A 57,671-nucleotide genomic window follows, 5' to 3' on the forward strand; every position below is an offset into this window, starting at 1 on the left:
ATCCGTCAACACATTTTTAATATTTTTTATTTTATTTTTTATATATCAAGTTTCTTTAACTCTTCTAAATCGAGCGTTATCAACATATTAAGCATATCTTTTCTTTCGCTTTTATCTTCATATTTCTTTATAACTTTTTTTCTAATATCGCCTAATACATTTAAATATTCCTCATAATCTTCAGTATATATCTTTTCAAGCTCCTTTTTTATTTTTGATGATAGTGAAGGACTCTTACCCCCAGTAGATATACTTATAAGTAAATCGCCTCTTTTTATATATGATGGGACAGTAAAATTTGATACCTCTACATTATCAACAACATTTACCAGCTTATTTTCCGCTCTACAATATAATCCTATTTCCATATTCAATTCCCTATTATTTGTTGCAGCAATTATTACAGAAGCATTTTTTATATACTTTTCTCTATAATCATCCTTTATTATCTTTATATCTCCCTCCAAATCATAAAACTTATTTAAAAGTTGTTTAGAAACTATAGTAACACTCTTATTAAAGTTTAAAAAATTTTTACATTTCCTATATGCGACTTCTCCTCCACCAATTATAACTACATCTAGGTCATCTAATTTTAAATTAATAGGATATAGCATTTTATACCTCCAAAATTTATTTAATCACATAAATAAAGTATAGAAATTATAAATTAGTATCTATTCTTATTTAATAAAGCTCTAAATAAAAACACTATAGAATATCTAATTACAATTCCTATACTTTTTATAATTCTTTTTCTTTATAGAATCTATTTTTGTAACAATCTCGCAATATCTTTAGCAAAGTAAGTTATTATTATATCTGCTCCTGCTCTTTTTATAGATGTAATTGATTCAAGAATTACATCTTCATTTAATAAACCTTCTTTTACAGCATACTTAAGCATAGAATATTCTCCACTTACATTATAAGCTGCTAGAGGTAAGTCAAAGTTGTCTTTAACTCTTCTTATGATATCTAAATATGATAATGCAGGTTTAACCATAAGTATGTCTGCACCTTCTAATATATCAAGTTCTGTTTCTATTATAGCTTCATTGCTATTTGCTGGGTCCATTTGATATGTTTTTCTATCTCCAAAAGATGGTGCTGAATGAGCTGCTTCTCTAAAAGGACCATAGAAATTTGAAGCATATTTAACACTATAAGCCATTATTCCTATATTCTCTAATCCATTTTCATCTAAAGCTTCTCTTATCGCTTGTATTCTTCCATCCATCATATCCGATGGAGCTACCATATCTGCTCCAGCTTTAGCATGACTTACAGATATTCTAGCTAAATACTCTAATGATTTATCATTATCAACATAACCAGTATCAGTTAAAATTCCACAATGTCCATGGCTTGTATATTGACACATACAGACATCTGTTATCACATTCATCTCTGGATTTATCTCTTTAACTTTCCTAATTGCCTTTTGAACTATTCCATTATCATTAAAAGCTTGTGAGGCACACTCATCTTTTTCATTTGGCACACCAAACAACATTATATGCTCAATACCTAACTCACTTATTTCTTTTATTTCTTCTTCTAACATGTCTATAGATAAATGATAAACATCTGGTAAAGATTTAATTTCTTCTTTTATATTCTCTCCCTCTACTACAAATAGCGGATATATTAAATCTTCTACATTTACTTTAGTTTCTCTTACTAAGTTTCTTATTGCTTTACTTGCTCTTAATCTTCTTGGTCTTCTTAACATGATAATCCTCCAAAATTAATTTTTTATGATTAAATCTACTAATGAATCTATAGTAGATGTAGTAGCTTCTTTATATAACTTTATTCCTAAGTTATTTATCGTCTCTGTAGTTATAGGTCCAATAGATAGTGTTTTTATTTTGTCTAATAGTTTAATATTCTCTTTTCCTATAATTTCAATTAGATTATTTACTGTTGAGGAACTAGTAAATGTTATATAATCTATATCATTAGAATTTAAAATATCTAATATCTCATCTTTCTTCTCTTCATCTATTACTGTTCTATATGTATGTACTTCTGTTACCTCACAAATATCCTTAAGCTTGTCAACTAGATAATCTCTAGCATTTTCTGCTCTAGGTATAAGTATATTATCACTACTTTTCAAGATAGGCATTAGCTCTTCATATAGTGATTCTGCTACAAATTTTTTAGGTACTATATCAGCTATAATTCCTCTTTTTTTCAATTCATTTGATGTAGCAGAACCTATAGCACATATTTTTAAATTAGATAGTATTCTTAAATCAAAATTCATTTCATATATCTTTTCAAAAAAGATTTCTACAGCATTTTTACTAGTTAATATTAGATAATTATATTTATTTATATTTCTTATTTCATTTTCTAACTTAATATTATTTTGTAGTTTTTCTATCTTTATAGTAGGTATTTCAATTGGATTTCCACCTAAATCCATTATTTTTTCCACTAATACACTATTTTGATTTCTAGACCTAGTTACAGCAATACTTTTTCCAAATAAAGGCTTATTCTCAAAGAAATTTAACTTTTCTCTAAGACCTACAACACTGCCAACTACTATAAGGGTTGGTGGCTTTACTTCTTCTTTAATAGCAGTTTCATAAACATTTTCAAGTGTAGATGTAACAACTCTTTGATTATATCTAGTTGCCCAGCTTATAAGTGCAACTGGTGTATCCTTATCTTTTCCCTCTCTCATTAAGTTTTCACTTATTTTCTTTAAATTTGATATTCCCATTAAAAACACAAGAGTACCTTTATTATTTGCAAGAGCATTCCAATTTAATTCTCCACTATCATCACCCTTCAAATGACCTGTTATTACATGAAAAGATGAAGCATGTTCTCTATGTGTTATAGGTATACCAGCATAACATAAGCCTCCTATAGCAGAAGTTATTCCTGGAACTACTTCAAATTCTATCTCCTCATCTACTAAAGTCTCTGCTTCTTCGCCTCCTCTACCAAATACATAAGGGTCTCCCCCCTTAAGACGAGTAACATATTTTCCTTCTTTAGCCTTTTCTACTATAATTCTATTTATATCTTCCTGTGGCAAAATATGATTACTTGATACCTTTCCTACATATATAAGCTCACAATCAGGCTTAGCTTCTCTTAAGTAACTACTATTTGCTAATCTATCATATACTATTACATCTGACTTTCTTATACACTCTAGACCTTTTAAAGTCATGAGTTTATAATCACCTGGCCCTGCACCTACTAAGTAAACTTTACCCTTCATAATTTTCATACTCCTTCAATACAAGTTTAGCTAGTTTTAAACCTAACTCTCTAGGAGAAGAAATATCCCCCTCCATAGACTTAATTACTACTTTAGTTCCTTCTGAATCTCCATATAGACCAGTAAGATGTATCTTATCTTGGTTTATTTCACAATAAGCAGCCATTGGTATATGACAACTTCCATTAACACCATCCAAAAAACCTCTTTCAGCTAATATTTGGATTTCTGTATTTTCATCTTTTAGTGAATTTACTATTTCTTCTATATTACTATCATTACTTCTTATTTCTATAGCCAAAGCTCCTTGAGCAGGTGCTGGTATAACAACATCAACAGGTAAATAAGAACTTATTTTTTCTTGTAAATTCGCTCTTATTATTCCTGATGCAGCCAACACAATCCCATGCATATTTTCATCTTTTATTTTTCGTATTCTAGTTTCTACATTACCTCTAACTTGTACTATATTTAGGTCAGGTCTTTGCTTTAATAATTGAAATTTTCTTCTTTTACTTCCTGTGCCTATTACTGCTCCATGAGGTAAATCATCTAAGCTTTTATATCCTTCTCTAAGTATTAGAACATCTCTTGGGTCTTCTCTCTTAGGTGTATGAGCAAATTTTAGTCCATCTGCTAAATAAGAGGGCATATCCTTCATACTATGTACTGCTATATCTATTTTTCCATCCAATAGTTGCTGCTCTATTTCTTTAACAAACAATCCTTTATCGCCTATTTTATCTAGGGAAACATTTTGAATCAAATCCCCTTTTGTCTTTATGACTTTAATCTCAAAATTAATATCTGGATACTTCTTTTTTAATTCATTAATTACCCATTCTGTTTGTATAAGTGCTAGATTACTACCCCTAGTTCCAACCACGATATTCATACTAAATCTCCTTTAAAATATTACCTTCATCTATTTTATTTTGTTCTCTTTATTTACTAGTATTGTAGAAAAATAAGATATCTTATCTTCAAGATGTGCCTCTCGTAAATCTTTAAATACAGTTTCACCTTCTTGAGACGAATTACTTACTAAAATAGCATGTTCTATTAGATTATATTTTTCTAGTTTTTTTATTATTTCCTTAAAGTTCTTATAAACTTTCATCAATACTATTGAATTATAATTTTGTAAAGCAAGTTCTATTTTATCATCTTCCATAGTACAAGGAACTATTACTAAGGCTTCCTTATCCATAACTAGTGGGAAATTTTGATTAGATGCTATATTAGAAAATGATGAAATCCCTGGTATAGTTTCTACTTCTATCTCATCTGATATTCTCTCCATTATGTACACATATGTGCTATAAATCATAGGGTCTCCTAATGTTACAAACCCTACGTTTTTTCCATTCTTAACATCTGTAGCAATCTCTTCGGCTACATTGTCCCATGCTATATTCTTTTCATTTCCATCAAAACACATTGGAAAATGTCTAGATTTTATCTCTATTGATTCATTTAAGTATTCTTTAACTATTGATAAAGCTAAGCTATCTCCACCTTTTTTTGATTCTGGAGTATATAAAATATCTAGTTTCTTTAATGTGCTAACTGCTTTCATTGTAAGTAAAGAACTGTCTCCTGGTCCTGCTCCTATACCATAAAACTTAACATTTTCTGCACATTTAGTCGCATGACGAACAAACTTATCTTGTATATAAGGATTTTCACCTAAACCTTTTAGATGTATATTTACATTAAATCCATTCTCTTCTAATATTGTTTTCCAAGAATCTTCTTCATCTCCCGCCATATCATTTATAGCATGGTCACCTGCAACTAACATAAATGGCATTAGATTTACGGTTTTTATATTACCTTCTTTTAATCTTCTTATTACATGCTCTATTTCTGGATAACCTTCAACTGTACCAACATAAGCATTTACTCCATTATCTCTAAGCATATATTCTAATGCTGGATATGCTGAATGTGATTCATGAATAGTCCCATGACCCATAAATACTACTGCTTCATCATTTTTCATATGAGGAATTTGATGTTTAATCGCCTCTACAGATTCTTGATAATCCTCAATATGTGTAAGTAAAGGTCTCCCTAATACAATCTTTTTAAATTTAGATGAGTAGCCTTCTACTTGCTCTTTTAACTTGTTAAATTCTTCTCCACATATAATATGAAGTGTTTGAATTATTACTTCATCATATCCTTGTTCATATATTTTATCTAAAGCTTGTATTGGATTGTCTATCTCTATTCCATCTCTTTTTTTTATTTTATTTATTATCATATTTGATGTATAAGCTCTAAAAAAATCATAGTTTTTTAATGAATTTTTTATTTTATTTTCACACATATCTATTGTCTTTTCTCTCGTTTCATGGTAGCTCGTACCAAAACTCACTACTAATAAGGCCTTCTTCATATGTTCTCCTCCTAAAAATTATACAAGTATGTCTTTAATTTTATTTATATCATTAATTACATTTTCATAGTTAATCGATTCTCGCTTAATAATTATCACTGGTATATTAAAACTTTTACATGCATTTACTTTTTCTAAGAAACCACCTGCTATTCCACTTTCTTTTGTTATAACTAAGTCTATGCCATAATGTTTATACGTTTCTTCGTTTATACACTGGCTAAACGGACCTTTCATAGCTATTATATTGTCTGCATTTAAACCTAATTTTTCACAACTTAGTATAACCTCACTAGTTGGAAGAACTCTAACTACTAAGTTTTTATCGTTTATTTCCTCTACAAATCTATTTAGATTCTTACTTCCTGTTCCTATAAATATATTTTTTCCTATTTTATTTGCTATTTTACAGGCTTCCTCAATTGTATCTACTATAAACTTATTATCATAATTTATTTCTTCAATTAGAGATTTCCTCTCAAATCTTATATATTCTACATTCAACAGTTTTGCACAATACATAGCATTTTTAGATACTTCAACTGCATAAGGATGAGTTGCATCTATTATTTTCACTATATGATTATCTTTTATAAATTTTAGCATCTCCTCCTGTCCGAGTTTTCCTAAAATTATATTATCTGTATGTCGTTGTGCAAGCTCCTTTCCATAATCTGTGGTCACTGAAAGGATATATGGTTGTTTTAGTTCATTTATCTTATCACATATAAATAAACTATCTGAAGTTCCTCCTAAAATCAAAATCATACTGTATAACCTCTTGGAGTTATCATCAACTCATTATCAATATAAGTAGATTTATTTCCGATTATAACCATTGTAGTCATATCAACCTTTTCAAAATCCATATTTTCAAAGGTACATACAAATTTTTCTTCCTTTTCTCTACCTACATCTTTAACCACTCCAACAGGCGTATTCCCACTTTTAAATTCACCCATTATTTTAAATGCTTTACTTAAATGTTCACTTCTTCCTTTACTTCTTGGATTATATAAACAAATTACAAAGTCAGCTTCAGCAGCTAATTTCAACCTTTTTTCAATTACTTCCCATGGAGTCATTAAATCACTTAAACTTATATGACAAAAATCATGCATAATAGGAGCTCCAAGTATAGCTGCTGCACCAATACTTGCAGTAACACCTGGAATCACTTTTACTTTTATATCTTCTTTTTCTTTAGATATTAATTCCAAGATAAGTCCTGCCATTCCATATATTCCAGCATCTCCACTACTTACAACTGCCACTTTTTTTCCTTTCTTCGCTTCCTCTACTGCTTGTTTACATCTATCAACTTCTTGTCTCATACCATTTTGAATTATTTCTTTATTTTGTATAAATTCTTCTATTAAATTTATATAAGTCTTATATCCAACAATAGCCTCAGAATCTTCTATTGCTTTTATTGCCTCTAAAGTCATGGTATCTTTACTTCCTGGACCAATTCCTACAACGTATATCATATTTTTATTCTCCCCACTGAAAAAGTTATTCCTTTATATTTATGTTTTTCAACTATTAAGTTCCCTTTGCTCAAAAGATACGCTACTGGCTCTGCTACTGAATACACTCCCACATTTTTTTTAACAAAATCAGATTTATCAAATAGATTATCAACATTTGATATTTCATCTATTGAAAATGTTTTAAAAGGTATTTGTAGTACTTTTGATAAATCAATGATTGCCTTCTCATCTTTTTTTAGCTCTATACTTCCAATCGTGTTTATTGCTCTTATATCTATATTTTGTTTATTAAGAAATTCTACAAGCGAATTATACATTAGTTCACTATCTGTATTTCTTCTACAGCCAATTCCTATTACTATATCTTTTGGGATTACTCTTATTATTTTTTCATTAATATAATCATTCTCAAACTCATTATCTGTATTTAAATTTTCAACATCTCTAATACAATTTATTTTATGACTTATTATAACTACTTTTTCTATGTACTTATTTAAGAAACTCTCTTTTAACTCATCAATGTTTTGTATAAACTTAAATCCTCTAGTATCAACTTGATACCATTCATCAACATATAAACCAACACATTTATTGTTAACTAACTTAGAATTCACTTCTTTTACATTTTCTCTAAAGTTATCAATGTATGCACTTAGATTTTTTGCTATCATGTCTAATGAAGCCTTTTGATTTACATCAGTGGCTGTTGTTATTACTGGATTAGCATCGATAAGATTACTTATGTAATGTGTTAATTTATTTGCTCCTCCGATATGCCCACTCAATAAGCTTATTACGTTTTTACCTTTCTCATCTAGTACTAAAATTGCTGGGTCACTAAATTTACTCACTATATATGGCGCTATACTTCGTACAACTATACCTGTAGCCATTATAAATACTATGTAATCAAATTTATTAAATATTTCTCCCACAAAATCGCTCAGTTTCTTTTGAACTATATGTACGCAAGTTTCTTGAAGATTTAAATTAATTTCTTTATTTTTTATTTGATATACAACACAATTATCTACTAGAGATTTTATCTTTATAGCTAGATTCTTACCATTTTCTGTGATACAGATTATAGCAATATTACCCTCTATATTCATGTTTAAAATCCTTGTCATATAACTTTGAGTTATTATATTCTTCTCCTAAGAATCTTCCAACCATTATTAAAGCAGTTTTATTTATATTATTTTCTTTAACTTTTATAGCTATGTCACTTAAAGTTCCTTTAACTATTTTTTCATCTGCCCAAGTTGCTTTATATATAACTGCTATAGGAGTATCTTTTGGATATCCACCTTCCAGTAATCTAGACACAACTTTATCAATTTCTTGAACAGATAAAAATATTACCATAGATGTCTGATGCTTAGCATATGATTGTATTGATTCTTTCTCTGGAACTGGGGTTCTTCCTTCCATTCTTGTTATAATTACACTTTGAGAAATTTCTGGAACTGTATATTCAACACCTAAAGATGAAGCTGCTCCTAAAAAAGAACTTACTCCTGGAGTGCAATCATAATCTATATTCAATTTATTTAAGTCCTCTACTTGCTCTCTAATTGAACCATATATAGAAAAATCACCTGTTTGCAGTCTTACAACAGACTTGTTATTTTCTATACCTTCTCTCATGACATCTATTATCTCTTGTAAATCCATATGTGCACTATTATGTATTTGGCAATCTTCTTTACAATATTCCAAAAGTTCAGGATTAACAAGTGAACCTGCATATATTACTACATCTGCATTACTTAATAATTTGTATCCTTTTAATGTTATTAATTCTTTATCTCCAGGCCCTGCTCCTACAAAATGTACTTTATTCATAATCATTTTCCCCTTTTTCACAAGATATTATATATATAGGATTTAGTGGTTTAAAGTATTCACCTTTTCCTAATTTCTCTAGTTTAGAAACATTTAAAACACTTACATCTATTTCTTTAAATCCATATTTTTTAAGTAATTTTAAAGTTTGATTAAAAGTATCCATTATTATAAAATTAGCTACAAGTCTTCCTCCTATAACTAAATTATTTTTAGACCATTCTATTATTTCTTCTAAATTATTCCCTGTCCCACCAAGAAAAATAGACTCAACTTGGGTATTTAATCCTACATCGATTGGAGCATACCCTTTTATTACTTCTATATTTTTTAAGTTAAACTTTTTTATGTTTTTCTCTATAAGTTCTATAGCAACATCATTTTTCTCTATAGATATAACATTTAGATTAGGATAATTATATGCAGCTTCAATACTTACACTTCCTGTACCAGCACCTATATCTATAAAGTTTTTAGCCTTTACTAAATTCAACTTACTTATTGATATTGCTCTAACTTCTTCTTTAGTAATTGGAACTTTCCCTGTTATAAATTCACTATTCTTCATCTAAAATCACCACAACATTCATCTCGAAATTGTCCATTCTTATTATCTCTTCTGGTTTTGCTATTGTTATTTTTTCATTTTCATATGATAAATTTTCTCCTACTACAACAATCTTATTTAAATTTCTATCTATTATTTCTTTACTTATTTGTTTTGGACCTATCTTAGAGTCTGTAACCATACATACTTTTTTATGTGATAGTATATAATCAAAATCTGGTACTTTTCCATGACTACTTGTGATATATACATCATTCATATCAACATATATTTTTGAAAATATATATTGTAATGAACTAATTCCAGAAACCATATTTATTATTTTGTTGTCAATATTCTTAGATAGATACCTACCTATACCATATATTAATGGGTCACCAGAAGCTATTACTGATATTTGCTTTTCTTTATTATTATTTATGTACTCTATAATTTCTCTCAAATTAGAATCTAAGATTATTTTTTCTCCTTCGAAGTTTTTTATAGATTCTAGATTCCTCTTACCACCAATTAATACATCAGAAGTGGAAATTAAGTTTTCACCTTTTTTTGTTATATAGTCCAAATTTCCAGGCCCTAGACCTATTATGTTTATCATATAAAGACCTCCACTAATGCATCTGTATTATCCGATTTACCTAACAATGACTTATCCATTGAAAATATCATCACTTCCACATCAATATCAACTGACTCTTCATTTAAGTATTCCTTTACTCTATCTCTACATTTATTACTCAATATATTATACACCTGTTTATACTCACTATTGTTTATTATATCTACAGCTTCTTCAGATGTTAGGCACTGATTTATTTTATTTAAAAATTCGTATTTAGCTCCCATTAAGGCTAGATTTGCCACTAATATCTCACTTCTAGCATCTGCAACTTTACTATGAGTATTAAAGATACCAGCAGATAGTTTTATAAATTTGCCTATATGACCAGCCATTAATATTTTTTTATACCCTATTCTTTGAGCTTCTTTAATCATATAGCCTACAAAATTACTCGTTCTAACTACATACTTAATATCCAAGTTTAGTTTTTCTCTTATAAACTGTTCTCCATGATTTCCTGGAACCAGTATTATTTTATCTAAGCCTTGTTCTTTTTTCATTTGAAGTTCTATGGACAAGGATTTTTTCCATCCTTCATCACTCATAGGTTCAACAATACCTGTTGTACCTATTATAGATATTCCTCCAACTATACCTAATCTTGGATTAAATGTTTTCTTTGCTACCGTTTCTCCTTGTGGAGCAAAGATTGTTATTTTTAAAACTTTATTATCTCCAAGTATAGATTCAAAATTACTTCCTACAAGCTTTCTTATTTCCTCGTTTATCATTTTAAGTGGAGTAGGATTTATAGCTGGCTTACCAACATCTACACTTAGTCCTTTTTTGGTTACTACTCCAATACCAATTCCACCATAAACTCTAATATATTTATAAAGTTCATTTTGACTCTCACTATTAGTACTTACACTATCAATATCACATAAAGTAAGATAATCTTTATCATTATCGTTTTGGGACACAATTTCAGCTCTTGCATAAATATCCATGGTGTGAGTTGCATCTATGTCATCTCCACCATCTTTTTTTATGGAACATTCCACAAATGTATTAGAAATATTTATATTATCAACCTTTAATGATAATGGTATCCCTTTAGGAGTATCTATATTTATAGTATCAATTTTATTTTTTGTTATCAGCATATATACAGCAGCTTTGGATGCACCTGTTGCACATGAGCCTGTAGTATATCCTCTTCGATATTTTTTACCATCTATATATACATATTCTTCCATACATATACCTACATAGTATATAATATAGCATTTACTATTGCTGCTGCTAAATTACTACCACCTTTTCTACCTTTAGAAATTATATATGGTATGTCTGTTTTTTCAACCTCATCTTTTGATTCTTGTGCCCCTACAAAACCTACAGGAACTCCTATAACTGCATCTAAATCTAATTTACCTTCTGATTTCATCTCCATAACTTTATATAAAGCTGTTGGTGCATTTCCTAAAACAAATATCTTTCTGCCATCTTCTTTAGCTGCAATTTCTACTGCTGCCATAGAACGAGTAATCCCTTTCTCTTTAGCTAATTTTGCTGTTTCTTCGTCTGCTACTAAGCATTTATATTTACATCCTAATACTTCTAGCTTTCTTTTATTTATTCCACTAAGAGCCATATTTGTATCAGTATAAATACTAGCATTATTTTTTAATGCATCTATTATACTATCTACTGCTTCTTCTGATATTTTTAATATGTCTAAGTAATCGAAATCAGCAGTAGTATGTATAGCTCTTTTTATTATTTTTTCTTCGATATTATTCTTAAATCTATAATCTGGTCTAATCTCATCTATTATTTCTTGTATTAATTCAAAACTTTTTTCTTCTATTTTCATAGGATTCTTTATGTATTGCATTCTATTTCCCCCTTAATTCCTCCATTTATTATGTTCAATGTATAAATCTTATTATAAACAGAATCTATATTAGATTCACATAATACATCTATTATCTTTTTATCATCCATAAACTTATCAATTAAGATGCCTATTACTGTACCACTGTGAGCAATGTTTACTCCATATGCTCCACATTTTTTTGATATTTTTATTATTTCACTTAGGTACTCTTTTTTCTCTATATTTTCATTTGCTAAACTACTTAAAGTACAAGCCTCTCCAACTAGGGATAAGTTATCACTTTTTAATCCCTCTTCTAGAATAGCAAATGACCTTTTTATGATTTCTCTATTTTCTATTTTTAAGGTATTGTAATCTTTCCTCAGCCTAATTTTCATAGTATCTAACATTTTGTTTGGTTCAAGTATTATAACTTTTGCATTGGTTAGATTCCCTAAATATTTTATAACAGTTCCACTTAAGGGATTAAATATGCTATTTTTATCTATAAATATAGAATCTGTTGGTTCTATTTCTGCTGCTAATTTACAAATCTCTTCACTACTTAAATCTTTATCTATCAATGACAATGTTGCCTTTATAGTAGCTCCTATATCAGCAGTCGAACTTGCCATTCCCTTTCCAACAGGTATGTTACTGTCTATATTCAGAGAAATATTTTTAGTATATTTTTTAGGTAGATTAAACTTTTCAAATACTTTCTCAATTGCTAGTCTTGACTTACGTCTACCTAAGTTTATATCTATTAATTTTTCTTCAATATACACCTTGGAATACATATCTATTGCATATGAGCATAGATATTCTTCATCATCAATTATTCCTTGTACAAACTCTCCACAAGATGCTGGGCACATTCCATAAGATTTCATTCTAATCACCCAATAAACCTTTTATATTTTCTATAAGAATTTTATTATCTTCATGAGATTTTATAGCTACTCTTATAAAACTATCATCTAGTCCTACAAAGTTAGATGCATCTCTAACCAATAAATTTCCTTGCTTAAATAAATCTTTTTTCAATTCTCTAGATGTTTTTTTATAAATTTTTATCAAAATAAAATTAGCATCTGTATCATAGACTTTTATATTTTTTACGTTTCTCAACTCTTGTAATATGTATTTTCTTTCTTTTATGTAATATTCTTTACTCTTTCTAATATACTCTTTATCTTCAAAAATAAAATCAGATAGTATGTCTGCAAAAGAATTTATAGTCCATGGCTCTTTGTATTCATAAATTTTGTCCATAATGTTAGTATTGCTTGTAATACCATATCCTAACCTTAAGCCAGGCATACCAAAAAACTTAGTCACAGCTTTAATTATGAATATGTTTTTGTTTGATTCTATATATTTGACTAAGCTATACTCATTTTCATCTTCAACAAACTCCATAAAAGTTTCATCAACTATTAACATCTTATTATACTGACCTAATAAATAAACAAGCTCCTTTAAGTCTTGAACATTTCCACTAGGATTATTAGGATTACATATAAATAAGCTATCGAATTTTTCAATGTTATTTTTTATTATATCTATATCAAATTTAAAATTATTTTCTGAATCTAACTCTAAATCTATAATATCTAGATTGTTTAACTTAGCACTTCTTCTATATTCTGAAAATGTAGGATTTATTATAGCTAATCTTTTTTTAAGACTCTTCATAAGCAAATAAATCACTTCTGTAGCACCATTTCCAGGTATTATAAAGTTCGGATTTATATCTATATATTTTGATATATTCTCTCTCAAATTTGTATAGTTTATGTCTGGATAATTCCTACACTCCTTTAATCCTTTTAAAATGTATTTTTCTAAATTTGGCAATACATTTGGATTTATATTTGAGCTAAAATCTATTATTTCTTTTGGGTCTTTCCCATACAATTCAGCCATTTCATCCACATTGGCACCATGCCCTAAATCCTTCATCTATGTCCCCCTTAAGTTCGCAAACCATCATTCATATAATTAATTTGATTAAAATCATCCTACACAACACATATAATAGTGTAAATACTAATATGGATACAAACGAAGATGCGTACATAATTTTATTCGTTTTAATTATATCCTCTTTATCTATCTCCCTAAGCTTATCCCCTATTGTTGGCTTATATACTTTTTCCCCAAAATAAACGTTAGTACCACCCAATTGGATTCCTAAAGCACCAGATACTGCACCCTCTGAAAAAGCACAATTTGGACTTTTATGATTCTTTCTATCTCTAATGGATATCTTAAAACAATTTCTATAGTTGTAACGTAAAAAGAAACTCCCAATTGTCATAAGGACAACGGATATTCTAGCTGGTATATAATTGGCTACATCATCAATCTTAGCAGAAGCAAAGCCAATATCTTTATATTTTTCATTTTTATATCCAACAGTTGAATCTAATGTATTTATAGCTTTATACACCATAGCAAGTGGTGCTCCTCCAATAAATGCATAAAACATAGGTGCGATTATACCATCTACAGTATTTTCTGCAACAGTTTCTACAGTTGCTCTTATTATCTCAGACTCACTTAAAGTAGTAGTATCTCTACCTACTATATAAGACAACTGCGTTCTAGATTTCTCTATATCTCCAGTTTTTAATACATTATAAATTTTTAAAGCTTCATCTTTCAAACATTTTGTAGCCAGTGTGGTATAAATTATAAAACCATTTACCACAGCGCTCAATAATCCATTAAAGCTAAATAACTTCACTATAGAATAGGTTATTAAATACGTTATTCCCACAGTTATAAACCATAATATAAATCCACCAAATTTTAACTGTTTATCACTCTTAAAGACCTTCCTTATTATACCTTGAGTAAAATTTATAAGTTTACCAATAAACCTTACTGGATGAGGAAAAGAATACGGGTCTCCTACAATTAAATCTGCCACATATCCTATATAAATAGATAAAATATTCATTTACTTATTTCCTTTATTCAAAAAATTTTCTATACAATTTAAATTATTATAGAAATGAGTATGAAGATATGTAGCTAAAGTATTTCCTTTACTATAACCGCCATCCCATTCCTCAACTATATTTCCATCTCTTTCTTTTTTCATTGAATATGCACATTTTTCATCACTTTCAAATATTGAATGATGAAACTCATGACCTTTGATAGCCTCTCCTTTTTTAGATAAAAGAGTATTTTCTTTAGCTACACCAATACAGTATCCAAATCTTTTTAAAGAAGATGTCATCTTACTAATTCCACTGAATATACCAACCATATTAAATTCTTGTTCTTCTTGATTCAATAGTTTCTCACCTAGGTACATAAGCCCCCCACATTCTACATAAATTGGTATGTTATTGTTATGTGCCTCTAATATAGAGGCTCTCATTGACTCATTTGCCTCCAATTCTTTTCCAAATATCTCTGGAAATCCGCCTCCAATATAAATATAATCTGAAGTTGGCACTGATGTATCTTCAAGAGGGCTAAAATAGTTTACCTCTAATCCAAGTTCTTCTAAAAGCTCTATATTCTCTCTATAATAAAAATTAAATGCCTTATCATATGCTATAGCTATTGATTTATTCTTAACATGCTTTTTTATTTCATTATTCTCTATTAAAGTTTGAAAATCAAAATCACTCTCAAACTCATCACTTTCTGAAATTTCTATTATCCTATCAATATCTATATAACTTTCAATTTCATCAGCTAAAGTATAAAATTTTTCTCTTAAAGATTTCATCTCCACACTAGGAACCAATCCTAAATGTCTAGATTCTAAAGAAAACTTATTATTTGGAGGAAAATACCCCAATACTTCAATATTACAATATTTCTCTATAGAACTTTTAATTATTTGATAATGGCTATTGGTCTTAACATTATTTACTATGACACCTTTTATATTTACATCTTTATCTAATTCCTTATATCCAAGTACCATAGCAGCACTAGATGCAGCCATAGATTTTCCATTTATAACTAATATAACAGGTGATTTTAACACCTTTGAAGTATGTGAGCTTGTACAGTTATCTAAATCTATTCCAAATCCATCATATAGCCCCATAACACCTTCTATTACTGAAATATCTGCATCTTTTGATGATTTATTCACTATATACTTTATTTTTTCATCATCTAACATATAAGAATCTAGATTTCTGGAATGTCTTCCAGTTATAAAAGTGTGATATGAAGGGTCTATATAGTCTGGCCCTACTTTATATGGCTGTACTTTCATATTCCTCTTGACTAAGGCTTGCATTATTCCTAATGAAATTGTTGTCTTGCCTACTCCACTACTGGTACCTGCAATTAAGATTTTTTTCATAATACACCTCCTACCTAAATTATAAATACAGAATCATTACTATTTCATAATCTCATATATTTTCTCTATATCTAAATGCTCTCTTAAAAAATCAGCCAATTTATCATATTCTTTATCTTTAAATTCACCAAAAGAATTTACCTTGCTTTCTAATTCTTGTAGACCTTTTTTCTTTCTTATATTATTTAAAATTTTCCTTGTGAAACTTATTTCATCAAAGATTCCATGAATATAAGTTCCAATTACAGTACCATCTTTATTTATGCTTCCTTCAGTATAATTCACTTCTTCATCCAGTTTTTTTGTTATCAAATCTAAGCTTCTTATACCATCACCTCGATTTGTAATACCCATATGGATTTCATAACCTTTTACTTTTATACCTTTAAGGTCATTCATATATTCACCATTACATTCAACAATAGTAGCTTCTACTTGTGTGGTAGTTTTTTCTTTCTCAAATATTGTTTCTGTATCTAAGAGACCTATACCATCAACTTCTTCAATTTCACTTTCAACATGATAAGGGTCTCTTAATTTCTTACCTAGCATTTGATACCCACCACATATACCAAATATCAATTTACCCTGACCATGCAAATTTTTAATTTGTGACTCAAGACCACTTTCTCTTATATACATTAAATCATTTATAGTACTTTTAGTTCCTGGTATTATTACCATATCTGGATTTCCTAAAGATTCTCCAAAATCTACATACCTGATGCTTACATCTTCTTGTGTCTCAAATATATTGAAATCTGTAAAATTTGACATGTGTGGAGTTCTAATTATTTCTATGTGTATATCACCTTTATTCATTTTTTTCTTAAATCTAGTAGTCACACTATCCTCATCTTCTATTTTTATATCTGTATAAGGAACTACTCCTATAACAGGTACTTTTATAATGTCTTCTAGCATCTTTACTCCATCTTGTAAAAGCTCTTTTTTTCCTCTAAATTTATTAATTATTACACCTTTTACTCTTTTTTTCTCATCTTCATTTAATAAAAGCATTGTTCCTACTAATGATGCAAATACTCCTCCTCTATCAATATCTCCAACTATTATTACAGGTGCATCTGCTATTTCTGCCATACCCATATTAGATATATCTCTATCTTTTAAATTTATCTCTGCATTACTACCAGCACCTTCCATAACTACAATATCATAAGTTGAATTCAAGCTATCAAAGGTATCTTTCAATATATCTACCAATTCTAGTTTGTAATCATGATATTGGGAAGAAGGCATTTCCCCTATAACTTTACCTCTTACAATAACTTGACTTTTGTTATTTCCAGAAGGTTTTAATAGAACTGGATTCATATCAGCTATAGGCTCTATTTTTGCTGCTTCAGCTTGAAATACTTGTGCTCTTCCCATTTCTAATCCTTCTTTAGTTATAAAGGAATTTAAAGCCATATTTTGAGACTTAAAAGGAGCAACAGTATAACCATCTTGTTTAAATATTCTACACAAACCTGCTACTAAGATACTTTTACCTACGTTTGATGCTGTTCCTTGTAGCATTATTTTTTTCCCCACTTTCTAACCCCTCCTTGCTAAAATTTACTAAAATGCCAATAAAAAAAGTCCTATTGCTTCTAAAGATAGGACTTTTATACGTATTAATTAAAAATCTTTCACCCCGAAGACCTCTTGTTTTAAATTAAATTAGGCAGGTATCCTGGCTTAACTTCATCCTACTTCTATAACCTTCCCATCAAATTGACAGTGGTATTTATAGTTTCGTTGGTTTCACAGTAGCGGGGGCTGCAAAGGCATCTAACCTTTTTCCCTTTTAACATATAATTAAGAACCTAATTTTAATCTAATATTCTATTTTCATTAATATTTTTACAGACATATATTGTAATACTTAATTTTAATTAAATTATATAAAGTCTGTAAAATTCATTTTATCTACCACAGTAAATCCACTATTAATTTCTAAAACTGTAATAGATGCATTATCAATTTTAAAGTTCCAATGATATTTATAACCACCAGAAATCAAATGTGTTATTATATTTCTTATTGTTCCTGCATGAGAACATATAAGTATTGTTTTTATATCTGAATGACTATCATTTTCTAAAAGTATATTATCAATTTCTTTTGCCACTCTTTTATAAGAGTCTATGAGACTTTCTCCATTTGGATATCTATAGTTGTTACCTTCTTCTATCATCTTTTCGAACTCTTTGGGATATTTGACTTTAATTTCTTCAAAAGTTATTCCTTCAAAGTCTCCAAAACTAATTTCTCTTAAAGCTTCTTTTTCTTCTATTTCTATTAATTTTAACCTTGATATCTTTTCTATTGTATCCTTTGTACGTGAAGATGGTGTCGTGTAAATTCGGTCTATATTTTCATTACTTAGGTATTCAGTAATTTTATTTATTTGAATTTTTCCTTCTTCACTGATACAACTATTTATGTGACCTGATAATCTTCCTTTTTTATTATCATTTGTCAATGCATGTCTTATTAGTATTAATCTTATCACATTATCACCACTTTTTAGTTTTAAAAAAACATAAAAATTAACAAATATATATAAATCAAATATACAAGCTCTGAAAGTTCTATTCCACAACCTAATATATCACCTGTTACTCCATCAATCTTTTTATAAATGTGTTTTTTGAATAATATTATAAATATAAAAATTACTATAGCTGAACCTAATATTTTAATCAACACTATATTAGGTAATAAGAATATAAATTTAGTAATAAGAATAACTATTAATGATGTATATACTATAGCTGTTATTAACATATTTGTAGTCAGTTTACCTATAAATAAATTTCCCATTCCTTTTTCTCTTGGTGTCACAGTTTTATATGTCAATAACATTACTCCTAATCTTGCAATCATTGGCATAAATATTATAACCCATAATGAATTATTACTTATTATATTGTATATGAATCCAACCTTTAATAAAAGCACAAACATAATTGCTAAAAGTGAATTTGTACCTAACCTTGAATCTTTCATTATTTCAAGCATTTTTTCTTTATCTCTATAGCTATATATTGCATCAAATGTATCTCCTAATCCGTCTATATGAAGACCTCCAGTAATTAATACCCCAGCTAGAGTTATTATTATAGAAGCTATAAATGGTTCAAATAAAAGCATAGAAATCCATCCTATTAAATAAGATAATACACCAATAACAAAACCTACAAGTGGAAAATACACTATTGATTTATAAAATTCATCATCAAATCCTACATTTAATTTTATAGGTATCCTTGTTAAAAACTGTAGTATTAAAATAAATCTTTTCATAGTCACATACTACTCCTTTATTTTCATAGGTATGCCACTAACTACAAAATAAACTTCATTACTTTTTGATGCTATGTATTGATTTATGCGACCTACAATATCAGCATATATCCTACTAAGTTTATTCCCAGGAACAATTCCCATACCTAATTCATTTGTAACAAATACAAAGTATAGATTTGTTTTTTCTATTTCTTCAATAAGTCTTATAACTTGTTCTTTTATATATTCTTCCAATTTGTTTATCTCTTCTTGAGTAGACTCTTCTATATTTAGATTGTGTTTAAACATTAGATTATTTACTAATAAGGTTACACAGTCTAGTATAACAGTTTCATGTTCTTTGTATAGCTGTCTAATTATGGAATATATATCTTCATATATTTCATATGTATCCCAATTTCTAGGTCTATTTTCTTGATGCTTTTTTACCCTATCTTTCATTTCATCATCAAACGGAATAGAAGTTGCTATATAAGCTGTTTTATTATTCCTATTTAAACATAGCTTTTCTGCAAAGTTACTCTTCCCTGACCTAGCTCCTCCTGTTACCAGAACAATTTCACTCATCAAAACACTCCTACATATTAAATTTTTATGCCTTATCTCCCCATGTCAATTTCATCAAAAGTTGCCATATTCCTATAAGTATAATTTGAAGCTTCTATTATGTTAAATGCTAGAGCAGCTCCACTTCCTTCACCCAACCTCATATCCATATTTAGTAAAGGGTCTAATTTCAATATATCTAAGGCTCTCTTAGTTCCTGATTCTGCTGACATGTGAGATGCTATCATATATTCTCTAGTTTTTGGATTTATCTTATAAGCAATTAGTGCTGCTGCATAAGAAATAAATCCATCAATTACTACTGGAATTCTATTAGCACTACATCCTAATATTACACCTGCCATTGAACCTATTTCAAATCCACCCACTTTAGATAAAATATCTACTCCATCAGTTGGATTTGGATTATTAATTTCAATAGCTTTTCTGATTACTTCAGCCTTATGTTTTAGTCTCTCTTTTTTAAGACCTGCACCTATACCAGTAACTTCTAATGGGTCACAGCCTGAAATTACAGATATTATTGCTGTACTTGGAGTAGTATTTGCTATTCCCATCTCTCCAATACCAATAACCTTATAATCTTTTTCTATACACTGTTCTGCTATTTCAATTCCTATCTCTAAGCATCTAATAGCTTCTTGTTTACTCATAGCTGGCCCTTTGGCCATGTTTGATGTTCCTTTTCTAATTTTATAATCCAATACTCCCTCTAGTTTTTCATCACAGTTTATTCCTACATCTACAGCTACAACATCTGCCCCTACAAATTTACTTATTACTCCAACTCCGCATAATCCTTTCGAAAAATTTGGAAATTGTAGTTTTGTTATATTTTGAGGGTCAGGTGCTACACCTTCTTCATATACACCATGGTCTCCTGCAAAAGCTATTATAACTTTTTTACTTGTATCAAAATTTTCATTACCAAATATCCCTGATAATTGCATACAAATATCTTCTATTTTGCCTAAGCTTCCAGTTGGATGTATAAGCCTGTCCAATCTCTGCTTTGTTTTTTCAATAGAAGAATTATCTAAAGAATATATATTTTTTGATATACTTTCTAATAAACTCATTTTCTATCCTCCCAACATTTTTTTATTTTTTAAATTATCTTTTTAGATAAAAAATACTCTTATTTTCTAAAAATTTCAACTTTTTATTTTTATTTTTACATATATACAAAAATTATTCTACATTTTATCTCTATTTCCTTTATTTTCCATTATGAATTTGCATACAATCGCATGCTTTTTGTAAAAATATATTTAAAAGAACTTTAAGGAGATGATATTGTGGATGATTTTTCTAAATTAAAAAATTTATATGAAGATGGATATAGATGTATTTATCATGATTGTGTAGATAATAATTACACTATATATCTTAAGAATTTTTATACGGAAGGTTCAGAAACTATCGAGTTAAGTAGCGAATCAGATTTCTCGCAATTCAAAGATTATATAGATGGACTGAGAATGTCTTAAATATTATGAAACCCATTAAAATAGGGAGTTTAACAACTCCCTATTTTGAAGTCACAATTTTTTTTATAAGCTTTAAAAGTTCGTCTCTGTTTACTTCTCTTTCATTTTTTCTGTCCTTATACTCTTGAAAGTTAACAACTTTTGTATTTGGTTTTTCCATAAACTCACTTCCCATTTAACATTATTAACTTATCTTAATATATTTTATTCTATACAATTTATCTATTTCCTTCTATTTATAATACAAAATTTCTTAAATAATCCCAAATTTTCAAAACAAAATTTTCAAAATATACTAAAATCTACCTTTCAAATATAATATCAAATAAAATTTAATAATCCTTATACTTTATAGTATAATATACTCATAAAATATAATAAAGGAGATTTTAAATGAATATATTACAAAATGAAAAGTTAATTATAGAATCAAACAATTCTGGTGCTGAACTCACTAAAATATTTTCTAAAAGATATAATAAAGACATTCTTTGGAATGGTAATAAAAAATATTGGGGTAGACAATCACCTATATTATTTCCTATAGTAGGTAAACTTGTTGATAATGAAACTATAATAGAAGAAAATCTATATAGCATGACTCAGCATGGATTTGCCAGAGATATGGAATTTGAGATTATAGATAAAGGAGATACATTCATATCTTATAAATTAACAGACAATGAATCTACTTTAGAAAAGTATCCATATTCTTTTGAGCTAATCATAAATTATACATTAAAAGATAATAGTATAAATATAGAGTGGATTGTAAAAAATACTGACTCTAAAGATATATTCTTTTCTATAGGCGGACATCCTGCATTTAATCTTCCTCTTTTTGAGCAAAATGATTTTTCTAAATATCATCTTGAATTTAAAAAAAGAAGTGATGTAGAAAAAATCAATTTAAATACTTCTTTTATAGATGATATAACATTTATTGGAAATTTAAAAAACTTACAGTTAAGTCCAGAATTATTCAAGAATGATGCCTTAATATACACTAATATAGATGAAGTGTCTATATGTAATAATGATGGTGGCAAATATATAACTCTATCTATGCAAGATTTTCCTCTAGTTGGTATTTGGACTCCTTATTATAGTGAAACTAATTCTACTGCTCCATTTTTATGTATAGAACCTTGGTATGGTCTTGCTGATAGTATACATTCTAATAAAATTTATAAAGATAAGAAATTCATTAATAAACTTGGTAAAGGAAAAATTTTTACTGCTTCTTACAGTATAAATATACATTAAATAAAAGTCAGTTAAAAAATTGTATCTTTAAGTTCTAACTTTTGCAAAATATTATGCAAATTAATATGAAAAGTTTTTATATAAAAATAAAGAGTGGATATTTTCAATTATCCACTCTTTCATAGTACACTTTATTTTATAGTATAAGTTTACAAAAATTAAATCCTATTTATCAATCTGTTCTCTAAGCCACTTAGTTGCTACATCCAGTTGCTTATTTTCATCTTTTTCTTCAATTGTAGGCTTTATTCCTTTTTCATTGATATAATCTCCATTAGGTGTAAAATATTGAGCAGTAGTTAGTTTGTACCCTGTTCCATCTTTTAATCTTACAACTGATTGTACCAACCCTTTACCAAAGGTTGTAGTACCTACAGAAATACCTTCTTTATTATCAACGATTGCAGCTGTTAATATTTCAGCAGCAGAAGCACTTTCTCCATTAGTTAAGACTACTATTGGAAGTCCTAATTTTTCTTTATCAGATTTCAAGTACTCAGTGTTTCCTTTATTATCTTTTGTATATACTATAGTTCCTTCTCCAATTAGCTCATCAGCAACTTTTTTACATATATCCAGCATTCCACCAGGATTATTTCTAAGGTCTATTACTAATCCCTTAATATTTTTTGTTTTTAATTCTTTTAAAGCTTTGTCAAAGTCAGTATATGTACTTGATATAAATTGAGTGATTTCTATATATCCTAAATCATTATCAATTACTTTACTTTCTATACTTTTCTCAACTATTTGTTCTGTCTTTACTTTAAAGTTTAGATGTTTGTCTTCTCTTAATATAGTCAATTCGACTATTTTTCCTTTTTTACCTTTCATCATACGCACAGCTTCATCTGAATTCTTATATGACACAGATTTTCCATTTACTTTTACTAATTTATCCCCTGCTTTTACACCTGCTTTTTCTGCTGGAGAATCTTTCATAGGAACTACTACTAGACCTCCATCTTTTGATGCACCTATATACATACCTACACCAACATAGGAGCCTTCACTATCATTTATTAAGTCTTCCATTTCATCTTTAGTGTAATAACCAGAGTACTTATCATTTGTACCTAAGAACAAACCTTTTGATGCTCCATCTACTAAGTCAGCATCAGATACTTTTTTATAAAAATCTTGTTTTATAATAGTTTCTAATCCTAACAACTTATCATATTTTTTATAGTCCTCATAGAGTTCCTTCGATATTACAACCTTATTCCCCAATGTTAACTGAAAGGCTGATGTAGTCATCGCCGTTATAATTACTAAAATCACCCCTAAAAAAATAGCTTTCTTCTTTGAAATCACAAGATACATCTCCTTTTACATAAACTATTATTATTATATGACTAGCTGTTATTTTTATTACATTTACCCAAATATATTGCTTTATTATAATAAACTATACTAAAATTTATATTAAATACAATTGCTTTACACATTATAACACATTAAGGGAGGAATATTTTATGAAAAAAGAATTTAGGAAAAAAGTTATTGAATCCAGGAAAAGTAAGAGTGCAGATTTTGTATTTAATAATTCAAATTTAATAACAGAAAGATTACTTCAAATGAAAGATATAAGAAATGCAACTAATATAATGCTTTATCTAGACTTCAATAACGAAGTTCAAACAGATAGTTTAATTCAAAAACTTTTATCCCTAAAGAAAATAGTCTCAAGCCCTATTACAATAAAAGAAAATCATACATTAATCCCTACTCAAATAACAGACTTAAAAGAAGGATTGAAAATTGGAACATATGGAATAAGAGAACCTAAAGAAAAATCACCTACAATCGATATCAAGGCCTTAGATGTTGTAATTGTACCAGCTGTAGCATATGATATAAATTGCTATAGACTAGGATATGGTGGAGGATTTTATGATAGGTTTTTAGAAAACTTAAGAAAAGATGCTATAACTATAGGAATAGCATTTGATTTCCAAATATTCAATTCTATCCCAAAAGAAACTCATGATGCACAATTAAATTATATAGTTACTGAAACTAGAATTATCACACCAGACAATTAGAATAGCAAATATTGTTAATATCACATCTTAAGTCATGGCTTTTAAAATAATAATAAACACATATCATTTACTTATAATAAAAACCATGACTTTATTATATAAACTACTTAGTTATTTAGTTATAAAACATATTTTTATTTGGTTGAATTTAATTCTATTCTATCTGGAAGCTCACTCATATTTGTTTCAACAACTATGTACGGATAAGAGTCCTCCTTATCTTTATACTTTATCTTGACTCTTAAAACATCTTTTCCTTCTTCACTTACACTTTCTATTTTGTTCATTTCTATACCATATTTATTATTTCCTCTAGTTACTATGATGTATATTTTGTTATCAATTTTAGCTGCCAAAGCTCTTTCTTCATTTGTATACTTATCCATGACATCAAGTATTTTTTCTGGTATTGAATTTCTTTGTAATATCGTATAATCTACAGGCTTAGATTTCTCTACAAACATACTTGGTATGAATATAAATCCCCCTATAACGAATACCAGAGCTATAACTCCATAAATTATACCTTTAATATTAAATTTTACATTCAATCTTATCACTCCTCCCATCTATTCTAAATATATGATTTACAACCTTATCTTAGACTCTAAATTATTGATTAGAATACGTTTATCCATAATTATAAATATATGTAATACTATTAAAAAACATATTCTAAACATTTTATAACACATAAAATAAAAAGAGCTATATTAAAACAATTTAATTGTTTTAATATAGCTCTTTGATTTTCAATCTTAAAATGTTTATTTATCACTAACGCCTTCTTGATATCCAGATGTCTTTGTAATCTGTCTATAAAGAACACAGACCAGTATTATGACGCCCATATATCCAGTGTATGGATATAAAATACCAACCAACTTGTCAAATGGTAAGAATCCACCTATAAGACCTAATATAGCTGTTATTAATGTTATTATTTTAAACTTAGGATGATTATCATCAACAAATCTATTAGTTACTGACCATAATAGAGGTACAGCTGTTGTATATATACCTAATATAAGAATTATTGAGAATAAAACTCCAACTATTGGTGAAATCTTATCAGCTAAGAATAATGAAGGTATTGCTTTTGAATATAGATTTCCTATATCAGAAAGAATAGCTAAGTGCATCATTATAGCTGCTGCCATAAGTGCTACCCCACCTAATATACCACCACAAACAGCTTCTTTTTTATTAGCAGCACTTGCTCCTAATCCTGTTAAGAATGCCATGACAACGATTGTATTATAAGTAGTGTATATTAAACCAGATAGGTATGCGTTTGGCACTGGTTTAGTTATCTCTACAGTACTAAGAACCTCTGCTGCTTGACCTATATTACCTATATTATTAGCTAAACTTATACCACCAACTAAAAGTGTAAAGATTATTATTATAGGTCCTATTCCACCTAGTATCTTTGATAATTTATCAAGACCTAGTGAAACAGTTAATAATGCTACTACTGCCATACCAACTCTACCTACAAATGGATTTAATCCATAGTACTCAGTTAAAGTTGCTCCTGCTCCTGAAATCATTACTACGAAAACACCAAATAAGAATAATGGTCCAAACCACTCAAAGAATATTCCTAAATACTTACCACAATAAACACGATAAATTTTGATAGGTTCTTTAAGTTGAAGTTCTTTACCTTTTGACATAACTGAAGCACCCATCCATGAGAATAATACCATTGAAATTATCCCACCAATAACTCCTGCGAAACCATAAAAAGTGAAAAATTGCATTATTTCCTGTCCTGTTGCAAATCCAGAACCTATTACTGTTGCTACATAAGCTCCTGCGAAACTTATGACTGTTTTAACGTTTACCTTTTCTGACATATCTCAGTTACCTCCCCACGTGAAATTTTTCATCTGCTTAAACAATTCGATAAACTACCTATAATTTCCTTTAACATAAAATACATGATAACTGTTTTAGAGCTTTTTAGTATAATAACTTAAAACTTATAATATATCTTTTATACAGTATACCTCCCTCCATAAGATTTATTAAATTCTTTTTTGTCTAAGTAGCTTTTATATATAAAATTAATTTCCCTATAAACTATATATTAGTCATATTTTTCTGAATAGTCAATATATATTTGAATATTTTCTCTATTTTTGTAAAAATTTGAATATTTTATTACATTTTTGATATATTGATATCATGTATAAAAAAGAGAGATATAAATTAATACAGACCTTTATATCTCTCCTTCAAATATACTATATTATTAACAAATATGAATAATTTATATGTCTTAAATTCTTTTTGCAAGAATGGCTTCTTTGACAGCTTTTATTATATCATCACAAGTTAATTCATATTTTTTTAACAATTCATTTGGAGCACCAGATTCTCCAAATGAATCTTTAACTCCAACTTTTTTTACTATAGTTGGATAAGACTCTCCAACTACTTCACTTACAGCAGAACCTAACCCTCCAATTATACTGTGTTCCTCTACAGTTACTATGGCATTTGTTTCTTTTGCTGTTTTTAATATTAAATCCTTATCTATAGGTTTTATTGTAGACATATTTATGACCCTAGCACTTATACCCTCTTCTTGCAACTTTTCTTGTGCCAGTATAGCCTCATTTACCATAATTCCACAAGCTATAATAGACACATCATTTCCATCTCTTAAAACTGTACCTTTTCCTATTTCAAACTCATAGTTTTCATCAAATAAAATTGGTACTGAGCTTCTTCCTAATCTAACATAAACAGGACCATTATACTTAGCTACTTCAAAAATCATTTTTTCTGTTTCAACACCATCAGCTGGAACAAGAACTGTCATATTTGGTATAGCTCTCATTATAGCAATATCCTCTACACTTTCATGAGATGCTCCATCTTCTCCAACAGTAAGACCTGCATGAGTAGCACAAATTTTTACATTTAGTTTTGGATAGCAAACTGAATTTCTTATAATCTCAAAAGCTCTTCCTGTAGCAAACATAGCAAAAGTACTTGCAAAAGGTATTTTGCCAGCAGTTGACAATCCACAAGCAGCACCTATTAGGTTTTGTTCTGCTATACCCATATTAAAAAATCTATCTGGAAATGATTTATAGAAGTTGTGTGTCTTTGTAGATTTTGATAAGTCTGCATCTAACACAACAACATTGTCATTTATTTGACCTAGCTTTACTAATGCTTTACCATATGCCTCTCTCGTCGCCATTTTACTCATTGTCAGCACCTCCTAGTTCAAGCAAGGCTTTTTCTAACTCTTCATCACTTGGAGCTGTTCCGTGCCATCCTGCTTGATTTTCCATAAAAGATATTCCTTTGCCTTTTATAGTTTTTGCAATTATCATTGTAGGTTTTTTAACTGTTGATTTAGCTATGTCAAGAGCAGCAAATATTTGGTCAAAATCATGTCCATCTATTTCAATTACATTCCATCCAAAAGCTTTAAATTTATCAACTATTGAACCTAAATTCATTACACTTTCTGTATCTCCGTCTATTTGAAGCCCATTATTATCTAAAAAAGCAATTAAATTATCAAGCTTATAGTGTGCAGCACTCATAGCAGCTTCCCAAACAATACCCTCTTGAACTTCTCCATCACCAAGTAAAGTATATACGTTCCATGGTGCATTATCAAGTTTTGATGCCATCGCCATACCACACGCAACTGAAAAACCTTGCCCTAGAGAACCTGTAGATATCTCTATACCAGGCGTACCTTTCATATCTGGATGACCTTGTAACATTCTTCCAATTTTCCTTAGACCATCAAGTTCTTCCTTATCAAAATAGCCTTTTTCAGCCAATGTAGCATATAATGCTGGTGCAGCATGTCCTTTTGATAATACAAATCTATCTCTATCCTCCATTTTAGGATTTGAATAATCCACATTCATTTCATCAAAGTATAACGCAGTAAGTATTTCAACTACTGATAATGACCCTCCTGGATGTCCAGATTTGGCTCTATGTATCATGGAAACTATATCTCTTCTTATGATACGCGCAATCTCATTTAATCCTTTATGGTCTCTCATGCAATTACCTCCCTTGAGTTCGTAATTTTATATCAATTCCATATTATTATATCACTTTTATGCTATTTTTTTGCGTTATTTTTGATTTTCTTAATACATGCTACCAAAATTAAATACTAAAAGATATTTCCAAAGAAAAAAGGGATTGTCTAATAAAAGACAAACCCCTCTTTAAAAAGTAAACAATCCTAAACTTATTTGAAGTCCATCGTCTACTTTTATCATCATATTTTCATCTAGACAACCAATTTTCTCCCTCAGTCTCTTTTTATCAATAGTTCTAATTTGCTCTAAAAGAATTACTGAGTCTTTATTAAGCCCATATTCATTGGAACTTATCTCTACATGAGTAGGTAGTTTGGCTTTATTAATCTGAGATGTTATAGCTGATACTATAACTGTAGGACTATATTTATTACCTACATCATTTTGTATTATCAGAACAGGTCTAACGCCTCCCTGCTCTGAGCCAACAACTGGACTTAAATCAGCGTAATATAAATCACCACGCTTTATTTCACAATTAGTACTCACCTTGGGCAATCTTCCCTTCATTTTTATCATCAGAAGATACTTCTTCAACTGTCATACCTAACTCAGCCAATGACAGATTAATTTGACCCATTTCTCTATAACCCGTTTTCATAGATTCTTTAATATGAATTCTCTTTTTCTGAGTTATATAGAACTGAAAAGCAGCTTTTGCAAAATCTTCTCTGTTACTGTTCTCCATCTGAACTATACTATCAACTTCAGAAATCAGAGAGTCTGGTAAAGTAACTTCTATTTTTTCTTTACTTTTATCGTACACAAAATCGCCTCCCAGATTATAATATCATGGTTTTATTTTAGCAAATAACTGTTTATTTGTACAAGCTCATTATTTTCCATATAAACACGGTCAACTCTTCTTGATATCATACATAACACTTCATAGTTTATAGTTCCTAAGTCTTGGGCTATACGCTCAGCTGTAACTTCACCTTCTCCAAATAGTATAACCTCATCTCCAACTTTTATGTCTATATCTTTGTCAATTCTAACCATTATTTGATCCATACAAATTCTACCAACTACATCAAACACTTCTCCTTTAATAAGAACCTTTGGATTTTTTTGAATTCTAGTAAATCCATCTGCATATCCTATTGGAACTGTAGCGATTGTTTCTTTACCAGTAGTTGTATACTTTAGTCCATAACTTATTCCTACACCTAGTTCAACTTGTTTTATATGTCCGATTTTTGATTTTAATTTCATTGCTGGTCTTAATTCTAATCTTTCTTTAAATACATCCTCAGATGGATAATGACCATATAATATTATTCCTGCTCTTACCATATTTAATCTTAAATCAGGGCAATCCATAATAGCTGCACTGTTTGATACATGTTTTATAGCTATTTTTACACCAGCTTCGTCCAACTTATCAGACATAAATTTATAATTATTAGCTTGTTTATAAGTGTACTCTTTACTTACTTCATCAGCTGTAGCGAAATGAGTAAACATACCTTCTAAATTTATATATTCTAATTTATTTAATTTTATTATTTCCTGTACTGACTCTTCATTAGGTTGGAAACCTATTCTAGTCATTCCTGAGTCTATTTTAATGTGAACACAGGCTTTTTCTCCTAAAGATTTTGCAACCTCGTTTATCTTTTGTGCTGTTTCTAAAGAATAAACTGTCATAGTTATTTTATTTTTTATAGAATCTTCGAAAGCTTCGTCTGGAGTATATCCTAAGTTCAAAATAGGAAGTGTTATGCCATTTTGTCTAAGTTCGATTCCTTCAGCAGTTCTTGCTACTGCTAAATAATCTACTTTTTCTTTTTCTAGCAATTTTGCAACTTCTACTGCACCATGTCCATATGCATCAGCTTTTATTACTCCACAAACCTTAATATCTTCTTCTAATAAATTTTTAATATTATTTAAGTTAAATCTTAAGTTATCTAGATTTATCTCTGCCCATGTAGGCACTGTTATTTTTTGCATTTCTTTAGTCCCCCTTAGTTTCTGTATTCAAAATCATTGTATTTTACTGTAAATCTCGGCACGCCTTCTTTATCTAATACTTCCATTTTTTCAGGGTTCTTTGTGTCAGCATTTACATATAATACTTGCTTATTAAAATATTTATTATCCCCAGGAATAAAAGTTTCTAGAACCAAATGTCCTTTGGATAACTTTATTTTCATCTCTTCGTTTTGAAGATAGTTTTTTATAAAGTCTCCTATAAAAAGATATTGATTGTTCTTTCCTGTATTAGGCAATTCCACTATATCACTGATATTTGGATTTTTAACTAATATTTTATCACCTTGATACTCTATACTCTTCCCTTTTAAATGTTTTGGGGAAATTACTTCTAATTTATAGTTATCAGTTTTTTTATAAGTATGAATTAAAACATAATTGTGTGGGCTTTTATTTCCAAATACTTCTACTTCAGCTTTACAACTGTAAGAATTCATATCAGAAATCTGCTTTTGAAAGTCTTTGTATACTTCTTCTTTAGTGGACTGTCGCTTTTGGCATCCTATTACAATTATAACCAGTGCCAAAAACATAATACATACTATGGTCCACTTTTTTCTCACATCACACCTCCTACTCTAGTTTATTCATTGTATAAAGCTTTTATTATATCATATCTACAAATTATACCTTTAAGTTTATTGTCATCATCTACCACAGGAACTCTGTTTATTGATTTTTTAATCATTACATTAGCTACATCATCAAACTTATCATCTTCATGAACCTTTATTATATCTTTAGACATAAGTTCTCCAACTTTATAAGCAGCCACCTGTTTTATATCTTTTTCTACTTTTTTTAAATCATCTAAGAAAATCAATCCTTGTAATAGATTTATATAGAGAGGTGCTTCTATATATTTTTCTTTTTTAAGAATATCTGTTTCAGAAATCACTCCAACCACTCTGTTTTCTGAATCTACAACTGGCAGACCTCCTATTTTTTCTGCAATTAGCATATTAGCTACATCTGCTATACTATCATCTTGTTTTGCTACTATTACATCTGTTGTCATTATTTCTTTTGCTGTTTTATCCATCATAATGTAATCACTCCTTAGTCCTTAATTATGGTTATCGCATTTGCTATAGCATAATCTTTTGAATGTGATATTGAAACTTTTATTTCTAAAACATTATAATCTATGCACATTTTTGCGAGATTATTATAAGTTTTTACTATTGGTTTTCCCATTTCATTTCTGAGAACTTCTATGTCTTTAAAGTTAAATACTCTAATTCCTGTACCCATAGATTTACTTATAGCTTCCTTAGCTGCGAAATTACCTGCTATACTTTCTGCTTTAAAATTCTTAGAATTAAAATATTCAATTTCTTTATCAGTAAATATTTTTTCCAAAAACCTGTTATTTTTTTCTACAGCTTTTCTTATTCTGTCAATTTCAATTATGTCTACACCAATATCAAATATATTCATTGTTCCTCCAGAAAATTTATAATGCTTCTTTAAATATTAATAATGAATTTATAAATTTACTATTGATAATACATATTATTATTTAGTTTATGTTACTTATCTTAATTTAATAATCATTATAATAAAATTGTAACTTTTAAAATTATTTGTAATGAATATTATATACAAATCTATTATATTATTTATTATACTACACAACTAAGCAAATTTTTTAAATTTTATAAAAATTTTATATATATTTATTATATGAAGATGTTTTCATTTACATAAAACCTAGCTAAACCTTCTTTATATTCTGAATTACAACATAATTTTGCAGTAAATTCAAACTTTTTGTGAATTTATTATCACTAAAAATTTACAATTTTTTTGTTATTTTATTAACACCAAAAAACAAAAAAGTCATTTTATCCAAAATATTTTTTTGGTCAAAATGACTTTTCAGATTATAAATTAATTTATTAAATCCATTCAGCAGATTCTGTTAATATAACAGTTTTATTCTGAGCTACGTTAACAAATCCTTCTGCTATTTTTGCTTCTTTAAAACTTCCATCTTTTTTTATCTTTAAAGTTCCTACAGGTATACCTGAAACAAATGGTATATGACCTTTCAATACTCCTTTGTCTCCTTTTGTAGTTCTAACTACTATCATTTCAACGTCTCCATCATAAAAAGTATTATCTGGAGTTACAACTTTCAATGAAAATTCACTGGCCATGACTACATACTTCCCTTCGCTTTTTTAACAGCATCTTCTATTGTTCCTACAAACAAGAATGCTGACTCTGGTAAGTCATCATGTTTACCTTCAAGAATCTCTTTAAATCCTCTTACAGTCTCTTTAACAGGAACATATTGACCTGGATTTCCTGTAAATTGCTCAGCAACTGTAAATGATTGAGATAAGAATCTTTGTATCTTTCTAGCACGTGCAACTATTAACTTATCTTCATCAGATAATTCATCCATACCAAGTATAGCGATTATATCTTGAAGTTCTTTATATCTTTGAAGTATTGATTGTACACCTCTAGCTACTTCATAATGTTCTTTTCCTACTATATTAGGGTCAAGAATTCTTGATGTAGATTCAAGAGGGTCAACTGCTGGATATATACCCAATGATGATATTTGTCTAGATAAAACTGTTTTTGCATCTAAGTGAGAGAATGTTGTAGCTGGTGCTGGGTCAGTTAAGTCATCCGCTGGTACATATACTGCTTGAACAGATGTTATTGAACCTTTTTTAGTTGATGTTATTCTCTCTTGAAGCGCACCCATTTCAGTAGCTAATGTTGGCTGATAACCAACAGCTGATGGCATACGTCCTAGAAGTGCTGAGACTTCTGAACCAGCTTGTGTGAAACGGAATATATTATCAACGAAAAGTAAAACGTCTTGTCCTTGCTCATCTCTAAAATGCTCTGCCATTGTAAGTCCAGTTAAAGCAACTCTCATTCTTGCTCCTGGTGGCTCATTCATCTGACCAAATACTAGAGCAGTTTTATTTATAACTCCAGATTCACTCATCTCTCCATAAAGGTCATTACCTTCTCTTGTTCTTTCTCCTACCCCTGAGAATACAGAAATACCACCATGTTGCTTAGCGATATTATTTATAAGTTCTTGTATTAAAACTGTTTTTCCTACTCCTGCTCCTCCAAATAGACCTATTTTTCCACCTTTTAGATATGGTGCTAGTAAGTCAACTACTTTAATACCTGTTTCCAGTATTTCAGCTGTAGTTTCTAGTTCATCATATGCTGGTGCTGGTCTATGTATAGGTAATTTAGGTGCAGATTTTGGAGCTGGTTTTCCATCAACTGGTTTTCCAAGAACATTAAATATTCTACCTAAAGTCTCGTCTCCAACAGGAACACTTATTGGTCCACCTGTATCTACAACTTCCATACCTCTTACAAGTCCATCTGTCGCACTCATAGATATACATCTTACAGTATCATCACCTATATGTTGAGCAACTTCTGCAACTATTTCTTTATCTCCTAACTTTATTACTAACGCATTTAATAAGTTAGGTAGGCTTTGTTCACTATCAAACTTAACATCTAGTACAGCTCCTACAATCTGTACTACTTTACCTACATTTGCCATTTCCTAACCTCCCTATTTTAGAGCTTCAACTCCACCAACTATCTCTGTTATTTCTTGAGTTACAGCTGACTGTCTTGCTCTGTTATAACTTAACTCTAAATTAGATAGCATTTCATTCGCATTGTCTGTGGCTGATTCCATCGCAGTTCTTCTAGCACCTTGCTCTGACGCAAAAGATTCCAAAATTCCACCATATACTGTACCTGATATAAATTGAGGTACTATATAACTCAAAACTGCCTCTGCTGATGGTATATATTGTACTTTTGATTTACTTTGCTTTTCTTCTTTTATTACAATTCCATGGTCATCTGTATCTTTCTCAAAAACTAATGGAAGCAATTTTAAAATTTCAACTTCTTGTGATAAAGCTGATTTAAATTTTGTATAAGAAATATAAACTTCATCTACTTCACCTTTTTTATACAGGTCGATAATAGTTTGTGAAATTTCTATCGCATCTTCATATCCACAAGCTTCCACACTATTTATATCTTTTGCTATATTGTAATCTCTTTTAGAAAAGAATTCATGAGCTTTCTTTCCTACAGTTATAACTGTTTCCTTTTTACCTTGCATATGAGATACAGATTCCTTTAACACATTGGAATTGTATCCACCAGCAAGACCTCTATCTCCAGCTACTACTATATAGCACTTATTCTTTACTTCTCTTTCTTTTAAAAATTCATTTCTAACTCCACGTGTTGTTTGGGCAATATCTTTTACTGTATCGTACAAAGTATTAAAGTATTCTCTTGAATCTTCAGCTTTTTCTTTTGCCTTTCTAAGCTTAGAAGATGCAACTAGTTCCATAGCTTTAGTTATTTGTTTTGTACTTTCAACAGTTCCCATACGTATTTTGATTGCTTTAATTCCAGCTCCTGCCAATTAATTTACCTCCTTTTTTAAAAAGGATTATACTTCAACAACAAACTTTTCTTTAAATTCATTTATTGCATCTGTTAAATCATGAGTGAAGTCATCTCCACCTAATATTTTTCTTGATATTTCTGGATAATTATTATCTACAAATGCATACAATTCTGATTCAAATCTAGCTATATTATCTATTGGAATATCCTCTAGATGATTATTTATAACAGCGTATATTATCATAACCTGATTTTCAACTTTTATTGGTTGATGCTCACCTTGTTTTAATATCTCAACTATTCTTTCACCTTGAGCAAGTCTCTTTTTAGTATCTTCATCCAAGTCAGAACCAAATTGTGAGAATGCTGCAAGTTCTCTATATTGTGAATATGCAAGTTTTAATGTACCTGCAACTTTTTTCATTGCTTTAATTTGCGCAGAACCACCAACCCTCGATACTGATATACCAGGGTCAACTGCTGGTCTTACACCTGAATAGAACAATTCTGGTTGTAAGTATATTTGACCATCTGTTATAGATATAACGTTTGTTGGTATATACGCAGAAACGTCACCAGCTTGAGTTTCTATTATAGGTAAAGCAGTCATTGAACCTCCACCTAATTCATCTGATAACTTAGCTGCTCTTTCAAGTAATCTTGAATGTAAATAGAATACATCTCCAGGATATGCCTCACGTCCTGGTGGTCTTCTAAGTAATAATGACATTTCTCTATATGCAACGGCTTGTTTACTTAAATCATCATATACTATAAGTACATGTTTTCCATTGTACATAAACTCTTCACCCATTGCTGCTCCAGCATATGGCGCTATATATTGAAGTGGCGCTGATTCAGATGCTGTTGCTGAAACTACTATTGTATAGTCTAAAGCTCCACCTTTTTCTAGTGAATTAACCAATTGAGCTACAGTAGAACGTTTTTGCCCAATTGCTACATATATACATATAACATCTTTTCCTTTTTGATTTAATATAGTGTCAATAACTATAGATGTTTTACCAGTTTGTCTGTCACCTATTATTAACTCCCTTTGACCTCTACCAATTGGTATCATTGAATCTATTGATTTGATTCCCGTTTGTAATGGTTCATAAACAGACCTTCTATCTATTATACCAGGTGCTTCAGATTCAACTGGTCTAGTTTTTGTATATGCTATAGGCCCTTTTCCATCTATTGGTTGACCTAGAGAATTTACAACCCTACCCATTAAAGCTTCTCCAACTGGAACTTCAACTATTCTTCCAGTTCTCTTAACTATATCGCCTTCTTTTATTTCACTGTCATCACCAAGTATAACAGCTCCAACTACTTCTTCTTCTAAGTTAAGTGCCATACCATATATTTCACCTGGGAACTCTAGTAACTCACCAGACATAGCTTTCTCTAATCCATATACACTCGCTATACCATCCCCAACTGTTAAAACACTCCCTGTATCTGTTAACTCAACTTTATTCTCATAATTTTTTATTTGCTGCTTAATTATAGAACTTATTTCTTCAGGTTTTAAGTTCATGGGTTCACCGCCATTCTTAAGATATTACTTCAGATAGCTTTTCTTTCATCTTATCTAGACGAGTTTTTACAGTGCCATCTATCTGTTCATTTCCAAGTCTAACTAGAACTCCCCCTAGTATAGTCTTGTCAACTACATTTTCTATAGTAACATTTTTATTGTATTTACTTGAAAGTTTAACTTCAAGTTCTTTAATATCTGTTTCACTCATTGGAATAGCACTTATTGCTACACCAGCAATCACATTGTTTTTCTTATTTAATAACTCTTTATAAGCTAATTCTATATCTTCTAAATATGATATCCTATCTTTGTCTACCAAAACTTTCAAAAAGTTTTTTATGTTGGAACTTACTTCCTTACTAAAAATAATTTCTACCAAGTTTTTCTTTTCTGATTTTGAAACTAATGGTGATTTTAAAACTTTGTAGAAATCTTTACTAACTTTAGTCATCATATCTACTACTTTTTCTAATTCTTTGAACAATAAATCAGTTGAATTTTCTTCTTCTCCTAATTGAAATAGGGCTTCAGCATATCTGTTGGCTATTACATTTATCATTTAGCTTCCCCTACCTCTTTTATAAAGTTTTCTATCAATTCTTCATGTTTAGATTTATCTAAATCTTTTTCAATGACCTTAGATGCTGCAAGTAGTGCTATATTAGATATATCACTCTTAATTTCATTTATAACCTTTTGTCTTTCTTGTTCTACATCTTTACTTGCTTTCTCTTTTATATCAAGAGCATCTTTCTTTGCAGTATTTACTATATCATCTGATTTCTGTTCTGCTCTTATAGTTGCTTGTTTTATGATTTCTTGACCTTCATCTTTAGCAAAATTGATTTTTGACTCATATTCTTTTTTCAGAGCTAAACCTTCATTTTTTGCTTTTTCGCCTTCTGCCAGATCGTTTTTAATATCATTTTCTCTTGATTCAATTATATTTAATACTGGCTTAAATAAAAGCTTTCTCAGAAGTAAAAATATTATAAAAGTATTAACAATTTGGAACACAAATTCCCATGTTATACCTACTAGTGCTTTCTCCATAATTATCCTCCTTTCCATAAATCATAACTACTTATAATCACGAGAAGAAAAAACTCTTCTCATGATTATAAGTTTGAGATGATTTACCTATAAACCTATCTCAAAATATTTAAGGACTAAATCTACATTCCTAAGTATTTAAAGAATGGATTTACGAATAGAAGTATTATTGATACAACCAAACCATATATTGCTGAAGACTCTGCTATAGCAACACCTAGTAATAAAGTTGAAGTTATATCACCTTTAGCTTCTGGTTGGTTCCCTACTGCTTCTGCTGCTTTACCTGCTGCTACACCTTGACCTATTCCTGCACCTATACCTGTTGCAACTGCTATTCCTGCACCTATTGCTGATGCTGCCGCTACTATTGCTGTTTCCATAATTATTTCCTCCTTAAAACTTTAATTTTTTAAATTATTTTATTTTTATCTTAATATAAGTTGATTTCTTAATCTAATTCTCCTGCACTTGATATAAACACCATTGTTAACATTATGAATATATATGCTTGTAACAATCCTGCAAATAAGTCAAAATACAAGTGCAATGGTACTGGTATTAGTATCTGTCCAATTGGTATTGATAATCCTGGTATTAAACTAGATATAAAACCTAAAAGTTGATAAAATAGACCCATTATAATTGTTCCACCTAAAATATTCCCAAATGGACGGAAACTTAATGATATTGGTCTGGCTAACTCACCTATAATATTGATTGGTAACATTACAGGAAGTGGTTGAGCCAATTCTTTAAAGTACGATAATCCCTTAAATTTAACTCCTGCAAAATAAATCATAAAAAATGTAATCATTGCCCATGCAGCAGTTGTATCTAAGTCGGTTGTTGGTGATCTTAATCCAAGTAATGGACTTAAATTTGAGCATGCGAAAAATAAAAACAAACTTCCTATGTATGGTATCATATATGGCATTCTTTTTATTGTGTTTTTACCCATAACATTTGTAACCATTTTAGCAAGACCACCTATTGCAAACTCCAAAAATATTTGGATTTTACTAGTTGGAACTTTTTTTAAGTTTCTAGTCAAGAAATAAGATGCTATCGCTAAAAAGGCCATTATTCCCCAACTCACTAGTATTGTTTCACTAATTTTAAAGTTTCCTATGAGATAATAATGCGCTTGACTCATACTTATGCCTCCTTCCTCTTTAATTTATTTATAAAGTTTTTTGATAATATGACAAACTTTGTACTCAATAATCCTAATGCTGTTCCGATTATATTTAAATGTGGTACTTTAGCTGAAGCAATTAGAACAACTGCCATTATAAATAACCTAATGGTATATTGTGCTGATGCATAAGCTTGTGCCTTTCCAGCAGGAAATGTCACTGATTTTTCCAGTGATATTGCCAATAATCTAAAATTTAACATAGCTATTATAGAGCCAAATATAAGTCCTAATAATAATGGCTTACTTAATGTTGATGTTATCAACATTAGCACAATTAAAATTACATCAAATATTACTATACCCTTTGTTACTGACCTTACTTGGTTAAGTAATTTTATATCCAATATATCACTTCCTTCGTGTATATACTATTAGAGTTTTATAAACACCACTGAAAGCTCCTCCAACGCCTAACAATAAAAATATTATTGTCAGAACTGGACTAGTATTTAATTTACTATCTAAAAATTTTCCTAAGAAAGTACATCCTAATATTGATATTACAATCATCAATCCTATTTGGCTTATTAAACTAAACAACTTTGCAATTTCCATATGTGTATTTCTTTTACTCATAAATAGTATCCCTCATTATTACAAAATAAATAACAATTAATTAATCTATATCATAAATTTATTTAATTATAAAATATATCTTACTACTAATCTGATGATTTTTCAAACACTTTCTTTTAACCATATTATTCCATTGTCATAATTTGACTTTTATTGTCATGTCATTACTATTCACTAAAATTTTATAAGCTCTATTCCTGCTTCTTTTAGCAATTCTGTAGACATGTCATCTGGATAATCACCTTCATAAACAATTTTTAATATACCTGCATTTATGCACATTTTTGCACACAAAACACAAGGCCTTGTAGTAACATACAAAGTTGCTCCATCTACACTAATACCATTATGAGCTGCTTGTATTATGGCATTTTGTTCAGCATGTAATGCTCTACACAATTCATGTCTTTCTCCTGAAGGAATATTCAATTCCTGCCTTTTACATCCAATATTTTCACAGTGTTCAAGATTTCTTGGAGAGCCATTATATCCAGTTGTTAATATTTGTTTGTCCCTTACAATGACAGCACCTACTTGTCTTCTAATACAAGTTGAACGCTTTTTCACTACTTCTGCAATTTCCATGAAGTATTCATCCCATGATGGTCTCATAATTTACTTTTCTCCTCTTTGCTTATGTACTGGTCTTATATATTTATTAGATTTCAAGCTAAATAAATACTTATTTTTATATTATATACACATGTTAATTGAATGTCCAATAAAAAAAGAGCATTTTTACCATTTAAATTTTAAATACCCGTTATATGCTCTCTTTAATCTATTAAATTTATTATATCATCTTAACAAAATATTAATAGCCCTATCTAATATAAATTAATTTTTTGGATAGATTCCATTGTTTAATATGGCTTCTAAAACCCCTCCAGCTATGCATCTAGCTTTATCTGATATTGTAAAAGCATTCTTAACTTCTTCTTTTCTAGGGTCTATGTCTAGTATTTTTAAATTTTTATTTACCTTTGCTCCATCTTTTAATAATCCTCTAAGCACCCCTGGTATTGTTGCTCTAACTTCATGCTTTTTTTCATAATCATTAATATAACAAAGTAAGTCTCCTTTTTCAACTATATCGCCTATCTTACATACATTTTCCATTATACCAGCATGCTGTGAATGCATTACCCTTTCTTTAGCGAAACCTTTTATTGCACCTGGTATTCCAGTATTTTTTTCTGCTCTTCCATCAGTTATTATTCTTCCTAGATTATGACCTCTCATTGTTTCTATAACAATGTCTACATCTTCACCTGCACAAAAGCCAGGTCCTAAAGCTATTGTAAGTGGCGCCATATCTTTAGTTGTACCTAAGTTTTTCTTAGCTAATATCCCATCAACCAAAACAATTGGATTTATTTTTGATAGCATTTCTCCTTTTGGGTCTATAATCAATGCTACTTTATCTTGAGACAATGTCTCTTCTATTTCTTTTTCAGTATTACAAAGTATGCACTCTACACCTTCAACAATCACCTTTTTTTCATAAACAGCTTCACAAAAAGAAATTTGTCTTCTTATGGCTAATGGTTCTTCTATTTCTAGAGCAATCACTTTAAAACCACTATTGTGTAATTTATGAATAACTGCTGTCGCTAAATCTCCTGCTCCTCTTACCACTATACAATTTTTCATGTATTATCACTCCTAATAATATCCTTCATACTTTATTTCTAATTTAATACACATCAATTTAATTGTAAGCAACTAACATGCCATATTGAAAAACATTAATATTTTGTAGATTCCTGTAAAATAGCCATTCTTTTTTAATTGGTAAAAACTTTTTATTCTCAATTCGAGAAATTTATCAATTCAAGAATTACTATTTTGAGAAAAATATATAAAAAGGAACCTTCTTACATAAAATTATACATTACATAAGAAGGCCCCGAGAAATATTTATGGTTATTTATTTTTATTTAGTTCCAAATAATCTATCTCCAGCATCACCAAGACCAGGAATTATATATCCATGTTCATTCAATTTTTCATCAATTGATGCAACATATATATCAACATCATCATGATATTTTTGTACTTCTGCTATACCTTCTGGTGCAGCTACTAAATTAGCTAATTTTATACTTTTAGCTCCTTTAGATTTAAGTAAATCTATGGCTGCTACAGCAGACCCTCCTGTTGCAAGCATAGGGTCAACTACTATTATATCTCTTTCTCCTATATCTTGAGGAAGTTTACAATAGTATTCAACTGGTTTTAATGTTTCTGGGTCTCTATATAGTCCCACATGCCCAACTTTTGCTGCTGGCATTAAACTTACTAATCCATCTACCATCCCAAGACCTGCTCTTAAAATTGGAATTATTGCTAATTTTTTACCCGCAACTACTTTAGATGATGTTTTTTGAATAGGAGTTTCTATTTCTACATCTTTTAATGGTATATCTTTTGTTATTTCATATCCCATTAACATTGCAATCTCAGTTAAAAGTTCTCTAAAATCCTTAGAACCAGTATTTTTATCTCTCATTAAAGTTAATTTATGTTGTATTAATGGATGGTTTGTCTCTACCACTTTACTCATTTTGATAATTCCTCCTGATAAAACTGTAATTTTTATTATTTATTATGTTTTTCTTCTATTGATTTAATCATATTTACTCTTCTAGCATGTCTATCACCTTCAAAATCTGTGTTAATCCATGCCTCAACTATTTCAAGTGCTAGACCTTTTCCTAAAACTCTTTCACCTAATGACAACATATTTGCATCATTATGTGCTTTTGACATTTTTGCAGAAAATACATCTGATACAACTGCACATCTTATTCCAGGAACCTTATTTGCAGCTAAAGATATTCCTATACCTGTACCACAACATAATATTCCATAATCTACTTCTTTATCTACAACTGCATTTGCAACTACTTCTCCATAAACAGGATAATCAACAGAATCTGTAGCATTATTAGTTCCATAATCCACACATTCTATCCCTTTACCTTCTAAATAGCTTATTATTTCTTTTTTTAAATTATATCCTCCATGGTCACAACCTAATCCTATCTTCATTTGTTTATCCTCCACTTCATATTTTTTTTACTATTTCGTTGACAGAATATATTATTTCTTTCATAGTATCTTTATAAGTATCTAAATTTCCACCAAATGGGTCAGATATATCTAACTCACTCTTATTTACAAACCCTTTAAAAGTATACACTTTTTCTTTGCATTTTGGAACTGCTTGTACTAAAATTTCTTTATGAGATTTAGTCATTGTTAGTATTATATCTGAGTTATCAATTAATTCCTTAGTAATTACTTTACTTCTATGATTTGATAAGTCTATACCTAATTCTTTTACTGCTTCTATAGAATGTTTAGAAGCATTCATACCATCTACTGTTGATATACCTGCTGATGATATACAATATTCTTCAATATTTCTTCCAGATTCTTCAATTGCCTTCTTTAATATAGCTTCAGCCATAGGGCTTCTACAAGTATTCCCTGTACATACAATAAGTATATTCATATTTTACAACTCCCTTTTAAGCCTTTATTACTTTGTATCCTGCTGACTTAAGTAATCTATTCATAATGGCTTGTCCAACGCCAGTTTTAGGGAACTCCTCTGAATATATGACATCAATACCCTTTTTATCCATTTCTATAAGAGCATCAAACAGATTACTGGCAACTTCTTCAAGAGTGCTTCCTAAATCTATTACTTCTCCATCATAAAACTCTCTATTTCTACTAATACACATTACGCCTGTTTTTAGGCCTTTCTCTTTATTAGATTTTATCATATCATTAATCTTTGTTGCTACATTTTCTCTTTTTCCAGATATAATATATACATCTGCATTTGGAGAATAGTGTTTATACTTCATTCCAGGAGCTTTAGCTTTTTGATTGTCTTCTTTTTTACTTAATGATGGGTCAAGCTTTACTTCACCAAGAAGTTCTTCCAAAACTTCTTTAGTGATACTTCCTGGTCTCAATATCATTGGAGTTTCTTCTGTCAAATCTAATACAGTTGACTCTAATCCAAAATTACTATCTCCACCCAAAACTATTCCATCTACTCTTCCATTCATTTCTTCATATACATGTTTTGCTTTTGTTGGAGATGGTCTACCAGATATGTTTGCAGAAGGAGCTGCAATAGGTACGCCAGCTTCTTTTATTATTGCCCTGGCAATAACATTAGAAGGCATTCTTATTGCAACTGTATCAAGCCCCCCGCTAGTTCTATATGGAATTATATCTTTCTTATTTAATATTATTGTTATAGGCCCTGGCCAAAGCTTTTCTATAACAAGTTTAGCTTTATCACTTACATCTTTAGCTAAATCATATACTTCTTCTTTTTCATATATATGAACTATTAGCGGATTATCACTAGGTCTTCCTTTAGCTTCATAAATCTTTTTTACTGCATTTTCATCTAATGCATTTGCACCTAGCCCATATACTGTCTCAGTTGGAAAGATAACTGTTTTACCTTCTCTAAGAAGTTTTGCTTGTATTTTTATTTCTTCATAATCAATATTATTTATATCAATACTACTTATAATAGTTTTCATCTTTTGTATGCCTGCTTTCATTTTAATTTTATATATAGTTTACAATTATTGTACCTACCAAAAAACCAATTATACAATACACACTTTTTGAATGCGGGAAAATTTCTTCCAATACAACATACATCATTGTACCTCCTGCTGTAGCAAGAAATACACCTATAAGGGACGTAAATGCCCCTCCGAAATAAGCACCTAAAAAACTTCCTAGACCCATAGGTAGTCCAGCTATCAAAGTAAATAAAATTACCTTGCCTAGTTTCATTTTATTGCAAACTAAACCCAATGCCATAGCTAATCCTTCTGGTATATTATGTAGACCTATAACTATAGCAAGAGTGATACCTAAGCTTTCAGTTGACATGAAAGAAGAACCTATTGCTAACCCCTCTGGTAAATTATGTAGTAATATACTTATGAATATAAGATACCCAGATGTCATACTTCCAGACACATCTAATTTTGTTTTTATGTACATAGTTATGAGAGCCCCAACAAATGTAAATATAACTGTATTGAGTATACCCATTTTGTCCATTGATTCTTTCATCAAGTCAAATACCACTACAGCTAACATTATTCCGCCAGATAATCCCATAAAGAAATTTAGATATTTATCAACCTCTCTTTTAAAAATAGCCGATATTACTCCTCCTAATCCTGTCCCTATAACACCTGCCAAAAGCCCAATCATTGTTACTTTTAGTATCATATAACCCTCCTATACTTGTATATAACAATTATATACAGTAGAATATGATAACATGACCTAAAATGCAAAATAGCTGTTTCAAAATAGAAAATAATTTCTAGAAAGAAACAGCTTCTTTAAAACATTACTTATATTGCAGTCATTTTCTCTGTTTGGTCAACAGTAATTAAAGCATCTATCATTTCATCTATATCTCCATCTAAGAACGCATCTAGCTTATATAAAGTTAAATTTATTCTATGGTCACTTATTCTACCTTGAGGGAAATTATATGTTCTTATTCTTTCTGACCTATCTCCTGTTCCAACCTGGCTCTTTCTTTCCGCTGCTATATCTTTGTGTTGTTCTGCCAATGCTTTATCGTAAAGTCTAGCTTTTAATATTTTTAAAGCTTGCTCTTTATTTTTTAATTGTGATTTTCCATCCTGACAAGATACTACTTCACCTGTAGGTATATGAGTTACCCTAACTGCAGAGTCAGTAGTGTTGACACTTTGCCCTCCATTACCTGAAGAACGGAAAACATCTATTCTTAAATCATTTGGATTTATTTCAACTTCTACATCTTCAACTTCTGGTAATACAGCAACAGTAGAAGTTGATGTGTGTATTCTTCCACCAGATTCAGTTGATGGTATTCTTTGAACTCTATGAACTCCAGACTCATACTTTAATCTTGAGTATGCTCCTTTACCTTTTATCATAAAAGATACTTCTTTATATCCACCAACTCCAGTATCACTTGCACTTAATAATTCTATTTTCCATCTTCTTCTCTCAGCATATCTTGAGTACATTCTAAATAAATCACCTGCAAATAGAGCTGCTTCATCTCCTCCAGCTCCACCTCTAATTTCAACTATAACGTTCTTGTCGTCATTAGGGTCTTTAGGTAATAATAATATTTTTATTTCGTCCTCTAGAGGTTCTACTTTTTCTTCCATCTCAGCTAACTCCATTTTAGCTAATTCTCTTAATTCTTCATCTGACTCTTCTTGTAAAATTTCTTTTGATTCTTTTATACTATCTAAAACATTTTTATACTCTCTGTATTTCATAACAATAGGCTCTAAGTCAGCGTGTTCTTTTATATACTTTTGCCAAACTTTTTGATCATTTATTATATCAGGGTCACCTATTTTTTCACTTAAGTCTTTATATGTATCTTCCAATACCTCTAATTTTTTTAACATACTTTCACCTCGATTAAATGTAACATATCAATTGTTGATTATATCATATATTGTAACCTATAACAACTCTATCAATGCCTTGAATATCCTTCTTTGTATATATTTTTTTATATCCATTACTTTTCATAATATTAATAACATCTTCAGCTTGATTATGACCAACTTCGTATGCTAATATTCCACATGTATTTAGATATTTCTTACCTTGCTCTGTTATTTTTCTATAGAAATCTAATCCGTCATCTCCACCTTCAAGAGCATTATATGGCTCATAATCCTTTACTTGTGTATGTAAAGTTTCTATATCTTGTTTTTTAATATATGGTGGATTTGAAACTATGATATCAAATTTTATATCACTATCACTTATTGCTGTAAATAAGTCAGAATTAATGAACTCTGTCTTTTCATCAACTCCATTTATAATAGAATTTTTTTTAGCTATTTCTAAAGCTATTTCTGATACATCAAAAGACATGACTTTAGAATTTTCAATATATTTTGCTAAACTGATTGTAATAGCACCAGAACCAGTACCTATATCTAGTATACTTACATCTCTTTTTCCTTTACACATTTCGATTATTTCTTCTACCAATGTTTCTGTATCTGGTCTTGGAATTAATACACCTTCCTTAACAAAAAAATCTAATCCCATAAATTCTCTATTTTCAACTATATAGGCTATTGGTCTCCCATTTAATCTTTCTTGTGCAAAGCCTATAAATTTTGTTTCTTGTTCTTGAGCTAACTCTTTATTTAGATTTAAGTGAATATACAGCCTGTCAACATCACCTAAAGCTTTTTGCAATAATAACTCTGTATCTAATCTTGGAGTATCGCTTATATCTTTAAATGTATCTGAATATTTAATAATTATATCTCTTATTGTCATAATAAATATCCTTTTCTTTAATCTACTACTGCCTTTAATGCTTCTAAGGCTACCTCTAGCTGCTCATCATCAGGCTCTTTTGTTGTAAAATATTGCAACATCATCCCTGGATATGCAATAATTTTAGTGAATCTATTATCATATTTTCCAAGAATCCTGATTACCTCATAAGATAAACCTGCTACTATTGGCACACATATGATTCTCATAAATATTCTAAGAATTGGATTTGGCCAACCAAAAAATGCAAATAATATTATTGATACAGCCATAACTATAAATAAAAAATTTGTACCACATCTAGGATGTAACCTTTTAAATTTTCTAGCGTTTTCTACTGTAAGTTCTAAATCATTTTCATAGCAATATATAGATTTATGTTCTGCACCATGATATTGAAATACTCTTTCTATATCCTTGCTTCGTGAGATTAGTACTATATATGCAAATAATATAACTATTCTTATAATACCTTCTATTAAATTGAGCATAAAGTCATTAGGCATTACTTTAGAAAAAGCTCCTCCTACTAATGTAGGTATGAAAATAAATAATCCAGCAGAAAGTAGCATTGCTATGACCAATGAAAATATTATAATGATATCATTCGCTTTATCTTTAAAGATTTTCTTTATAAATAAATCAAATTTATCTTCTTCAGCTTCTTCCATAAAAAACTCTGAAGAAAAATTCAAACTTTTTATACCTTGAATCATTGTATCTATCATAACAAAAGAACCTCTAACAAAAGGTATCTTATCTATATTCTTATCTCTTACCCAACTTTTTATTCTATCTTCTTTTAGTGCTATTTCTCCGTCACTTTTTCTAACAGCTACTGCTCTTTTGTCTTTTGACTGCATCATTACACCTTCAATAACAGCTTGCCCACCTACAGCTTGTTTTGCCATCCACTCACCTCATTTTATTGTATTTAGAATACTCAATTTTACATATTTATTATTATAATACAAAAAGACAATTTAAAGTAGAATATGAATGTTTTTTTGTAATAAAATAGGAGTTGGCTTCCTCCAACTCCATTTTTATAAAAATTAATCCATTTTGAATCTTTTTTTGAATTTGTCGATTCTTCCACCTTTTTCTATGTTCTTTTGTTTTCCTGTATAGAATGGATGGCACTCTGAACATATTTCAACTTTTATTTCGTCCTTAGTTGAACCAGCAGCAAATGTGTTCCCACAAGCACAACGCACTTCAACTGGATTGTATTTTGGTTGTATTTCCTTTTGCATTATAGTCACCTCTTCTCTTTATTTAAAAAAATTAATTATATTAACTTTCTTTTTACATTATCAACTACATTATTATAGCACAACTTATTATGCCATTCAAGTGATTTTTCCATTACTTTATATAATCTATATTTACATTTATATTACTAACTTTACAAATTCTTTATTGATTTTACAAACTCTTTATTGTCTTTAGTTCTTTTGATAAGCTCAATAACTTTATCTGTAATTTCCATTACTGAATTATTACTCATTTCTCTTCTTAATCTCCAAAGAGCTGTCTTTTCTTCATCATCAAGCAATAAGTCATCTCTTCTTGTCCCAGATTTGTAAATATCTATTGCAGGGAATATTCTTTTTTCAGCTAATTTTCTATCTAGGTGTAATTCCATATTTCCTGTACCTTTAAATTCCTCAAATATTACATCGTCCATCCTAGAACCAGTTTCGACTAATGCTGTTCCTAGTATTGTCAAAGAACCACCTTGTCTAATGTTTCTAGCTGCTCCAAAGAACTTCTTAGGTCCATGAAGTGCACCAGGGTCAATACCTCCAGACAAAGTTCTACCTGTAGGAGATATTGTAAGGTTATATGCTCTTGCTAATCTAGTTATACTATCTAGCAAGATTACCACATCTTTCCCATGTTCAACTAATCTTTGAGCTCTATTTAGTACCATCTCTGCAACTTTAACATGATGGCTTGATACTTGGTCAAAGGTAGAGTATATAACATCTCCTTCAATAGATTCTTTCATGTCAGTAACTTCTTCTGGTCTTTCATCTATAAGAAGTACTATAAGTTCAACATTTGGATGATTTTTAGCTATGCTATTTGCAACACTTTTTAGAAGAACTGTTTTCCCAGCTTTTGGAGGTGCCACTATTAATCCCCTTTGTCCTTTTCCTATAGGAGAAATTAAATCTATAATTCTTGTAGCTATTTCATTTCTATTAGTTTCCAGTGTAAGTCGCTCTTCTGGGAATATTGGTGTTAATGTCTCAAATGCATTTCTTTGTATAGCTGTATCAGGGTTTTCATCATTTATTTTTTGAACGTATAAAAGTGCTCTAAATTTCTCTCCACTTTTTGGATGTCTAGTTATCCCTTTAATTTTATCTCCTGTTTTCATATTAAATCTTCTTATTTGAGATGGCGAAACGTAAACATCTCCTTCAGTAGATAAATAATTTGAACCTCTTAAAAACCCAAAGCCATCTGGCAAAATTTCAAGTACACCTACTACTTCATCTTCTTTTGATGTGTTAAATTCATCAACTATTTTAGATTCATCGACTTGTTTAGGCATATAATAGTTTTTATTATTATTTCTGACCATTCTATTAGATATATTTGATGCCTTATTACAATCATTTACATTCGTTGTCTTATTATAATCGTTTCTTTGATTTCTGTTTTCTTGGTTTTGGGAAATATTTTGAGTATCTATTTCTTTCTTGTTGTATGATTTGGTAGGGCTCTTATATTCAACTTCTTTTTCTATACTCTCACGCTCTATATTTTCTTTTCTATTTTTTATGTCTTCTTTAATCTCTTCATTTTTTTCTTTAATCTCTTCGTTTATTTTTTCCTCATTTTTACTTTTAGAATTTATAATCTCAATTAACTCATTTTTCTTATATGTAGTAATTGATTTTATTTTTAATTCTTTCGCTATCTCTCGTAGCTCAACTAAGGTTTTACTACCTAATCCTTCTAATACTTTATCATCTAAAATCAAAAAAATCCTCCTCATCTATATATTCATTTATATACATACTTATTTTGGAAATTGAAGGCATGAAAAAGAAAAGTTTTATTTAAACAGTTAAGTCTAATAATATCACTATTTATACATTATGGTCAATAAATAAAATTTAAAACACTATCATCTATTATATTATTGTATTTCAAGTCCAATCTTAGCACATTTTTATAAATTTATCACTATATTTATATCTTATAATAATATTTTCCCTTAAAATATGCAACTATTATAAAAATTTTTTTTTACATTTATAAATTCTAAAAACCATATATAACTAAAATATTGTAAGTTTTTAACTACATTAAGTTATATATGGTTTTTATATTTATGTATATTCATTGTAGTTATTTGTCCTATTACATGGTTGCAATCATGCTTAAAACAGCTGTTATACTTGTTAACACAAGAATTCCTACAATCCCAACAGCTATTATTCTATTAATTTTTTTCTGACTTGATTTTGCCACAGTACATCACCTTTCACTAATTATTTTTGAATTTCAAGTTCTCTAACATCAGAGACCTCAGGTAAACCTAATTCTTCATCTGTACTATTGTATAACACATTTTTATCTTTATCAAATTCGTCACATACATGTTTTAGATACTTTATAAAATCTTTCTTAAGGTCCTCTTTCTTTAGAGCAAAATCAACAGTAGCTTCTAAAAATCCTAACTTATCACCAACATCATATCTCTTTCCTTCAAAATCGAATGCATACATAGCTTCTTTTTTAGACAATATTTTTAGAGCATCTGTTAGTTGCACCTCTCCACCTTTACCTGGTGGTAAATCCTTAAGAATATCAAATATTTCAGGAGTTATTATATATCTACCTAAGATAGCAATATTTGAAGGAGCTTTTCCTGGCTCTGGCTTTTCTACCATATCTTTTACCTTATAAACTCTACCTTCTATATTTTTTGCCTCTATTATACCATATTTATTAGTATCTTCTGAATTCACTTTTTGAACTCCTAATATTGTAGTTCTATATTCTTCATATGCATCTGTTAATTGCTTTAAACAAGGTACATCATTATCTACAATATCATCACCTAACATTACTGCAAAAGGTTCATCACCTATAAAGTGTCTAGCACAGTAAATCGCATCTCCTAATCCTTTTGGCTCTTTCTGTCTTATATAATGTATGTTAATCATGTTAGATATATTTTGGACTATCTCTAACAATTCCTTTTTACCTTTTTTCTCCAAGTCAAGTTCCAATTCTACGGATTTATCAAAGTGGTCTTCAATAGATTTTTTATTTCTACCAGTTATTATTAGTATTTCCTCTATTCCTGAGGCCACAGCTTCTTCTATTATGTATTGTAGCGTTGGCTTATCAACTATTGGTAACATTTCTTTTGGTTGCGCCTTAGTAGCTGGCAAAAACCTAGTCCCTAAACCTGCTGCTGGTATTACAGCTTTTTTAACTTTAATTTGCATAGAATCATCTCCCACTAATTAATAAATAAAAAGTCCTATCTTCAATAGGACTTTAAACTTTTAGTATATTTTAACATTAATTCGATATATTTACCATGTGGATTATAATAATCTTTTATAATAGCTTTTCAAGTTCTGCTACTAAACTGTCAAATTTTTTAATTGTATTTTCTATAGGTTTTGTATTAGTTAAGTTTATCCCACTTGATTTTAACAAGTTTATTGGATAATCTGAGCTTCCTTTTTTAAGAAAATTTATATAGTTGTCTGAGCCATTTTTTAATATGTCTTGGGCAAAACTTACTCCTGCACTACAACCTGTTGCATATTTATAGACATAGAAACTATTGTAAAAGTGTGGGATTCTAGCCCATCCGACCTTAGATAATTGGTCTAATTCATAGCTTTGTCCATAATATTTTTTAAGAAGTTGTCCCCAAACATCATTTAGTACTAGTGCATTTACACTTTTCTCTTTTTCAACTAACTCATGTATAGTCTTTTCAAATTCAGCATACATTGTTTGTGTATAAAGAGTATCTTTTATCAAGTCTAAATATTGTGTTATATAATAAGCTTTTTCATCATTACCTTTGGCTTCTCTTATAAGCATTTCATAAAGTAAAGCTTCATTAGTTGTAGATGCAACCTCATGAGTAAATATAGATGGATTTGAATTAAAATAATTTTGATTCTTAGAACTTAAATATTCGTATACAGCATGACCAAGTTCATGAGATAATGTTGAAACTGAACTTAATGAATTATTATAATTCAAAAGTATATATGGATGATTTTCATAAACAGATAAGCAATATCCACCACTCACTTTATTTTCATGTGAATAAACATCTACCCATTTTTCATTGAAAGCTTTATAGACTACATCATTATATTCTTTTCCTAGAGGTGATAACGCTGAATATACTATACTCTGCGCTTTCTCATAGTTAATATTATTATCAACAGCCTTAACTATAGGCACAAACATATCATATGAATGGACCTTATCTAATTTTAAGACTTTTTTTCTTAAATCTATATATTTGTGTAAACTGTCCATGTTCCCATTTACAGTTCTTATTAAATTATTGTATACTTTTTCATCTACATTATCAGATTCCAAATACATTTCTATCGAAGACTCATATCCTCTCTCTTGAGAATAAAAAATGTTCTTTTTAACTTGACCAGTAATCAAGCCTGCAATTGTATTTAGATTATCATTGTAAGTTATAAGTTCATCTTGATAAGCTTTTTTTCTATTTTCTCTATCTGATGATTCTAGCTCACTAGCATATTGAGCTGGTGTTAAATTAGTTTTTCTATCCATATTTCTAAACAATTCATAAACTTGACTTGGAAGACTACTTATAGAAGACACTTTGCTTAGGATGTCTTCTGACTTATCATCTAAATAATGCACTTTGTTTCTTCTTATATCTCTTAAATATGCACCATATTTTCTATTTATATTTTTATTTGAAATAATTTTCTTATAATCTTTGTTTGATAATTTTAATATCTCTAATTCTAAATCTGAACAAATCCCCATGTAGTTTCCATAAGATTTACCCATAATATCATTCATATCTAAGTATTTATATGAATTTTTATTAGTATCTTGTTTTAATTTTACATAGGCAGATAGTCTATTTAATCTTATATCAAGTTTTTCCTTGATATTTAAGGCAAAAGACAAATGTGTTGGCGATTTTGTTACTTTACCTATGTAATTTTTTAACTCTTTTGTATCTTTATCAAAACTCTTAAGTTCTTTTTTCCATTGGTCATCACTTTTAAACAAAGATTGTAAGTTCCAACATGTTTTTTCATAATCTATTTCTTGTTTTTTTTCAGCATCATCTTCAGTATCATTATTCATGACAGTAACTGCTCTATCATTATTCTTTTGATATCCTTGGTCAGCTTTTATACTTATTATTAACATGCAAAAAATAGAAATAAATAAAGGTATTATTGCTTTGCACAATTTTCTATTCATAAAAAGCCATCCTTTCAATAAATTTACTTAATAATAGGATGGCTTTTTTTAGATATATTATTCAATTATTCATACTATATAAATAAATATCGAATTAATAGTTATCCACATAATAATCAACATATTCACAGGCTTTGTTTACCTAGAAATTTAGTTATTTCAACATGAATCTCTTTTGATAATAGCTTTTGTTTTTTCTTTTTTTACATTTTATTAACATTTATGCCATACTTATCAACAAATTTTGTTGATTTATATGTTTTTTTTGTTAATAACTATACTTTTTTCAAAAGTCTATTAACATATTATACACAAGTTATCCACATATTATGCACAGAATTTTATAAACTTTATTTTGTACATATCTTCGTAACTAAAGCAGTCATATCATCTTCGATTTGTAACGCTTGTAACTCTAATGCTCTATCTAAGATTAAATTTGAAATTTCTTTTGGATTTGTAGTCTCTATATTCTTTAAGAAGTATATTAACCAATTATCTCCCAAATTGTTATTTCTTCCTGCATCTACAATTCCATCAGAAACCATTATGACATAGTCTCCCTCCTTAACTTTTACATTTTTTCTATCAATTTTTACATCAGATAATATACCCACAGGTAATGATGATGATGATATTAAATCGACTTCTCCATCACCTCTTTTTATATAGGTAGAACACGCTCCCATCTTTATAGTTTCTAAACAACCTCGTTTTAAATCTAAAATTCCTAAATCTAAGGTTGAAAACATCTCCTCTGAAGACTTTAATAGCAACATATTATTTATAGTATCTATAACTATTTCGTCTTTAATTTTTGCATCTATCATTTTTTCTAATATATCAATAGTGGCAGAGGATTCTTCATATGCTTTTTTACCTTTTCCCATACCATCACTTATAGCCATCATATATTTACCATCATTTATCTCCATATATGTGTAATTGTCTCCACAAAGAATATGCCCATCCCTTGACATGGCTGAAACTTCTGTAACAGCCTTATATTTCTGAGATTTAACGAATGTTGCCTTACATTTACCTCCTAAACAATGGCACCCTATTTTTCTAACAGACATATTTTCACCTACTAGGTCTGAAATTATGTTTACAATTTTATCTTCACACATACAACCATCATGACAAGTTTTCTTTTCTATAGATATTTCAAATTCACTGTTACTTTTCGTTAAGTAACTTACTTTATCAACGGTTATGTCATATCTCTCTAATTGCTCATATATATTTTTTTCTTTTTCTATATCCAGCATTATATCGCTCTCTAAATCTTGAGACAATGATTTAATTGATTTTGAAATACTTCTTATTTGATTTGCTATTAATTTTCTACTTTCTGAAAACTTCACACTCCAATCATAATCTAATACAAACATTTTGTAATAGTGATTTGATATTTTCACTATTGACTCTGGTTTCATACATTCCTTTCTAAAGTTTTTAGGTATATCGTTTAGATTTAACTCCCCTTTCTCTTCAATTTTTTCAAGAATGTTATATATCATAGTGTATGTATGATTAAATCTTGATTCCCAACACATTCTTCTCATACTACAACTTTTACATTCATCATTATGAATCATATCTATTACATTTGCTATATCTCTTTGGTCTAGTACCTTATCTTTTTCTCTTATCTTATCAAATGTATCTGCAAGGTCATCGTAAGTTTTATAAATACTATTTAATCGACTATTAGTTAAGTTCTTACTTCTCATAATATAATCGTATACGATTTCATTTGAAGCTACATTACTTTTTATTAATTTCTCAATCTTACTAAACAACTTCTCTGGTAACACTATAACTATTAAACAGCCCAACAATATATCTCTTAATTGCATCATATTAGAAGTAATACCAGAAGTATATAGGTATATTATTGTCCAACTTAGAATATATCCTAATATACAGAAATATTTATTTATTTTATTAAATGCGCCACTTATTAATCCTGAAAAAGAATATATACCCATATAAATGGCTGATGTTATGTTATTTAAAATGGATGCTACGCCAATAATTACACCACTAGATGCTCCCATCGTAGCTCCTCCTACTATTGAGGTCAGTAATATCAATACGGTGGACAAAATAGTCCTTATCGATATTCCAAACAAGGATATATCACCTATTCCCATTATGCTAAAGGTTAGCAGTAAACTTATTGATATAGCTTCTTCTGTACGTACGGACATCCTATTGTTGACATTGGCCATCAAACCTATCCCATAAGAAAATACATATACAGATATAAACATTATTATTGCTTCTACACCTGCTATAAGAAGATTATACATATACCTATTTGAAAAGAAAGCTTGTCCCATGGAAATTGGAAGTAATATCATTGCACTTATAAATGCCACCTTAGCAATTGAATCTGATAATTTTAATTTTTTATTCACTGCCATAAATATTGTAAGGCACACAGCATATTTTGCTACATTTCCAAAATCATTAGATGATAACAATATTCCTAATAATGTTGATATGAATACAGGTATCTTGTACTTGTCAATCTTTGATGCACATATAAAAAAGGCAATTCCTAAAGGAGCTACAGAGTCTACTATAATAGACCTACTAAGTAAAAATCCCATTACGGCGAATGCCACCGTAGTAAAATCAATATATCCGCTTATTAATTTTATGACATTTGGTTTTACAGTCTTACTCTCCACAACTGCTACACTTCTTTGCATAAAAAAACCTCCTCTTTTGTTTATATTAAGAATTGTAACAAAGAGGAGTAATTTTTTTTGTCATAATCGGTTTTAAAAATCAAAAAATATTAATACATTTTTTTTGACTTTTGACATATTAAGCCTTCCAAATTATCGTATTCACTTACGGTTATTTCTTCTATTTCTAATTTTTCCATTATTATATTCAATATTTTTACACCAGCAGTTATAATATCCGCACGTTTTTCTTGTAGGCCTTTTAAGTTCTTTTTATCACTTAATGTCATGTTTATTAATTTTTGTAGAATTTCTTCTATTTCTTTTTTGTGTATTTTACTATTATGTATTTTTTCCATAGAGTAGACCTCTAATTCTTGATTCATTGCTGATAATGATGTAATCGTTCCACCTATGCCTATAAGAGTTTTTAATCCTCTTCCTTTTATATAATTTAAAGTTTCATTAATCTCGTTATATATAAATGAACTCATATTTTCAAACTCTTCATCTTCAATAATATCATGCTTTAAAAATCTCTCTGTCATTCTAAGAGCACCTACATTTTCGCTTTTATTAAATTTAATTCCATCTGAGTCGCCTATAATAAATTCTGTTGAACCTCCTCCAATATCTATAACAATAATATTGTCATCACCTTGTATGCCTTCTAAGACACCCTTAAATCCTAGATTTGATTCTTCTATTCCTGTAACTATATCAACATCTATCCCAGTTTCTTCTTTTGCTAGTTTAACAAAGTAATCTCCATTTTTACTATCTCTAAGGGCAGATGTTCCCATACAGTATACTTTTTCACACTTTTCATCATTACACTTATCATAAAATTTTTTTAAGGCATCTATGTTTCTTTGAATAGCATCTTCTTTTATATATCCTTTACTATCTACACCATGACCAATTCTAGTTGTATTAACAAATTTTTTTCTGTTTGTGAGATTTCCATCTCTATAATCTGCTATCAATAATCTCATTGAGTTTGTCCCAATATCTATAGCTCCTACTTTCATTATAAAATACCTCCTCAATAAAAATAAAAAGCCATTCTTAAACTGAATGACTTTTTTATTAAATCTTAAATTTTAAAATCAATACATCTGTAAACTTATTAGCAAGTTTTAGTCAACGGTTTATATCAACATAAACGG

The 57,671-nt window shown here is 29.3% G+C and carries 63 protein-coding genes and 1 riboswitch (1 of these 64 running past the window's edge); of the genes, 3 read left to right on the top strand and 60 right to left on the bottom strand.

What is annotated here, in order from left to right; all coding sequences use genetic code 11:
- Positions 1-38: 38 nt before the first annotated feature.
- The 22 genes from Q3304_RS16005 to cobT form a co-directional block, all read right to left on the bottom strand.
- Positions 39-617, bottom strand: coding sequence for a bifunctional precorrin-2 dehydrogenase/sirohydrochlorin ferrochelatase (locus tag Q3304_RS16005; protein ID WP_054271867.1), 579 nt, complete (start codon positions 615-617; stop codon positions 39-41).
- A 152-nt stretch (positions 618-769) separates the two neighbouring features.
- Positions 770-1,735, bottom strand: coding sequence for a porphobilinogen synthase (hemB, locus tag Q3304_RS16010; protein ID WP_054271868.1), 966 nt, complete (start codon positions 1,733-1,735; stop codon positions 770-772).
- 15 nt (positions 1,736-1,750) lie between these two features.
- The gene (gene cobA, locus Q3304_RS16015; protein WP_054277709.1) at positions 1,751-3,250 is read right to left on the bottom strand and encodes a uroporphyrinogen-III C-methyltransferase; all 1,500 of its coding nucleotides are present in this window, start codon (positions 3,248-3,250) and stop codon (positions 1,751-1,753) included.
- The gene (gene hemC, locus Q3304_RS16020; protein ID WP_074180123.1) at positions 3,240-4,145 is read right to left on the bottom strand and encodes a hydroxymethylbilane synthase; all 906 of its coding nucleotides are present in this window, start codon (positions 4,143-4,145) and stop codon (positions 3,240-3,242) included. The genes cobA and hemC overlap by 11 nt, the downstream gene beginning before the upstream one ends.
- A gap of 30 nt (positions 4,146-4,175) precedes the next feature.
- Entirely contained in the window at positions 4,176-5,654 is a 1,479-nt protein-coding gene (locus tag Q3304_RS16025) for a cobalt-factor II C(20)-methyltransferase (RefSeq protein ID WP_231301249.1), read from the bottom strand.
- A gap of 18 nt (positions 5,655-5,672) precedes the next feature.
- Entirely contained in the window at positions 5,673-6,422 is a 750-nt protein-coding gene (gene cobK, locus Q3304_RS16030; protein ID WP_054271872.1) for a precorrin-6A reductase, read from the bottom strand.
- Positions 6,419-7,144 (bottom strand): precorrin-3B C(17)-methyltransferase, encoded by a 726-nt coding sequence (gene cobJ, locus Q3304_RS16035; RefSeq protein WP_054271873.1) that lies wholly within the window; start codon positions 7,142-7,144, stop codon positions 6,419-6,421. The genes cobK and cobJ overlap by 4 nt, the downstream gene beginning before the upstream one ends.
- Complete coding sequence (cbiG, locus tag Q3304_RS16040) at positions 7,141-8,262, bottom strand: cobalt-precorrin 5A hydrolase (RefSeq protein ID WP_167640479.1); 1,122 nt, start codon at positions 8,260-8,262, stop codon at positions 7,141-7,143. The genes cobJ and cbiG overlap by 4 nt, the downstream gene beginning before the upstream one ends.
- A complete protein-coding gene (locus Q3304_RS16045; RefSeq protein WP_074180120.1) occupies positions 8,246-8,998 on the bottom strand; it encodes a cobalt-precorrin-4 methyltransferase in 753 nt (250 codons plus the stop codon). Before Q3304_RS16045 ends, cbiG begins: the two co-directional genes overlap by 17 nt.
- Entirely contained in the window at positions 8,991-9,566 is a 576-nt protein-coding gene (locus Q3304_RS16050) for a decarboxylating cobalt-precorrin-6B (C(15))-methyltransferase (RefSeq protein ID WP_054277712.1), read from the bottom strand. The genes Q3304_RS16045 and Q3304_RS16050 overlap by 8 nt, the downstream gene beginning before the upstream one ends.
- A complete protein-coding gene (locus tag Q3304_RS16055) occupies positions 9,556-10,164 on the bottom strand; it encodes a cobalt-precorrin-7 (C(5))-methyltransferase (protein WP_054277713.1) in 609 nt (202 codons plus the stop codon). Before Q3304_RS16055 ends, Q3304_RS16050 begins: the two co-directional genes overlap by 11 nt.
- Positions 10,161-11,387, bottom strand: a complete 1,227-nt coding sequence (gene cbiD, locus Q3304_RS16060; protein WP_231301253.1) for a cobalt-precorrin-5B (C(1))-methyltransferase CbiD — start codon at positions 11,385-11,387, stop codon at positions 10,161-10,163. The genes Q3304_RS16055 and cbiD overlap by 4 nt, the downstream gene beginning before the upstream one ends.
- Before the next feature lie 8 nt (positions 11,388-11,395).
- A complete protein-coding gene (locus Q3304_RS16065) occupies positions 11,396-12,028 on the bottom strand; it encodes a cobalt-precorrin-8 methylmutase (protein ID WP_054271879.1) in 633 nt (210 codons plus the stop codon).
- The gene (locus Q3304_RS16070; protein ID WP_407814891.1) at positions 12,016-12,903 is read right to left on the bottom strand and encodes a cobalamin biosynthesis protein; all 888 of its coding nucleotides are present in this window, start codon (positions 12,901-12,903) and stop codon (positions 12,016-12,018) included. The genes Q3304_RS16065 and Q3304_RS16070 overlap by 13 nt, the downstream gene beginning before the upstream one ends.
- A gap of 1 nt (position 12,904) precedes the next feature.
- Positions 12,905-13,975 carry a pyridoxal phosphate-dependent aminotransferase gene (locus Q3304_RS16075; protein WP_407814890.1) on the bottom strand — a complete coding sequence of 357 codons (1,071 nt, stop codon included), beginning with the start codon at positions 13,973-13,975 and terminating at the stop codon, positions 12,905-12,907.
- Between the two features lie 31 nt (positions 13,976-14,006).
- The gene (cbiB, locus tag Q3304_RS16080; protein WP_407814889.1) at positions 14,007-14,978 is read right to left on the bottom strand and encodes an adenosylcobinamide-phosphate synthase CbiB; all 972 of its coding nucleotides are present in this window, start codon (positions 14,976-14,978) and stop codon (positions 14,007-14,009) included.
- Entirely contained in the window at positions 14,979-16,355 is a 1,377-nt protein-coding gene (locus Q3304_RS16085) for a cobyrinate a,c-diamide synthase (protein WP_407814888.1), read from the bottom strand.
- A 39-nt stretch (positions 16,356-16,394) separates the two neighbouring features.
- Positions 16,395-17,909, bottom strand: coding sequence for a cobyric acid synthase (locus tag Q3304_RS16090; protein ID WP_074180113.1), 1,515 nt, complete (start codon positions 17,907-17,909; stop codon positions 16,395-16,397).
- A gap of 114 nt (positions 17,910-18,023) precedes the next feature.
- Positions 18,024-18,203: riboswitch (cobalamin riboswitch) on the bottom strand.
- Between the two features lie 55 nt (positions 18,204-18,258).
- Positions 18,259-18,873, bottom strand: coding sequence for a histidine phosphatase family protein (locus tag Q3304_RS16095; protein ID WP_054277758.1), 615 nt, complete (start codon positions 18,871-18,873; stop codon positions 18,259-18,261).
- Positions 18,874-18,893: 20 nt separating this feature from the next.
- Positions 18,894-19,667, bottom strand: coding sequence for an adenosylcobinamide-GDP ribazoletransferase (gene cobS, locus Q3304_RS16100; RefSeq protein ID WP_074180112.1), 774 nt, complete (start codon positions 19,665-19,667; stop codon positions 18,894-18,896).
- 9 nt (positions 19,668-19,676) lie between these two features.
- Positions 19,677-20,237: a bifunctional adenosylcobinamide kinase/adenosylcobinamide-phosphate guanylyltransferase gene (gene cobU / locus Q3304_RS16105; RefSeq protein WP_054271885.1), complete on the bottom strand. Its 561-nt coding sequence runs from the start codon at positions 20,235-20,237 to the stop codon at positions 19,677-19,679.
- A 32-nt stretch (positions 20,238-20,269) separates the two neighbouring features.
- Complete coding sequence (gene cobT / locus Q3304_RS16110; protein ID WP_407814887.1) at positions 20,270-21,316, bottom strand: nicotinate-nucleotide--dimethylbenzimidazole phosphoribosyltransferase; 1,047 nt, start codon at positions 21,314-21,316, stop codon at positions 20,270-20,272.
- Positions 21,317-21,535: 219 nt separating this feature from the next.
- Between cobT and Q3304_RS16115 the strand changes: the two genes are divergently transcribed.
- Together Q3304_RS16115 and Q3304_RS16120 are read left to right on the top strand one after the other, a co-directional pair.
- The gene (locus tag Q3304_RS16115; protein WP_003425777.1) at positions 21,536-21,727 is read left to right on the top strand and encodes a hypothetical protein; all 192 of its coding nucleotides are present in this window, start codon (positions 21,536-21,538) and stop codon (positions 21,725-21,727) included.
- A gap of 393 nt (positions 21,728-22,120) precedes the next feature.
- Positions 22,121-22,993 (top strand): aldose 1-epimerase family protein, encoded by an 873-nt coding sequence (locus Q3304_RS16120; RefSeq protein WP_407814886.1) that lies wholly within the window; start codon positions 22,121-22,123, stop codon positions 22,991-22,993.
- 165 nt (positions 22,994-23,158) lie between these two features.
- Here the strand turns inward: Q3304_RS16120 and Q3304_RS16125 are convergent, their stop codons facing one another.
- Positions 23,159-24,316: a S41 family peptidase gene (locus Q3304_RS16125; protein ID WP_407814885.1), complete on the bottom strand. Its 1,158-nt coding sequence runs from the start codon at positions 24,314-24,316 to the stop codon at positions 23,159-23,161.
- 152 nt (positions 24,317-24,468) lie between these two features.
- On the opposite strand from Q3304_RS16125, the gene Q3304_RS16130 reads away from it, so the two are divergent.
- Positions 24,469-25,038, top strand: a complete 570-nt coding sequence (locus tag Q3304_RS16130; protein ID WP_223153334.1) for a 5-formyltetrahydrofolate cyclo-ligase — start codon at positions 24,469-24,471, stop codon at positions 25,036-25,038.
- Between the two features lie 134 nt (positions 25,039-25,172).
- On the opposite strand, the gene Q3304_RS16135 is transcribed toward Q3304_RS16130, so the two are convergent.
- The 37 genes from Q3304_RS16135 to Q3304_RS16315 all read right to left on the bottom strand — a co-directional run.
- The gene (locus Q3304_RS16135) at positions 25,173-25,589 is read right to left on the bottom strand and encodes a hypothetical protein (RefSeq protein WP_054271902.1); all 417 of its coding nucleotides are present in this window, start codon (positions 25,587-25,589) and stop codon (positions 25,173-25,175) included.
- A gap of 216 nt (positions 25,590-25,805) precedes the next feature.
- Positions 25,806-26,900 (bottom strand): hypothetical protein, encoded by a 1,095-nt coding sequence (locus tag Q3304_RS16140; protein WP_407814884.1) that lies wholly within the window; start codon positions 26,898-26,900, stop codon positions 25,806-25,808.
- Positions 26,901-27,325: 425 nt separating this feature from the next.
- A complete protein-coding gene (locus Q3304_RS16145; protein ID WP_407814883.1) occupies positions 27,326-28,267 on the bottom strand; it encodes a transketolase family protein in 942 nt (313 codons plus the stop codon).
- Entirely contained in the window at positions 28,260-29,087 is an 828-nt protein-coding gene (locus tag Q3304_RS16150) for a transketolase (RefSeq protein ID WP_054271905.1), read from the bottom strand. Before Q3304_RS16150 ends, Q3304_RS16145 begins: the two co-directional genes overlap by 8 nt.
- A gap of 171 nt (positions 29,088-29,258) precedes the next feature.
- On the bottom strand, positions 29,259-29,642 hold the full coding sequence (locus Q3304_RS16155; RefSeq protein WP_003421356.1) for a type II toxin-antitoxin system PemK/MazF family toxin: 384 nt from the start codon (positions 29,640-29,642) through the stop codon (positions 29,259-29,261).
- Entirely contained in the window at positions 29,611-29,898 is a 288-nt protein-coding gene (locus Q3304_RS16160; protein WP_054271906.1) for a ribbon-helix-helix protein, CopG family, read from the bottom strand. Before Q3304_RS16160 ends, Q3304_RS16155 begins: the two co-directional genes overlap by 32 nt.
- Positions 29,899-29,930: 32 nt before the next feature.
- Positions 29,931-31,088, bottom strand: a complete 1,158-nt coding sequence (gene alr / locus Q3304_RS16165; RefSeq protein ID WP_407814882.1) for an alanine racemase — start codon at positions 31,086-31,088, stop codon at positions 29,931-29,933.
- A 14-nt stretch (positions 31,089-31,102) separates the two neighbouring features.
- Positions 31,103-31,693, bottom strand: a complete 591-nt coding sequence (gene gerS / locus Q3304_RS16170; RefSeq protein WP_054271908.1) for a germination lipoprotein GerS — start codon at positions 31,691-31,693, stop codon at positions 31,103-31,105.
- Positions 31,694-31,713: 20 nt separating this feature from the next.
- Complete coding sequence (locus Q3304_RS16175; RefSeq protein ID WP_021386374.1) at positions 31,714-32,175, bottom strand: CBS domain-containing protein; 462 nt, start codon at positions 32,173-32,175, stop codon at positions 31,714-31,716.
- A gap of 14 nt (positions 32,176-32,189) precedes the next feature.
- Positions 32,190-32,570: a holo-ACP synthase gene (acpS, locus tag Q3304_RS16180; protein ID WP_054271909.1), complete on the bottom strand. Its 381-nt coding sequence runs from the start codon at positions 32,568-32,570 to the stop codon at positions 32,190-32,192.
- Between the two features lie 461 nt (positions 32,571-33,031).
- Complete coding sequence (gene atpC, locus Q3304_RS16185) at positions 33,032-33,292, bottom strand: ATP synthase F1 subunit epsilon (protein WP_054271910.1); 261 nt, start codon at positions 33,290-33,292, stop codon at positions 33,032-33,034.
- A 2-nt stretch (positions 33,293-33,294) separates the two neighbouring features.
- On the bottom strand, positions 33,295-34,689 hold the full coding sequence (gene atpD / locus Q3304_RS16190) for a F0F1 ATP synthase subunit beta (protein ID WP_021386424.1): 1,395 nt from the start codon (positions 34,687-34,689) through the stop codon (positions 33,295-33,297).
- A 12-nt stretch (positions 34,690-34,701) separates the two neighbouring features.
- Complete coding sequence (gene atpG / locus Q3304_RS16195; protein WP_407814550.1) at positions 34,702-35,580, bottom strand: ATP synthase F1 subunit gamma; 879 nt, start codon at positions 35,578-35,580, stop codon at positions 34,702-34,704.
- Between the two features lie 27 nt (positions 35,581-35,607).
- Positions 35,608-37,110: a F0F1 ATP synthase subunit alpha gene (gene atpA / locus Q3304_RS16200; protein ID WP_054271912.1), complete on the bottom strand. Its 1,503-nt coding sequence runs from the start codon at positions 37,108-37,110 to the stop codon at positions 35,608-35,610.
- 16 nt (positions 37,111-37,126) lie between these two features.
- Complete coding sequence (locus Q3304_RS16205) at positions 37,127-37,672, bottom strand: F0F1 ATP synthase subunit delta (RefSeq protein ID WP_054277731.1); 546 nt, start codon at positions 37,670-37,672, stop codon at positions 37,127-37,129.
- A complete protein-coding gene (gene atpF / locus Q3304_RS16210; protein WP_054271914.1) occupies positions 37,669-38,166 on the bottom strand; it encodes a F0F1 ATP synthase subunit B in 498 nt (165 codons plus the stop codon). The genes Q3304_RS16205 and atpF overlap by 4 nt, the downstream gene beginning before the upstream one ends.
- Positions 38,167-38,288: 122 nt before the next feature.
- Positions 38,289-38,549, bottom strand: coding sequence for an ATP synthase F0 subunit C (gene atpE / locus Q3304_RS16215; protein ID WP_021386434.1), 261 nt, complete (start codon positions 38,547-38,549; stop codon positions 38,289-38,291).
- 68 nt (positions 38,550-38,617) lie between these two features.
- Entirely contained in the window at positions 38,618-39,322 is a 705-nt protein-coding gene (atpB, locus tag Q3304_RS16220; protein ID WP_407814552.1) for a F0F1 ATP synthase subunit A, read from the bottom strand.
- A gap of 2 nt (positions 39,323-39,324) precedes the next feature.
- Positions 39,325-39,711 (bottom strand): ATP synthase subunit I, encoded by a 387-nt coding sequence (locus Q3304_RS16225; RefSeq protein WP_054271916.1) that lies wholly within the window; start codon positions 39,709-39,711, stop codon positions 39,325-39,327.
- A 4-nt stretch (positions 39,712-39,715) separates the two neighbouring features.
- A complete protein-coding gene (locus Q3304_RS16230; RefSeq protein ID WP_021386436.1) occupies positions 39,716-39,943 on the bottom strand; it encodes an AtpZ/AtpI family protein in 228 nt (75 codons plus the stop codon).
- A 174-nt stretch (positions 39,944-40,117) separates the two neighbouring features.
- The gene (locus tag Q3304_RS16235) at positions 40,118-40,555 is read right to left on the bottom strand and encodes a cytidine/deoxycytidylate deaminase family protein (RefSeq protein WP_003421374.1); all 438 of its coding nucleotides are present in this window, start codon (positions 40,553-40,555) and stop codon (positions 40,118-40,120) included.
- A 225-nt stretch (positions 40,556-40,780) separates the two neighbouring features.
- Positions 40,781-41,596, bottom strand: coding sequence for a selenium-dependent molybdenum cofactor biosynthesis protein YqeB (gene yqeB, locus Q3304_RS16240; protein WP_167639872.1), 816 nt, complete (start codon positions 41,594-41,596; stop codon positions 40,781-40,783).
- A gap of 283 nt (positions 41,597-41,879) precedes the next feature.
- Positions 41,880-42,509, bottom strand: coding sequence for a uracil phosphoribosyltransferase (gene upp, locus Q3304_RS16245; RefSeq protein ID WP_054271918.1), 630 nt, complete (start codon positions 42,507-42,509; stop codon positions 41,880-41,882).
- Between the two features lie 35 nt (positions 42,510-42,544).
- Positions 42,545-42,997 (bottom strand): ribose 5-phosphate isomerase B, encoded by a 453-nt coding sequence (rpiB, locus tag Q3304_RS16250; protein ID WP_054271919.1) that lies wholly within the window; start codon positions 42,995-42,997, stop codon positions 42,545-42,547.
- A 16-nt stretch (positions 42,998-43,013) separates the two neighbouring features.
- Complete coding sequence (locus Q3304_RS16255; RefSeq protein WP_054277733.1) at positions 43,014-43,463, bottom strand: low molecular weight protein arginine phosphatase; 450 nt, start codon at positions 43,461-43,463, stop codon at positions 43,014-43,016.
- 16 nt (positions 43,464-43,479) lie between these two features.
- Positions 43,480-44,520 (bottom strand): L-threonylcarbamoyladenylate synthase, encoded by a 1,041-nt coding sequence (locus Q3304_RS16260; protein ID WP_054271921.1) that lies wholly within the window; start codon positions 44,518-44,520, stop codon positions 43,480-43,482.
- Between the two features lie 28 nt (positions 44,521-44,548).
- A complete protein-coding gene (locus Q3304_RS16265; protein ID WP_054277734.1) occupies positions 44,549-45,229 on the bottom strand; it encodes a ZIP family metal transporter in 681 nt (226 codons plus the stop codon).
- Between the two features lie 128 nt (positions 45,230-45,357).
- Entirely contained in the window at positions 45,358-46,422 is a 1,065-nt protein-coding gene (prfA, locus tag Q3304_RS16270; protein ID WP_054271923.1) for a peptide chain release factor 1, read from the bottom strand.
- Positions 46,423-46,465: 43 nt separating this feature from the next.
- Positions 46,466-47,317 carry a peptide chain release factor N(5)-glutamine methyltransferase gene (gene prmC / locus Q3304_RS16275; protein ID WP_054271924.1) on the bottom strand — a complete coding sequence of 284 codons (852 nt, stop codon included), beginning with the start codon at positions 47,315-47,317 and terminating at the stop codon, positions 46,466-46,468.
- 17 nt (positions 47,318-47,334) lie between these two features.
- Positions 47,335-48,228, bottom strand: a complete 894-nt coding sequence (locus Q3304_RS16280; RefSeq protein ID WP_054271925.1) for a DUF1385 domain-containing protein — start codon at positions 48,226-48,228, stop codon at positions 47,335-47,337.
- Between the two features lie 144 nt (positions 48,229-48,372).
- Positions 48,373-48,573, bottom strand: coding sequence for a 50S ribosomal protein L31 (rpmE, locus tag Q3304_RS16285; protein ID WP_021386394.1), 201 nt, complete (start codon positions 48,571-48,573; stop codon positions 48,373-48,375).
- Positions 48,574-48,725: 152 nt separating this feature from the next.
- Positions 48,726-50,330, bottom strand: coding sequence for a transcription termination factor Rho (gene rho, locus Q3304_RS16290; RefSeq protein ID WP_176702557.1), 1,605 nt, complete (start codon positions 50,328-50,330; stop codon positions 48,726-48,728).
- Between the two features lie 499 nt (positions 50,331-50,829).
- Positions 50,830-51,795 carry a UTP--glucose-1-phosphate uridylyltransferase GalU gene (gene galU / locus Q3304_RS16295; protein WP_407814555.1) on the bottom strand — a complete coding sequence of 322 codons (966 nt, stop codon included), beginning with the start codon at positions 51,793-51,795 and terminating at the stop codon, positions 50,830-50,832.
- 115 nt (positions 51,796-51,910) lie between these two features.
- A complete protein-coding gene (pepF, locus tag Q3304_RS16300) occupies positions 51,911-53,800 on the bottom strand; it encodes an oligoendopeptidase F (RefSeq protein WP_407814557.1) in 1,890 nt (629 codons plus the stop codon).
- Positions 53,801-54,150: 350 nt separating this feature from the next.
- On the bottom strand, positions 54,151-56,523 hold the full coding sequence (gene spoIIE, locus Q3304_RS16305) for a stage II sporulation protein E (RefSeq protein WP_054271929.1): 2,373 nt from the start codon (positions 56,521-56,523) through the stop codon (positions 54,151-54,153).
- 89 nt (positions 56,524-56,612) lie between these two features.
- Positions 56,613-57,533 carry a Ppx/GppA family phosphatase gene (locus Q3304_RS16310; RefSeq protein WP_407814559.1) on the bottom strand — a complete coding sequence of 307 codons (921 nt, stop codon included), beginning with the start codon at positions 57,531-57,533 and terminating at the stop codon, positions 56,613-56,615.
- A 112-nt stretch (positions 57,534-57,645) separates the two neighbouring features.
- Positions 57,646-57,671: the end of a septum formation initiator family protein gene (locus tag Q3304_RS16315; protein ID WP_054271931.1), read on the bottom strand. Its footprint extends 259 nt past the window's final position; the window shows 26 of its 285 coding nt (coding positions 260-285); the start codon falls outside the window, past its right edge; the stop codon is at positions 57,646-57,648.

Source organism: Clostridioides sp. GD02377 (genome assembly GCF_045899875.1).
Classification (GTDB): domain Bacteria; phylum Bacillota; class Clostridia; order Peptostreptococcales; family Peptostreptococcaceae; genus Clostridioides; species Clostridioides difficile_A.

Bases quoted from the DNA above. Each gene is read 5' to 3' on its own strand.
- atpA (WP_054271912.1), bottom strand. From the start codon at position 37,110: ATGAACTTAAAACCTGAAGAAATAAGTTCTATAATTAAGCAGCAAATA.
- rpmE (WP_021386394.1), bottom strand. From the start codon at position 48,573: ATGCAAAAGGAAATACAACCAAAATACAATCCAGTTGAAGTGCGTTGT.
- atpF (WP_054271914.1), bottom strand. From the start codon at position 38,166: ATGGAGAAAGCACTAGTAGGTATAACATGGGAATTTGTGTTCCAAATT.
- cobS (WP_074180112.1), bottom strand. From the start codon at position 19,667: ATGAAAAGATTTATTTTAATACTACAGTTTTTAACAAGGATACCTATA.
- Q3304_RS16125 (WP_407814885.1), bottom strand. From the start codon at position 24,316: ATGTATCTTGTGATTTCAAAGAAGAAAGCTATTTTTTTAGGGGTGATT.
- cobA (WP_054277709.1), bottom strand. From the start codon at position 3,250: ATGAAGGGTAAAGTTTACTTAGTAGGTGCAGGGCCAGGTGATTATAAA.
- Q3304_RS16150 (WP_054271905.1), bottom strand. From the start codon at position 29,087: ATGAGAGACCATAAAGGATTAAATGAGATTGCGCGTATCATAAGAAGA.
- Q3304_RS16265 (WP_054277734.1), bottom strand. From the start codon at position 45,229: ATGATACTAAAAGTAACAATGATTGGGCTTTTGGCAGGTGTTATAGGG.
- cobT (WP_407814887.1), bottom strand. From the start codon at position 21,316: ATGAGTTTATTAGAAAGTATATCAAAAAATATATATTCTTTAGATAAT.
- cobJ (WP_054271873.1), bottom strand. From the start codon at position 7,144: ATGATATACGTTGTAGGAATTGGTCCAGGAAGTAAAGATACCATGACT.
- cbiG (WP_167640479.1), bottom strand. From the start codon at position 8,262: ATGAATATAGAGGGTAATATTGCTATAATCTGTATCACAGAAAATGGT.
- Q3304_RS16255 (WP_054277733.1), bottom strand. From the start codon at position 43,463: ATGAATATACTTATTGTATGTACAGGGAATACTTGTAGAAGCCCTATG.
- Q3304_RS16045 (WP_074180120.1), bottom strand. From the start codon at position 8,998: ATGAATAAAGTACATTTTGTAGGAGCAGGGCCTGGAGATAAAGAATTA.
- Q3304_RS16235 (WP_003421374.1), bottom strand. From the start codon at position 40,555: ATGAGACCATCATGGGATGAATACTTCATGGAAATTGCAGAAGTAGTG.
- prmC (WP_054271924.1), bottom strand. From the start codon at position 47,317: ATGACAATAAGAGATATAATTATTAAATATTCAGATACATTTAAAGAT.
- pepF (WP_407814557.1), bottom strand. From the start codon at position 53,800: ATGAATAGAAAATTGTGCAAAGCAATAATACCTTTATTTATTTCTATT.
- Q3304_RS16075 (WP_407814890.1), bottom strand. From the start codon at position 13,975: ATGAAGGATTTAGGGCATGGTGCCAATGTGGATGAAATGGCTGAATTG.
- Q3304_RS16120 (WP_407814886.1), top strand. From the start codon at position 22,121: ATGAATATATTACAAAATGAAAAGTTAATTATAGAATCAAACAATTCT.
- cbiD (WP_231301253.1), bottom strand. From the start codon at position 11,387: ATGGAAGAATATGTATATATAGATGGTAAAAAATATCGAAGAGGATAT.
- atpB (WP_407814552.1), bottom strand. From the start codon at position 39,322: ATGAGTCAAGCGCATTATTATCTCATAGGAAACTTTAAAATTAGTGAA.
- Q3304_RS16280 (WP_054271925.1), bottom strand. From the start codon at position 48,228: ATGGCAAAACAAGCTGTAGGTGGGCAAGCTGTTATTGAAGGTGTAATG.
- hemC (WP_074180123.1), bottom strand. From the start codon at position 4,145: ATGAATATCGTGGTTGGAACTAGGGGTAGTAATCTAGCACTTATACAA.
- Q3304_RS16230 (WP_021386436.1), bottom strand. From the start codon at position 39,943: ATGAGTAAAAGAAATACACATATGGAAATTGCAAAGTTGTTTAGTTTA.
- Q3304_RS16050 (WP_054277712.1), bottom strand. From the start codon at position 9,566: ATGAAGAATAGTGAATTTATAACAGGGAAAGTTCCAATTACTAAAGAA.
- spoIIE (WP_054271929.1), bottom strand. From the start codon at position 56,523: ATGCAAAGAAGTGTAGCAGTTGTGGAGAGTAAGACTGTAAAACCAAAT.
- hemB (WP_054271868.1), bottom strand. From the start codon at position 1,735: ATGTTAAGAAGACCAAGAAGATTAAGAGCAAGTAAAGCAATAAGAAAC.
- Q3304_RS16005 (WP_054271867.1), bottom strand. From the start codon at position 617: ATGCTATATCCTATTAATTTAAAATTAGATGACCTAGATGTAGTTATA.
- prfA (WP_054271923.1), bottom strand. From the start codon at position 46,422: ATGTTAAAAAAATTAGAGGTATTGGAAGATACATATAAAGACTTAAGT.
- rho (WP_176702557.1), bottom strand. From the start codon at position 50,330: ATGAGGAGGATTTTTTTGATTTTAGATGATAAAGTATTAGAAGGATTA.
- galU (WP_407814555.1), bottom strand. From the start codon at position 51,795: ATGCAAATTAAAGTTAAAAAAGCTGTAATACCAGCAGCAGGTTTAGGG.
- acpS (WP_054271909.1), bottom strand. From the start codon at position 32,570: ATGAATATATTTGATATTGGTGTAGACATAATTGAAATTGACAGAATA.
- atpE (WP_021386434.1), bottom strand. From the start codon at position 38,549: ATGGAAACAGCAATAGTAGCGGCAGCATCAGCAATAGGTGCAGGAATA.
- Q3304_RS16065 (WP_054271879.1), bottom strand. From the start codon at position 12,028: ATGCAATACATAAAGAATCCTATGAAAATAGAAGAAAAAAGTTTTGAA.
- Q3304_RS16085 (WP_407814888.1), bottom strand. From the start codon at position 16,355: ATGAAAAAAATCTTAATTGCAGGTACCAGTAGTGGAGTAGGCAAGACA.
- Q3304_RS16025 (WP_231301249.1), bottom strand. From the start codon at position 5,654: ATGAAGAAGGCCTTATTAGTAGTGAGTTTTGGTACGAGCTACCATGAA.
- Q3304_RS16205 (WP_054277731.1), bottom strand. From the start codon at position 37,672: ATGATAAATGTAATAGCCAACAGATATGCTGAAGCCCTATTTCAATTA.
- alr (WP_407814882.1), bottom strand. From the start codon at position 31,088: ATGCAAAAAATAACAGTGCCTACATGGGCAGAGATAAATCTAGATAAC.
- cobK (WP_054271872.1), bottom strand. From the start codon at position 6,422: ATGATTTTGATTTTAGGAGGAACTTCAGATAGTTTATTTATATGTGAT.
- atpC (WP_054271910.1), bottom strand. From the start codon at position 33,292: ATGGCCAGTGAATTTTCATTGAAAGTTGTAACTCCAGATAATACTTTT.
- Q3304_RS16260 (WP_054271921.1), bottom strand. From the start codon at position 44,520: ATGAAAACTATTATAAGTAGTATTGATATAAATAATATTGATTATGAA.
- Q3304_RS16310 (WP_407814559.1), bottom strand. From the start codon at position 57,533: ATGAAAGTAGGAGCTATAGATATTGGGACAAACTCAATGAGATTATTG.
- upp (WP_054271918.1), bottom strand. From the start codon at position 42,509: ATGAGTAAAGTGGTAGAGACAAACCATCCATTAATACAACATAAATTA.
- Q3304_RS16140 (WP_407814884.1), bottom strand. From the start codon at position 26,900: ATGTCAGAAAAGGTAAACGTTAAAACAGTCATAAGTTTCGCAGGAGCT.
- Q3304_RS16175 (WP_021386374.1), bottom strand. From the start codon at position 32,175: ATGATGGATAAAACAGCAAAAGAAATAATGACAACAGATGTAATAGTA.
- Q3304_RS16130 (WP_223153334.1), top strand. From the start codon at position 24,469: ATGAAAAAAGAATTTAGGAAAAAAGTTATTGAATCCAGGAAAAGTAAG.
- Q3304_RS16070 (WP_407814891.1), bottom strand. From the start codon at position 12,903: ATGAAATCTTATGGAATGTGCCCAGCATCTTGTGGAGAGTTTGTACAA.
- Q3304_RS16155 (WP_003421356.1), bottom strand. From the start codon at position 29,642: ATGAAGGGAAGATTGCCCAAGGTGAGTACTAATTGTGAAATAAAGCGT.
- rpiB (WP_054271919.1), bottom strand. From the start codon at position 42,997: ATGAAGATAGGATTAGGTTGTGACCATGGAGGATATAATTTAAAAAAA.
- Q3304_RS16055 (WP_054277713.1), bottom strand. From the start codon at position 10,164: ATGATAAACATAATAGGTCTAGGGCCTGGAAATTTGGACTATATAACA.
- Q3304_RS16145 (WP_407814883.1), bottom strand. From the start codon at position 28,267: ATGAGTAAAATGGCGACGAGAGAGGCATATGGTAAAGCATTAGTAAAG.
- cobU (WP_054271885.1), bottom strand. From the start codon at position 20,237: ATGAGTGAAATTGTTCTGGTAACAGGAGGAGCTAGGTCAGGGAAGAGT.
- yqeB (WP_167639872.1), bottom strand. From the start codon at position 41,596: ATGAAAAATTGTATAGTGGTAAGAGGAGCAGGAGATTTAGCGACAGCA.
- atpD (WP_021386424.1), bottom strand. From the start codon at position 34,689: ATGGCAAATGTAGGTAAAGTAGTACAGATTGTAGGAGCTGTACTAGAT.
- cbiB (WP_407814889.1), bottom strand. From the start codon at position 14,978: ATGAATATTTTATCTATTTATATAGGATATGTGGCAGATTTAATTGTA.